Source organism: Mesorhizobium sp. RCAM 05104, assembly GCF_059683645.1.
Genome location: NZ_CM185033.1, coordinates 1,681,310 through 1,738,980 on the forward strand (window position 1 = coordinate 1,681,310; position 57,671 = coordinate 1,738,980).

Annotated in this window: 42 protein-coding genes (2 of these 42 running past the window's edge); 30 read left to right on the plus strand and 12 right to left on the minus strand. The window is 63.4% G+C overall.

The window, feature by feature from the left end:
• The 12 genes in view from tssF to AC56QP_RS08625 are tightly spaced (at most 39 nt apart) and all read left to right on the plus strand, a layout consistent with a single transcriptional unit that may run on beyond the window.
• Positions 1–1,582, plus strand: partial view of a type VI secretion system baseplate subunit TssF gene (tssF, locus tag AC56QP_RS08570; RefSeq protein WP_489860102.1) — the 3' portion only. It extends 293 nt beyond the left edge of the window; only the last 1,582 of its 1,875 coding nucleotides appear in the window; its start codon lies beyond the left edge, outside the window; it ends in the stop codon at positions 1,580–1,582.
• Positions 1,546–2,613 carry a type VI secretion system baseplate subunit TssG gene (tssG, locus tag AC56QP_RS08575; RefSeq protein ID WP_497100611.1) on the plus strand — a complete coding sequence of 356 codons (1,068 nt, stop codon included), beginning with the start codon at positions 1,546–1,548 and terminating at the stop codon, positions 2,611–2,613. Before tssF ends, tssG begins: the two co-directional genes overlap by 37 nt.
• Positions 2,610–4,079: a type VI secretion system-associated FHA domain protein TagH gene (gene tagH / locus AC56QP_RS08580; RefSeq protein WP_489860101.1), complete on the plus strand. Its 1,470-nt coding sequence runs from the start codon at positions 2,610–2,612 to the stop codon at positions 4,077–4,079. The genes tssG and tagH (AC56QP_RS08580) overlap by 4 nt, the downstream gene beginning before the upstream one ends.
• Positions 4,080–4,082: 3 nt before the next feature.
• Positions 4,083–4,535 carry a type VI secretion system lipoprotein TssJ gene (gene tssJ / locus AC56QP_RS08585; protein WP_489860100.1) on the plus strand — a complete coding sequence of 151 codons (453 nt, stop codon included), beginning with the start codon at positions 4,083–4,085 and terminating at the stop codon, positions 4,533–4,535.
• Between the two features lie 39 nt (positions 4,536–4,574).
• Positions 4,575–5,909, plus strand: coding sequence for a type VI secretion system baseplate subunit TssK (tssK, locus tag AC56QP_RS08590; RefSeq protein ID WP_489860099.1), 1,335 nt, complete (start codon positions 4,575–4,577; stop codon positions 5,907–5,909).
• Between the two features lie 4 nt (positions 5,910–5,913).
• Entirely contained in the window at positions 5,914–7,236 is a 1,323-nt protein-coding gene (gene icmH / locus AC56QP_RS08595; RefSeq protein ID WP_489860098.1) for a type IVB secretion system protein IcmH/DotU, read from the plus strand.
• Position 7,237: 1 nt separating this feature from the next.
• On the plus strand, positions 7,238–10,774 hold the full coding sequence (gene tssM, locus AC56QP_RS08600) for a type VI secretion system membrane subunit TssM (protein WP_489860097.1): 3,537 nt from the start codon (positions 7,238–7,240) through the stop codon (positions 10,772–10,774).
• Positions 10,756–11,316, plus strand: a complete 561-nt coding sequence (gene tagF, locus AC56QP_RS08605; protein ID WP_489860096.1) for a type VI secretion system-associated protein TagF — start codon at positions 10,756–10,758, stop codon at positions 11,314–11,316. Before tssM (AC56QP_RS08600) ends, tagF begins: the two co-directional genes overlap by 19 nt.
• Positions 11,316–12,401 (plus strand): DUF2169 family type VI secretion system accessory protein, encoded by a 1,086-nt coding sequence (locus AC56QP_RS08610; RefSeq protein WP_489860095.1) that lies wholly within the window; start codon positions 11,316–11,318, stop codon positions 12,399–12,401. Before tagF ends, AC56QP_RS08610 begins: the two co-directional genes overlap by 1 nt.
• Complete coding sequence (locus AC56QP_RS08615; RefSeq protein ID WP_489860094.1) at positions 12,398–13,408, plus strand: hypothetical protein; 1,011 nt, start codon at positions 12,398–12,400, stop codon at positions 13,406–13,408. Before AC56QP_RS08610 ends, AC56QP_RS08615 begins: the two co-directional genes overlap by 4 nt.
• Before the next feature lie 9 nt (positions 13,409–13,417).
• Entirely contained in the window at positions 13,418–14,455 is a 1,038-nt protein-coding gene (locus tag AC56QP_RS08620; RefSeq protein WP_489860093.1) for a PAAR-like domain-containing protein, read from the plus strand.
• Positions 14,452–15,297 (plus strand): hypothetical protein, encoded by an 846-nt coding sequence (locus AC56QP_RS08625; RefSeq protein ID WP_489860092.1) that lies wholly within the window; start codon positions 14,452–14,454, stop codon positions 15,295–15,297. Before AC56QP_RS08620 ends, AC56QP_RS08625 begins: the two co-directional genes overlap by 4 nt.
• A 26-nt stretch (positions 15,298–15,323) precedes the next feature.
• Here AC56QP_RS08625 and AC56QP_RS08630 read toward each other — a convergent pair whose 3' ends face one another.
• The 3 genes from AC56QP_RS08630 to AC56QP_RS08640 are packed head-to-tail and all read right to left on the minus strand — an operon-like array spanning position 15,324 to position 19,158.
• A complete protein-coding gene (locus AC56QP_RS08630) occupies positions 15,324–16,349 on the minus strand; it encodes a hypothetical protein (protein ID WP_489860091.1) in 1,026 nt (341 codons plus the stop codon).
• Positions 16,350–16,396: 47 nt separating this feature from the next.
• A complete protein-coding gene (locus AC56QP_RS08635) occupies positions 16,397–16,822 on the minus strand; it encodes a DUF6484 domain-containing protein (RefSeq protein WP_489860090.1) in 426 nt (141 codons plus the stop codon).
• An 8-nt stretch (positions 16,823–16,830) separates the two neighbouring features.
• A complete protein-coding gene (locus tag AC56QP_RS08640; protein ID WP_497100610.1) occupies positions 16,831–19,158 on the minus strand; it encodes a type VI secretion system Vgr family protein in 2,328 nt (775 codons plus the stop codon).
• A 264-nt stretch (positions 19,159–19,422) separates the two neighbouring features.
• Between AC56QP_RS08640 and tagH (AC56QP_RS08645) the strand changes: the two genes are divergently transcribed.
• From tagH (AC56QP_RS08645) to AC56QP_RS08680, 8 genes are all read left to right on the plus strand, one after another.
• Positions 19,423–20,478, plus strand: coding sequence for a type VI secretion system-associated FHA domain protein TagH (gene tagH, locus AC56QP_RS08645; protein WP_489860089.1), 1,056 nt, complete (start codon positions 19,423–19,425; stop codon positions 20,476–20,478).
• A gap of 297 nt (positions 20,479–20,775) precedes the next feature.
• Positions 20,776–22,290 carry a type VI secretion system protein TssL, long form gene (tssL, locus tag AC56QP_RS08650; RefSeq protein ID WP_489860088.1) on the plus strand — a complete coding sequence of 505 codons (1,515 nt, stop codon included), beginning with the start codon at positions 20,776–20,778 and terminating at the stop codon, positions 22,288–22,290.
• Between the two features lie 22 nt (positions 22,291–22,312).
• On the plus strand, positions 22,313–25,864 hold the full coding sequence (tssM, locus tag AC56QP_RS08655) for a type VI secretion system membrane subunit TssM (RefSeq protein ID WP_497100609.1): 3,552 nt from the start codon (positions 22,313–22,315) through the stop codon (positions 25,862–25,864).
• Positions 25,865–26,023: 159 nt separating this feature from the next.
• A complete protein-coding gene (locus AC56QP_RS08660; RefSeq protein ID WP_489860085.1) occupies positions 26,024–26,803 on the plus strand; it encodes a PP2C family protein-serine/threonine phosphatase in 780 nt (259 codons plus the stop codon).
• A complete protein-coding gene (locus AC56QP_RS08665; RefSeq protein ID WP_489860084.1) occupies positions 26,803–29,376 on the plus strand; it encodes a serine/threonine-protein kinase in 2,574 nt (857 codons plus the stop codon). Before AC56QP_RS08660 ends, AC56QP_RS08665 begins: the two co-directional genes overlap by 1 nt.
• Before the next feature lie 108 nt (positions 29,377–29,484).
• Complete coding sequence (locus AC56QP_RS08670; RefSeq protein ID WP_489860083.1) at positions 29,485–29,895, plus strand: DUF1036 domain-containing protein; 411 nt, start codon at positions 29,485–29,487, stop codon at positions 29,893–29,895.
• Complete coding sequence (locus AC56QP_RS08675; protein WP_489860082.1) at positions 29,892–32,249, plus strand: M23 family metallopeptidase; 2,358 nt, start codon at positions 29,892–29,894, stop codon at positions 32,247–32,249. The genes AC56QP_RS08670 and AC56QP_RS08675 overlap by 4 nt, the downstream gene beginning before the upstream one ends.
• 212 nt (positions 32,250–32,461) lie before the next feature.
• Entirely contained in the window at positions 32,462–34,087 is a 1,626-nt protein-coding gene (locus AC56QP_RS08680; protein ID WP_489860081.1) for a caspase family protein, read from the plus strand.
• A gap of 167 nt (positions 34,088–34,254) precedes the next feature.
• Here AC56QP_RS08680 and AC56QP_RS08685 read toward each other — a convergent pair whose 3' ends face one another.
• Entirely contained in the window at positions 34,255–34,791 is a 537-nt protein-coding gene (locus tag AC56QP_RS08685) for an OmpA family protein (RefSeq protein ID WP_489860080.1), read from the minus strand.
• A 182-nt stretch (positions 34,792–34,973) separates the two neighbouring features.
• On the opposite strand from AC56QP_RS08685, the gene AC56QP_RS08690 reads away from it, so the two are divergent.
• Complete coding sequence (locus AC56QP_RS08690; RefSeq protein ID WP_489863649.1) at positions 34,974–35,552, plus strand: DUF6931 family protein; 579 nt, start codon at positions 34,974–34,976, stop codon at positions 35,550–35,552.
• Positions 35,553–35,598: 46 nt separating this feature from the next.
• On the opposite strand, the gene AC56QP_RS08695 is transcribed toward AC56QP_RS08690, so the two are convergent.
• The 4 genes from AC56QP_RS08695 to AC56QP_RS08710 all read right to left on the minus strand — a co-directional run bounded on the left by AC56QP_RS08695 (position 35,599) and on the right by AC56QP_RS08710 (position 41,000).
• A complete protein-coding gene (locus AC56QP_RS08695; RefSeq protein ID WP_489860079.1) occupies positions 35,599–36,843 on the minus strand; it encodes a caspase family protein in 1,245 nt (414 codons plus the stop codon).
• Between the two features lie 7 nt (positions 36,844–36,850).
• On the minus strand, positions 36,851–37,951 hold the full coding sequence (locus tag AC56QP_RS08700) for an OmpA family protein (RefSeq protein WP_489860078.1): 1,101 nt from the start codon (positions 37,949–37,951) through the stop codon (positions 36,851–36,853).
• Positions 37,952–38,148: 197 nt separating this feature from the next.
• A complete protein-coding gene (locus tag AC56QP_RS08705; protein ID WP_497100608.1) occupies positions 38,149–38,454 on the minus strand; it encodes a hypothetical protein in 306 nt (101 codons plus the stop codon).
• Complete coding sequence (locus AC56QP_RS08710; RefSeq protein ID WP_489860076.1) at positions 38,451–41,000, minus strand: caspase family protein; 2,550 nt, start codon at positions 40,998–41,000, stop codon at positions 38,451–38,453. The genes AC56QP_RS08705 and AC56QP_RS08710 overlap by 4 nt, the downstream gene beginning before the upstream one ends.
• 369 nt (positions 41,001–41,369) lie before the next feature.
• Here AC56QP_RS08710 and AC56QP_RS08715 point away from each other — a divergent pair, with 369 nt between their 5' ends.
• Together AC56QP_RS08715 and AC56QP_RS08720 are read left to right on the plus strand one after the other, a co-directional pair.
• Entirely contained in the window at positions 41,370–42,437 is a 1,068-nt protein-coding gene (locus AC56QP_RS08715; protein ID WP_489860075.1) for a pyridoxal phosphate-dependent aminotransferase, read from the plus strand.
• A 33-nt stretch (positions 42,438–42,470) separates the two neighbouring features.
• Positions 42,471–43,376 (plus strand): allantoinase PuuE, encoded by a 906-nt coding sequence (locus AC56QP_RS08720; protein ID WP_489860074.1) that lies wholly within the window; start codon positions 42,471–42,473, stop codon positions 43,374–43,376.
• 156 nt (positions 43,377–43,532) lie between these two features.
• On the opposite strand, the gene AC56QP_RS08725 is transcribed toward AC56QP_RS08720, so the two are convergent.
• The 4 genes from AC56QP_RS08725 to AC56QP_RS08740 all read right to left on the minus strand — a co-directional run bounded on the left by AC56QP_RS08725 (position 43,533) and on the right by AC56QP_RS08740 (position 49,850).
• On the minus strand, positions 43,533–44,435 hold the full coding sequence (locus tag AC56QP_RS08725) for an SMP-30/gluconolactonase/LRE family protein (RefSeq protein WP_489860073.1): 903 nt from the start codon (positions 44,433–44,435) through the stop codon (positions 43,533–43,535).
• Between the two features lie 113 nt (positions 44,436–44,548).
• The gene (locus tag AC56QP_RS08730; RefSeq protein ID WP_489860072.1) at positions 44,549–46,969 is read right to left on the minus strand and encodes a GcvT family protein; all 2,421 of its coding nucleotides are present in this window, start codon (positions 46,967–46,969) and stop codon (positions 44,549–44,551) included.
• A gap of 153 nt (positions 46,970–47,122) precedes the next feature.
• Positions 47,123–48,778 carry an ABC transporter substrate-binding protein gene (locus tag AC56QP_RS08735; protein WP_489860071.1) on the minus strand — a complete coding sequence of 552 codons (1,656 nt, stop codon included), beginning with the start codon at positions 48,776–48,778 and terminating at the stop codon, positions 47,123–47,125.
• Between the two features lie 184 nt (positions 48,779–48,962).
• Positions 48,963–49,850, minus strand: coding sequence for a LysR substrate-binding domain-containing protein (locus AC56QP_RS08740; RefSeq protein WP_497100607.1), 888 nt, complete (start codon positions 49,848–49,850; stop codon positions 48,963–48,965).
• Positions 49,851–50,018: 168 nt separating this feature from the next.
• On the opposite strand from AC56QP_RS08740, the gene AC56QP_RS08745 reads away from it, so the two are divergent.
• The 7 genes in view from AC56QP_RS08745 to AC56QP_RS08775 are tightly spaced (at most 19 nt apart) and all read left to right on the plus strand, a layout consistent with a single transcriptional unit that may run on beyond the window.
• Positions 50,019–51,437 (plus strand): MmgE/PrpD family protein, encoded by a 1,419-nt coding sequence (locus AC56QP_RS08745; RefSeq protein WP_489860069.1) that lies wholly within the window; start codon positions 50,019–50,021, stop codon positions 51,435–51,437.
• Positions 51,438–51,442: 5 nt separating this feature from the next.
• A complete protein-coding gene (locus AC56QP_RS08750) occupies positions 51,443–52,684 on the plus strand; it encodes an FAD-dependent oxidoreductase (RefSeq protein ID WP_489860068.1) in 1,242 nt (413 codons plus the stop codon).
• Between the two features lie 19 nt (positions 52,685–52,703).
• Positions 52,704–52,970 (plus strand): sarcosine oxidase subunit delta, encoded by a 267-nt coding sequence (locus AC56QP_RS08755; protein ID WP_489860067.1) that lies wholly within the window; start codon positions 52,704–52,706, stop codon positions 52,968–52,970.
• Entirely contained in the window at positions 52,967–55,825 is a 2,859-nt protein-coding gene (locus AC56QP_RS08760) for a 2Fe-2S iron-sulfur cluster-binding protein (RefSeq protein ID WP_489860066.1), read from the plus strand. The genes AC56QP_RS08755 and AC56QP_RS08760 overlap by 4 nt, the downstream gene beginning before the upstream one ends.
• Positions 55,826–56,416 (plus strand): hypothetical protein, encoded by a 591-nt coding sequence (locus tag AC56QP_RS08765; protein WP_489860065.1) that lies wholly within the window; start codon positions 55,826–55,828, stop codon positions 56,414–56,416.
• Positions 56,413–57,321 (plus strand): dihydrodipicolinate synthase family protein, encoded by a 909-nt coding sequence (locus tag AC56QP_RS08770; protein ID WP_489860064.1) that lies wholly within the window; start codon positions 56,413–56,415, stop codon positions 57,319–57,321. The genes AC56QP_RS08765 and AC56QP_RS08770 overlap by 4 nt, the downstream gene beginning before the upstream one ends.
• A gap of 10 nt (positions 57,322–57,331) precedes the next feature.
• Positions 57,332–57,671 carry the start of a D-2-hydroxyacid dehydrogenase gene (locus AC56QP_RS08775; protein ID WP_489860063.1) on the plus strand. The gene runs 629 nt beyond the window's last position, so only the first 340 of its 969 coding nucleotides appear in the window; its start codon is at positions 57,332–57,334; its stop codon lies off the right edge, out of view.

Genomic DNA, 57,671 nt, shown 5'->3' on the forward strand with positions numbered 1-57,671 from the left:
CCAGCAGGTCCAGACGATGGTTGCCGGCCATGTCGTCAAGCGCAACACCCGGCTGGTCTCCAGCCTGCAGCCCGGCCTTTCGACGCGCTGCACGTTCACCACGGCCCAGGACATCACGCTGTGGCCGATAGCGGTCACTTCGGTAAGCTATTTTCAAGATCGCAGCGCGCTGGTGGCGGGCGGCATAGCGCCGATCGGCGGTGTCGGCGGCGAGGCGGCGCTCCGCATCGTGCTGGCTCGGACCGGAAAAGGCAGACTCGACGAACTGTCGCTCGACCAGCTTGATCTCTACTTTGCCGGGCGCACCAAAGCACCATTGCTTTTCGACGCGATCTTCGGCGCGTGCTCGGCCGTTGGCGCACGCGCGGAAGGCAAGACCAATCCCATATCGCCCTTGCCGGAACCCGAAATGATCGGCATCAGCGACGACGAAGCGCTGATGCCTCGTACCCGTCCGACGTTCGAGGGGTACCGTCTGCTGCGCGAATATTTCATGATGCCCGAGCGCTTCCACTATGTGCGGATATCGGGGCTGCAACCTGTCGTGCGCAAATGCGCGGCCGGCATCGAGATCATCTTCATGTTCAGGCGTCCAGTGCCCGAGCTTGCAGACCTGACAGCGGCCGATTTCGAACTTTTTGCAACGCCGATCATCAATCTCTTCGAGCGTGAGTGCAACGTCATCGAGATTGACCCGCGCAAGACGCGCCAGGTGCTGCATGCCGACCGCACGCGGGCGCGCGACTTCGAAATCTATCGGATCCTCCGCGTCGAGGACGCCGACACGGAAGGCAACGACGCCGAAATTCCCGAGCTCTTCAGCCTGGGGCAAAACCGCGGCAGTGGCTGGGTCTATTCCACCGAGCGGCGCCCACGGCGCGCGACGGAAGAGGAGCGGCGCGACGGACTGACCCGCACCTCCTACACAGGGGACGATGTTTTCCTGGCGATTTCACGCCCGGTGGAAAGCCAGGCGAACCGGCCGCTGCAGCGTGTCGACATCGTGGCGCTTTGTACCAACCGCGATCTTCCGATCCTCGACGACAATCCCACCTTGACGCTGGAGGCCGGCGACCCGGTCGAAACGGTCCGGCTTCTCGGCGCGTTGCGTCCCCCTCGCCCGGCTATCCCCGCGGCACTGCCGGCCGGCGCGGCGGGCGAATCCCGCGCCGACAATCTCGCCTGGCGGCTCGTGGCGCAGCTGTCGCTCAACTTTCTCAGCCTTGCCAAGGAAGGTCGCGGCGTCGATCCGCTGCATGCGCTGCTCGATCTTTATGCCGACCGGGGCGATCCGAGCCTGGCCCGCAACGTGCATTCGATCGTCCGCATCGACTCGCGGTCGGTCATCGAAAGGCTGCAGATCGACGGGCCAATGTGCTTCGGACGCGGTACGGAAGTGACCTTGCATGTGGATCAGTCCGTCTTGGCAGGGCAGAGCACATTGCTGCTTTCGGCCTTGCTTGCACGGCTGTTTGCCCGTCATGCCGGAATAAACGGCTTTGTGCGAACCCGTACGCGGCTGTTGCAGAAGCAGGAGGATGTGCCATGGCCGATGACGCCCGGCAATCGCTACCTGATCTAGACACAGCCGACCCGAAGCGGGTCGAGGAACTGTCCGAGACGTTCGACTTCTTCGAGCTGTTGCGCCGGCTCGAACGCAGGGGCGGGCTGTTCGGCCATTCCGGCTCGCCGGAGCGCGAGCCGGCAAGGCTCGGACAGCATGTGCGTCTCAGCTTTTCGGCCAGGGACGTGGTTGAATTCCGCGAAGCGAAGGACAAGGCCCCGGCCAGGGTTACGGTCACAAATCTCGGCCTGATGGGACCTGAAGGCCCGCTGCCGCTCCATTTGACACGCTGGGTGCTCGATCGCCTGTCGCAGCGCTGGTTCACCGGCGCCGATGCGCAGCAGACCAGTGACACGACATTCCTGGATTTCGTCAACATTCTGCAGCACCGCCTGATCGCCCTGTATTATCGGGCGTGGGCGGATGCGCATCCGGCCGTACAGGTCGAACGCGCGGTCGGTGGGCGCGTTCGCGCCATGCTTGACGCCATGGCTGGGATCGGACTTCCCGGCACCCAGAACGCCGATCTCGATACGGTGAAGCTTCGCCAGGCGGCATCGCTCGCCAACCAGGTCGACGGCCCGGAACGGCTGACGCTGTTCCTGGCCGAAGCGTTCAAGGTGCCGGTTCAGATCAAGGAGTTCATCGCAGCCTGGATGACCATACCAACCGGGCTCCAGACCCGCCTTGCAAAAGCCTATGCAGGGCTTGGCCGGGGGGCGACGATCGGCCCGCGCGTTTTCAACCGCCAAAGCAGGATCGAACTGCGTGTCGGCCCGCTGGGCTATGAGGACTTCAAGGCTTTCCTGCCGGGAGGCCCACGGCTCAAACTGTTCAAGCAGGCCGTTCGCGACATGGTCGGGGAATCGCTCGACGTCGACCTGCGCATCGTGCTGGCGCGTGAAGCGGTGCCGCCGCCGCGTATCGGAGCGGTCCAGCTCGGCCGGACCGCCTGGCTTGCGCGGCCCGCTGAAAGGGGCGATGCTGACGACATGCGGCTGCGGACAATCGTCGGATGGCGGCCGGAAATGGCGGGGGTCGCGGCATGAGTCTGCTGCTGACGCTGGAGCAAGGGCCACGCACCCAGGCGGTACGGCAGACCCGGCTGGACGAGGGCGAGCTGGTGATCGGCCGCAGCGCGGACGCGGGCTGGCAGATCGACGATCCCGACATGTTCGTTTCACGGGCTCATTGCAGGATCTCGGGCGGGCGGGATGGATATTTCGTCACCGACACATCGAGCAGCGGATTGTTCATAAACGACTCTGACAGCCCGCTCGGTGCCGGCAAGTCGACGCGCCTTCAAAGCGGCATGCGGCTGAGACTGGGCGACTACATCGTATATGTCGACCTGCAGACGCCAACCGCCCAAGCGCCGACAGCCGGCCAGGCGGTTCCGGAACGCCTGCCGCCGGCATCGCGGACGCCGGTGAGCATCGGCCGCGACGACTTCTTTTCCGCCACGGTCGAAGAAGAGCCGCGGCGGCCACGTCCGGCCGACCTGCCGAACCCGTTCGAGCAGCCGGTCCCGGGCGCGTTCGAGCGGGCCATTTCCAGCCAGCGCAGCTCGCCTGCTTTCGATGATCCGTTCAGCCTCGATCCGGTTTCAACGCCTGTGTCGAAAGGCGCCGCCTATCCCGAACCGGGCGGCGCGGCGAACCCGGCGGACCCCTTCAGCCTCGACCCGGTGCCATCCCCCGGCCGCGCGGCCGACCTCGCTCGTGGAAAGCTGTCCGATTTCAATGATGATTTTGGCTTCGGACCCGCCCCGGCGCCCAGTTCGGCGAACGGCGCCGGCTCGACCGGACAGCGCGAGCACATCGCCCAGCGGCCACAATCCGCCAATCCCTGGGATTTCCCCATGCAAGCGGCGGAGGTCCCGGCTCCAGCACGGACAGGTGCCGCTCCCAAATCCAACCGCCCGTCGGCAGCGCCGCCGCATGCGGAGATGGCGCTTCGCACGGCATTCCTGCGCGGCATGGGCGTCGAGGAGGCCGATTTCCCGGGACGCGACAGCATCGCGGAAATGGAGAAGTTCGGTCGCGAATATCGGCTGATGATGGAAGGCCTGATGCAGCTTCTGCGCAAACGGGCGGAGGAAAAGGGAAACGCTCGCGTCGCCCAGACCATGGTCGGCGCCTCCGAAGTCAATCCACTCAAGTTTCTGCCGACGGTCGACGACGCCATCGTGACGCTTATCGCCGAGCGCAGCCCCGGATTTCTCGCCGGCGAAGCGGCAATCGCCGACGCGGTTCGCGATCTGGCGCAGCATCACGTGCGCGCCTGGCGCGGCGTACAGGGCGCCTTGCGGCGGATGATCGACCGTTTCGACCCGGCGGTGATCGAGGAAGAGCTGAAATCGAATTCCGCGATCGGCACCCTGCTTTCGGGCGGGCGTGGCGCCAAGCTGTGGGAGCTTTACCAGAAACGCCATCGTGAAATCGCCGAGAGCGCGGAAAAGAGCTTTCTTGGCGAAATCGGCGCTGATTTTCGAGATGCATATGAGGAGGAGTGAGACATGATCGATCGACGCGAATTTGTTATTGCCCTGGGCGCGACGGGGCTGCTTGCGGCTTGCCAGAGCGGTCCGCCAAAACCATCGGTGATCACCGTCAACGTGACCGGCGGGACAGGCATGAACCCGGGGCCAGGTGGCGGCGACCGGCCGGTGACTGTCCTCGTCATGCGGCTGCGCGGCACCGGCAAATTCAATTCAGCCGACTACTTTGCCCTGCAGGGGGATGCCGGCTCCGCGCTGGCCGGTGATCTCATCGGATCCGACCAGATCGCCGTCGGCCCGGGAAAATCCGCGTCCAAAACCATCACCGTCGAGCCGGACGCGACGGCGCTGGGCTTCGTTGCGTTGATCCGCGAGCCTGGCGGCAGGAACTGGCGGACGACCAAATCGGTGTCGCCGGGATCAAAATTCACAATCAATGTCACGCTTGGCAGCGGCGGCATTTCCGCCTAGCGGCCAGAGCAAGGGGAGCTCAATGCAGAGAGTAACGGCATGAGCGATGCAAACAGGGTGCTATGGTCCGAAGGCCTTTTCCTGCGGACCCAGCATTTCCAGCAGCAGGATCGTTTCTTCGAGGCGACGGTGCGCGGCGCGTTGCAGGCCGGGCAGTTGCATACGTTCGGCTTTCAGCAGCTGACGCTGGACCAGGCATTGCTCGACGCCGGCCAGATCTCGATCCTGTCGGCACGGGGCATCTTCCCGGATGGAACGCCCTTCTCCATTCCAGACATGATGGACGCGCCGCGACCGCTGCCGGTCACCGCGGACACGGGCGCCGGGCCGGTGCTGGTCGCCTTGCCACTGGAGCCTCCCGGTGGTGTCGGCTTCGATCCGGCACACGCGGCCCCCTCGGGAGCACGATATCATGGGCGGATCGTTTCAGTGCGTGACGCCGTCCAGGGTGGTTCGGACCCTGAGGAAATCGAGATCGCCCGTCCGCAGGCTTTGCTGCTGGCGCCCGGCAAGTCGGTCGGTGGCTACACAGCCTTGCCAATAGCCGACCTCAAGGGGGTTCGAGCCGATGGCGGCGTTTCTTTGGACGAGACCTTCCTGCCGCCGACACTGGTTACCGGGGCGGTGGCCTGGTACCGGCAGTTGCTCCTGGAAGTTGTCACGGGCCTCGACCAGATCGCCGAGGCGCATGGCAAGATGGTCATGGGCGGACCGGGGCGCAGCGTCGAAGATCTGCTGATGCTCAATCTCGCCAATGCGGCGCGTCCGCGGCTGGCCCACATGCTGGCGCAGGATGTCTTCCATCCCGCCGAGCTTTACCTGGAACTTGCCGGGCTCGCCGGTTCGATGGCGACCTACGGCTCGAGCGCGCGGCGGCTGGGCGAGTTGCCCGCCTACGATCACATGGCGCCTGGCCCCGCCTATTCGGCGCTGGCGGATGCGCTGCGCTCGCTCATCCTCAGCCTGCGTTACATCGAGCCGAAATCGCGTGCGCTGCCTGTCATGCGGCATTCGACCAATGTCTGGAAAATCCGCATCGACAACCCGAAGCTGCTTGTGGCCAGCCGGATCGTCATCCGGGTCGGTTCGGAGCTGTCGGAGGATGCGCTGCGCAAGATATTCGTCAATCAGGCGACCGTCGGCTCGGCCGACCAGTTCGAGGGCCTGTGGAAATCGCGTTTGCCCGGCATTCCGCTGAAACCGCTTCATTCCCAGCCGCGCGAGATCCCTTACGATGGCGATCGGCTTTGCCTCGAGCTGGACCAGAAAAGTGAGCACTGGGCGTCGCTGCTCGATGCCCCCGGCTTCGTCATCGGCGTTTCGGGCGTCTTGCCGAGCGAGCCGCAAGTGGACTGCTATTCGGTGAACAGGTGAGATCATGAGCCGCGATGATCCTTTCGGACTGTCGGAGGATCGCGAACGCACCCGCATACGGTTGACCGGCGCGCCGATGCCGCGACCGATGGCGTCGCTCTTGCCGGGCGCGGCGGTAAAGCGGTCTCGCACTCACCCGAACGCGCTTGTCAACGCATTCGCGCCCTTGCTCGAATTCGCGCCCGAGCTTGAAAGCGCGCTGCCGCCGGAGAATCCGGAAGCGTTGCGGACCCGATTGCTCGAAGAACTGGTCCGGGCACGCGACACGGCAATGTCGACTGGGTCCTCGATGGAGCGGGCCGACCAGGCAGCCTGGGCGGTGGCGGCGTTGCTCGACGACCTGGCCCTGAACACGCCATGGGGCGGGGCCAGCGCCTGGCCGCGGCAGCCGCTTGTCGTCATGCTGCGCGGCGATGTCGATGCCGGCACGCAGTTCTTCACGCGCCTCGACGAACTGGAACGCCATCCCAACCGCGATCGCGAATTGCTGGAACTGCAGTATGCTTGCATGGCGCTCGGCTTTCGCGGCAAATATCGCGTGCCCGGCCGCTCGGGCGACCGCTCGCTCAATGCTGTCCGCGTGGCGGCGGCGCGCTTCCTGCGCGATGCCGACGCCGAAGGCGCGCCATTGTCGCCAAACTGGAAGGGCGTGATCGCATCCGACGAGCCGCAGCGCTTCATCGTTCCGATCTGGGTCATGGCGCTCGGTGCGGCGGTTGTCGCCACCGCAATCCATATCGGGCTCTCGATGGGACTGAGCAGCCAGGCGGTCGAGCTTTCCGCGCTTGTTCGCGCGTTGCCACCGCCCGCGCGCGGCGACATCAGCCGGGCATCGCCCAAGGTCGATGCCCCGCCACCGGAGAAAGTGGATTTTGCGCTGTTGCCGGAATTTCAGGCAGGGGCGCCGGCCGACCTCAAAGCCGCCCTCAGCGGCACCGAGAGCGTTTCGCTGGCCAAGCTGATCATCCAGGCCTCCAACCCCGAGCTGTTCCAGTCGTCGCGGCCACAACTGACCGAAGGCTTCGAGCCCCTGATCGGTTCGATCGCCAAGGTGATCCTCGCCAATCAGGAACTGATTGGAAACATCACGGTGATCGGTCATACGGACAGTGTTCCCCTACAAAAGACCAATCCGCTGTCGACCAACCAGCGACTGTCCGAGGCTCGCGCCCAGACGATCGCTGACATGCTGGTGCAGAACGGAGTGCCGCAGGACCGCGTCCATTCCGAGGGCCGCGCGGCCACCGATCCAGTGGCCAGCGACAGCACGCGCGAGGGGCGGGCCTTGAACCGCCGCGTCGAGGTGCTCGTCGAAAAGAGGCTTTGACATGTTCATCCTGCGCTTCCTCTGGGCGGTTCTGACATCGCGCTGGCTCTGGACGCTGATCGGCATCACGCTGCTTTCCCTGGTCATCTGGGTGTTCGGTCCGATCGTCAGGGTCGGTCCCTACCAGCCGTTCGCCTCTGAAAATGTGCGCATCGTCATCATCGCGCTGCTGGTCATCTTCTGGCTGATCTGGCTGATCGTCGCCCAGCGCCGGGCGATCCGCGCCAACCGCATGTTCGTCGCCGAGATTGCAGCACCCGTGGTGGAAAAGCCGCTCAGCCCCGGCGAAGAGAACGTCGCCGCCGTGGGCGCCAAGTTCGCCGAGGTGATGGCCGAACTGAAACGCCGCAAGCTGGGCGGACGCAAGTTCCTGCGCGAGATGCCATGGTATGTGATCGTCGGGCCACCGGCCACCGGCAAGACCACGGCGTTGCGGCAGTCCGGGCTGAATTTTCCGATCGACCTCACCGACGACCTGCAGGGGGTCGGCGGCACGCGCAACTGCGACTGGTTCTTTTCCGAAAACGCGGTTCTGATCGACACCGCCGGCCGCTATGTCCAGCAGGAGAGCCAACCCGACGTGGACGCCGCGGAATGGCTGGGCTTCCTCGACCTTTTGAAGAAGCACCGGGGCCGCCGCGCCCTCAATGGTGTGATCGTCGCGCTTTCGATCGACGTGCTTTCGGAGGGCGACGAAGCCATCAAGGCGCACGGCCGCAAGATCCGCCGGCGGTTGGCCGAACTCAACGACCGGCTCGAAATCCGCCTTCCGGTCTATCTGATGCTGACCAAGGCCGACCTGATCAAGGGTTTCGAGGCTTTCTTCGGCGGCCTGTCCACCGCCTCGCGCGAGCAGGTATGGGGAACGACCTTCGCGCTGGATGCGCGCGTGGATGCCAAGACCATCGAACGAGAGATTTCGACGCTGGCGACGGAACTCGAACGACGGCTGGTGCCGCGCCTGGAGGACGAGGACAAGCTCGCCGCCCGCGCCGAGATCTTCAGGTTTCCCGCCCAACTGTCCAGCCTGTCCGAACCGATCCAGGTGCTGGTCGAGGCGATGTTCGGCGAAAGCCGGTATGAAGAGGCTGCCTGGCTACGTGGCCTCTATTTGACATCGGCGACGCAGGAAGGGGCTCCCATCGACCGCCTGACCGCGGCGCTGTCGTCGTCCTTCGGCCTGCCGCCACGACGAGCCCTGCCCGCGCCAAGGGTCGAGAAACGCAGCTTCTTCCTGAAGAACCTGCTCACCGAAGTCATCTTCAGGGAAGCCGGCCTCGGTACGTTCGACCCGCTGGCACAACGCCGCCGGGCCTGGATCTGGCGTGGCGCCGCCGCCGCATGCGCGGCGGCGGCCTTGCTGACCGGTGGGCTGTTCACCTGGTCCTATTTCGACAACCGCAACGCGATCACGGCCCAGGCGAGCCAGTTCGAGGCACTGCAAACGCCGCTGACATCCGTGGCCGCAATCCCGGCCTCGGTGGAGCAGCCCGCCATCGACAGCGCTCTCGAAGCAATGGACGCGGTGGCAAATGCCCGGACAGCACCGCCGGGCAGCGCCCAGGATCTGCTGGGTCCATCGGCCTCGGCGGAGCTGGTGCGGGCGCAGACCGACACGTACGACCACGCCCTGCGCAACGTGCTCGAGCCACGCATGGTCGCGCTGCTCGAGGCGACCATGTGGCGGCAGATCCGCGATCCGGATTTCATGCTCGGGGCGCTGAAGACCTATCGCATGATGACGGGTTTGTCGCAGATGGATCCCGATTTCGCGCAGAACTGGTGGGTGAACAGCCTGCCCGAATTCGCGGCCGCAGCACCATTTCCGACCGCCGATGCCGAAGAGCATCAGCTTGCCGCCATCCGCCGGATGGCGGTCGATGAAAGCTATATCGCGCCCGACCAGGCCCTAGTTGCCGAAGCGCTGAAAACGGTGTGCACGATCTCGTTGCCGGCGCGTGCCTACAAGCAATTGCTGGCCGATCCGGCAGTGGCCGGGCTCAAGGAGTGGATCCCGGCCAATTTCGCCGGCCCCAATGGCGGCAAGGTGTTTGCGCGGCGTTCCGACAACACACTTCGCGTCGGCATTGCCGGGGCATTCACCTATTCCGGCTTCCACGACGCCATTCTCGACCGCATCGACGATGTCGCCGCCCAGGCGGCGCTCGATCGCGCGGTTTTCGCCGGCGGCTGCTCGGAAAACTCCGAGACCTCGGTCTCGGCGCTGTCCGAGGATATCCTGAAGCTCTACTATGACGACTACATCGCTCAATGGGACAGCTTCCTGCGTGACATGCGGCTCGCGCCATTGACCGATCTCAACGTCGCCAGCGAAAATCTGAAAGACCTATCTAGTGCCGATTCAGCGCTGAAGCGGCTGCTGACGGCGGTCGTCCAGGAGACCGAACTGACGCGCTCCGACGAGGCGCCCGCCGACGACAAGGCGGCAGCCAAGGGCGCATCCAAACTGCTCGGCAAGCTGGGCAAGCTCGGCAAGCTGGCGACAAGCGGTGCGAAGCTGCTTCCCCGCGCCGGATCGGCAACCGAGGTGGACCTGACCGGCAATCTGGTGGCCGAACATTTCAAACCGCTCAAGAGCACCATTGCCGAGGTCGACGGCCAGCCGCCGGCACTCGATGCCGCCGTTGTCGCGCTGACCGCGCTTTCGAACGTGCTGCAGACGGTCACCGCGAACCCCAATCCGCAGGATGCCATCAAGAAGCAGGGCGGCCTTGCCGAACTGACGGGCGCGGTCGCCAGGCAGGCACAGATCCTGCCCGACCCCATCAACAACTGGCTGGGCGGGATTGCCGGCGACACCAGCAATTTGACCCAGAAGGCGGTCACTTCGGAGCTCAACGCCATCTGGCGGGCCGACATACTGCCTTTCTGCCAGGCAGCGCTGAACGACCGCTATCCATTCAGCCCCGACAGCGCGGTGGACGTCAATGTTCGTGATTTCGCCCGCTTGTTCGGACCGGCCGGAATGATCGACGGTTTCATCAATGACCACCTAATCAACTATGTCGACACCACCAGCCAGCCATGGAAATGGCGCGCCGATTTCGGCCTCGATCCTTCGGCGCTGGCGGCGTTCGAGCAGGCCAGGCATATCCGCGACGATCTCTTTCCCGGCGGTACAGGGCCTGTGATGAGCTTCACGCTCGAACCGAAGGACCTGTCTCCCAACGTCACGCGGGTCACGCTCAACCTCGATGGCCAGACCCTCGTCTATTACAACAACGCGACGCGGCCACAGCCGATGACCTGGCCCGGCAAGGATGGCACCGGGGTCATCTCGCTCGCCTTCCAGCCGATCGATGGATCGCCGGAAATCATGCTCAACGAGACCGGCAGCTGGGCATGGCTGAGGATGTTGCGCAGCGGCCGCTTCGCCGGCACCTCGCTGTCCGATGTCTACAGCCTGCGCCTGGGAACGAAAGGCATGTACGCCGATTTCGAACTCAAGGCCGCCAGCGTCGAGAACCCCTACAATTTGCAGATGTTCAAGAAATTCTCATGTCCGCCGCAGATATGACCTTGCCCGGCTTTTACGGCAAAATGCCCGCCACCGGCGATTTCGTGACGCGACGGCTGTCGGGCGACTTTGTTCGCGGCTGGGACCGCTGGCTGGCGCAGCATCTCGTCCCGCTGTTCGGCTCGGAAATCTGGCCAAGCACAACCGCGCTGCGCTTTCTGGCGGGTCCGGCATCCTTCGGCGCATCGGCAGGCATCATTGTGCAGAGCGCCGACAGGGTTGGCCGGAAATTCCCCTTGAGCGTCGTTGCGCAGCTTTCCGAAGCCTCCATTCTGCTCGCCGACGCCGAGGCGTGGTTCTCTGGGATCGAAGGGGCGGCCATAGCGGCCCAGAACGGCGAGCTGACGCCCGACGAACTGGATGCCGCGCTGGCCGGACTGCCGGTGCCGCCCGTCGAGGCAGGCGACGAGATCATCAGCGACCTGGTGATGTGGACAGCCCGTTCGGACATTTTCGACATCGATCCGCAATCGCCGCAAGCGACGCTGGAGCAAGTTCTCGCCGCCAGTTGGGAAGCCCAGTCGATGCAGGGGCAAATCTGATGTTCGTCAGCCAGAACACTACGCCCTTTCTCGCCGAGACCTTCCCCTACCAGGACAAGCATTGCGTGAAGTTCTGCGTTGCCGTGATCCGGGCGACATACGACGTCGATGAACAAGGCAACTGCACACCCAGCAAGGAGCAGTCCCCTTTCGTCTACGCCGACACCCATTATGGCGACCCGGAAGTCACCTCCATTCGCGTCGAGACCGACTTTGCTCCGATCAAGCCAAAATGCGAGGTTTTGCTCGACGCAATGGCGGTCGCCCCGCAAGGGAGGCCGGCGGAAGCGATCGAAGTGCGCCTGGTCGGGCCGGGATTGGACAAGCGCGCGGTGGTCACCGGCCAAAGGCGCTGGTTCCGGGGCGGGCTCGGCATCCAGGCTTCGCGGCCGACGCCCTTTGTTTCAATGCCGCTGGCATGGCACCTCGCATTCGGTGGCACCGATCGCACTGATCCTGATCCAGCGAAACATCGCAGCGACGCAGTCAACCCAATCGGGTGCGGCTATCTTGTCGGCCAAAGCAACATCGATGGCACACCTCTACCCTGTATCGAGCACCCGCAATCGCCGATGCGCATTTGGAACGACCGGCCGCGCCCCATCGGCTTTGGGCCCGTCCCACGTTTTGCCAAGGAGCGGGCGAGATATGCCGGCACCTATGACAAGCATTGGATGGACAATGTGCTGCCCTTCCTGCCGCAGGATTTCGACGACCGCTACTTCCAGGCGGCGCCCCAGGACCAATGGGTCGACAGGCTGTCGGAAGGTATGATTTTTGGCTGCTTGGGGATGAACGAAAGCGGCAAGTTCAAGGTGAAGCTGCCGGCGATGTCGGTTCCGGTGCGGTTTATGTTCGACGACAGGACCGAGCACAAGGTGGCGGCACCCGATACCCTGACCATCCTGCCGCACGAGGGGAGGATCGTTCTGGTCGGGCGAGTAAGCACGAAGTTGCCTCGGAAATTTGTGAAACTGCAGCAGGTGAAGGTGGGGAGGGAGCCGGAGCCGATCTATCCCAAGCCGCATTACGCTGGGTTGAAGGAAGCCGTGGCGGCGTTGGCTGGAATGCGCAAGGGAAGATGACCGCGGTCTCCTGCATAAGCCTCGTCTGCCCAGTCGGTTATATGCCGGCAAGTGCCGCTGCCGCGATGCGGGCGAGCATCTCGGTGTTCGAGGAATTGCCGTATCGGGACAGCGGCGGACAGCCGATTCGCGGGGCTATGGTCGACGCTATTCCGCCTCAGGCGCGCGGCCGAAGTCGTTTTGCGGCGCTGGCCCGGCTCGCTGTCGAGCATATCGATGAGAAGGTTGGGGCCTCTCTTCCCTGGGGCGAGATGCCGTTTCTCCTGTGTACGCGCGACGCCGGCATGCCCGGCGCGCGCTTCAACGGAATTCTGTCTGGGCTTGCGGTTCCGGGCGGGAAGCCATTGGTCGGGGCGCGCGCATTCCAGGTCACCCATGGCCAGATTTCGGTTTTCGTCGCGATGGAACAGGCGCGCAGGCTGCTGGATGAGCGCAATGTGGAAGCCTGCCTCATCATGGCGGTAGACAGCCTGATCGACGCGCGTGCGCTCGGCTGGCTCGACAGCCGGATGCGACTGAAGACGAGCAAAGTAACGGATGGCCTCATCCCTGGCGAGGCGGCTTGCATTCTGGTCGTCAGCAGACGTCCTATCGTTGACGGGTCCTTGCGGCTGCGAGGGTTGGGCCTCGCCGCCGAAACCGCAACCGCCAGCAATGAGGAACCCTTCCGGGCCGATGGCCTCAGCGCGGCACTGAAAGCCGCACTCGGCGAGGCTGGCGTCCGGATGCACGAAATCGCGTTCCGCCTCAGCGATGTCGGGGGCGAATCTTACGCATTCGAAGAGCTTGTGCTGGCGCAGATGCGCAACATGCGCCAGACGCGACCGGAGCAACCCGTGTGGCACGCGGCCGACTGCATGGGCGATTGTGGGGCTGTCGCTGGCCTGATTCAGTTTGCCTGGGCGGAGCAGGCATTCAAGCGCGGCTATGCGCCCGGCGCACTCGCGGCGCTGCACGGGAGTTCGATGGCGTTCAGTGGCCGCGCCGCTGCCGTGGTCTCGGCGTAGGAGTTCCAGATGACGAAGAATGTCTTTGCCGGAATGTGGGAAATCGCCGCCGAGAATGGCATGAACAAGTCCATCGCGCGGTTCCCGGACGTCTGCATGTCGCCGCCCTCGCCGCCGGCCGGGCCGATCCCGATCCCCTACCCTGATACCTCGTTCTCCAACAATCTGAAGTCCGGTTCCAGCACAGTGCTGATCGGCGGCAAGGGCGCAGCACTGGCGCAGAAGTCTTATTACAAGGAGTCGGTGCTCGGCGACGAGGCCGCGACGCGCACCTTCGGCGCCAATGTCGTGACGCACCAGATTACCGGCAACACCTACTTCCAAGCCTGGTGCATGGATGTGAAGTTCGAAGGCAAGAACGTCTGCCGGCACGTCGACATCACCACCAGCAATCATGCGTCGCAAATGACGACAACGCTACCTCTTCCGACAATCGAGTTTGCAAACCTGGCTGCGGCTCAAGCACAGATCGACGCTGACAAGTGCCCCTGCTGCGGCGAAGCCCTTCACGAGTGGCAAAGAGATCCGAACAGCCCAAATACACCGAAGTCGGGTTTCAAGGCGATGACCTCAAGCCAGTTCTGGCAAAACCGCGTAGGCCGCATGCCTTCTGCTACGGATGCTCAGAAGGCTCTCAAGACGAATATGCAAAATGCTCTCGACGGTTTGAAGCGTGCGCAGCGTCAGTCAAGACAGGCCCAGAAGCAAGGCAAACCAGGGTGTCCGAACGTCCCCGAGAATGAGACCGACGGTTGCGCCATACATTTCGACTTCCCCGTGGGGACAAGATACCCGGACGGACAAACGGTCGCCCAGAAGTGCGAAGCCAATTTCGGACCGTTGCTGAAGGAACGAACGCGGGACCAATGGGCAAAAGCGAATCGTCGGAAGGTACCGGCGGGCACGACGCTCGATCATGTCACGCCGAAACAAGCTGCGGGATGCAATAGTGCGAACAACACAGTTCCCAGGAACTTTGTGCAAGGCCAAAACTGCAAAGACGTTGAAGCAAACCAAACCCTTCTGGAGCAAGGTACACCGCTTTGAATGACGAAATCCCACTCGAAGACATGCCCTACCGCGAGTTGGCACTCGGATTCCATCCTCCGGAACTAGACTTCGGGTCGCTTGATCCGGAGCAACTTCTGCGAAGCGGAAGGGATTGGAAGATCGTTGCCGCAGTCAACATGCTATGTCGATCAGGAGATTTCTCGAAGATCGATTACCTGGTACCGATCCTCAAGCGGGATGACGACTCTCAGATGTGGGACGCCGTTGTAAAGATTGCTGGTTTTGGCGGGAGCTGGACGCAGGTGAGCCGAACAACCCAGCAGCTCGTTGGGATATTGGACCGACCGGGAGTGCGATATTACATAGCCCTGCTCCTGGGTGCTGCCTGCAACACCCGAGCGATTGACCCACTGTTGGACCTGTACCGCACATCCGAGGACTCCGAGGAGGCCCGCAACCAAATCATGCGCGAGCTTTCCGTTCTGCTGGAGCCTGCCGACGAGACCATATTTCTTGCCCGTCAGGATAACCTGCCATACCGCGAAGTCGTGGAGCTTGCGAAATCCCGCCTGGAGACAATCTCGAACATGCTCGATGGCTACACGCTTTTCGAAGCGCAAAACCTGGACATCCCTCGATTAGCCAGACGGCTTTGGGACCGGCTCGACTTGGAGCAACTGCAAAGCGAGCGCTTTTATCGCGGCAGGCTTGTCTTCGAGGCGGCGACAGGGGTTAATTGCACCGCCTTCTACGACCAACTGGGCCGTCTAAACCGCCTTGCCGCCATGGGCATCCTTGAAGAATTCCTGGAGAGCGATCAGGTCAACCGGTTCGTTCCCGGCCAGCGCTACTTCTTCGGGCATCCCATACCGGACTGAAGGACTACCGCGCCCGCGGATTCCGGCTATCGCGCGCCACCCTCCGGCTGCCACGTCTCCACCTTGTCCGGCAGTGCTAGCCTCACCACGTCATCCTCGAAGTGCTTGGCGAAGGCCGGCCCCAGTTCCGTCGGATCGGCGGTGAACAGCTTCGTCTCCACCCTGGCCTCGGGATAGAGCTCCAAGAACGTCGCACAGGCTGCGACAGCCACGTAGGGCTCGCGCATACGCTGGATGAGCCAGGTCAGCGCCGACCTATCTCCCAGCATCCCGATGCCACGCACAGCGATGGGAGCGGTAGCGGGCGATTTCATCAGACTGCCCATCCAAGTGCGAACGTCTTTCTCAGGCCCGGCCTTGACCAGCGCACGCATCGCGACCATGGCGTCCGGCCCGCCGGCGGCTGCGATTTTCCTGAGTTCCTGGCGCGTGAGATCGCCTGCCCCCAGTTCAACGAGAGCCCATGAGGCCCACAACCGGACACGCTCATCCTGGTGATCAAGCGCGGATTGGACATCCCGCCCCAGATCGAAGCGTCGAAGCTGGCCTGCAAGACGCAAGGCGGCGGCACACACCCTTGAATCGTCGTCTTTGACCAACCGGGCCAAAGTCGCGCTCGGGTCGACATGGTGCACGATACATGACGAGACGCCGAGGAACCGGATGAAGGCATCGTGGTCGCCGATCCAGCTGCGCACAAAAGGTCCGATGGCCGCTGGTTTGTGCCATGCCAGCGCGCCGATCAAGCCCTTGGCATCATCGGCCGTAGATCGTCCAAACTCGACCGCTTGTGCCACCTTCTCGCCGTCAGCCAGTTCCAGTGCTGTCCATGCGAAGGCGAAAAGCTCTCCCTTCTCTGGAAAATTCTCGTGCTGCGCGACCAGAAACGGCCATGTGGAGGTGCCCGCGATGCGCAATCCGTCGAGGTTTATCTCCAGCCGCTCGTCGATTTCGGCGATAACCTTGGCGTCGGGCGGATCCTCGGCGGACCAGTTGTCGCGCTGCGCCCACAGGAAGGCGACGAGTTCCGCGTGTTGACGCACGACCTCCATTGCGATCCGGACGGGGCGTGGTCCCTCTGTCTTCGACGAGGTTCGCATCAGTTCAGGTTGATCGAGCCGCCGCGAATGCGCTGCGCGCCACTGGCATGACTGGTGATGTGAACGCCGCGAATGGTGATGCGGCCGTCCGCCTCCATCAGGATCGTCGCCTTGCCGCATCGCAGTTCCAGGTATTCCTCGGCGGTGATACGCACACGCTGTCCATCCCGGATTACGTGTGGAGCCGCCTTGGAGCGGCTGGGCTCGACGATCCGCCCGACGATCAGGGGCCTGCGCGGATCGCCCTCCTGAAACAGCAAGGCCACTTCACAGCCGATCATGTCCGACGACAATTCGCACAAGCTACGCGCAGGCAACGCCGTCTTTTCCGGATTGCCGGGAAAAACGACCAGCGGGGACTCCTCCCCGAATCCCAGGAAGGCACCGATCACCACGCCGTCGATCCTGTCCCTGACCTTACTCATCGTCGCCCTCAATTCTCGTTGATCTTCGAGCCTTTGATGATCACGTCACTCGAGGCCTTGATGTTGATCTTGCCCGAGCCCTTCACGGTAATATCCTTGCCCTCGATGATGATCGTTCCGTCTTTTTTCATCACGATCTGTGCGCTGCCCGATTTCAGCGTGATGCTCTCCTTGGCGTCGAGCGTGAAGTTCTTGCCAACATCGATAACGCCGCTCTCGCCGACGTCGATCTTGCTCCCCTTGGCGATCTTGAGCATATGCCCGCCGCCGACGTCAGTGCTGTCATTCGATTTGATGTTGGCGACGCGTGAGGCGCCTACATCGGTCGCCTGTGACGCGGCGATGGCGACGGTCTGTCCGGCACCGATGCTGATGCTCTGATCGGCGCCTATGGTCCATGTATCACTGGTGCCTATGCTGTGCGTCTGGCTGATGCCCACGCTGACAGACCTCGTCGCGCCGATGGTGTTGCTCTGGAGTCCGCCGACGGTACGCTGTTCCGCCGCTCCGACGGTGTCGACGCGAGCCGCCCCCACAGTAACGGTCTGCACAATCCCCACCGTCTGCGAATGGTTGGCGTCGATATTCTCCGTCGAATTCGCAACGACGTGGATCGTCTCGTTGGCACCGACCGTCAGCGACCTGTTCGTGCCCACCGTCTCGGTATCGTTCGAACCGATGTTCGTGGTCTGGTCGACGCCGACCTTGACCGTCTTGTTGTTGCCGACGTCCTCGTCGAGGTTGTGGCCGACGGAATGCTTGGCATCGTGGTCGATGCTGTCCGACTGGTCGTGCTGCACCAGCTTGGTGCGGTCATGCTTGATCAGAAGGTTGTGGTCCTTCTGCGCCTGGAAATTGACCAGTTCGGAGCCGGCCTTGTCCTCGAACATCAGCTCGTTGTAGCCACCGCCGCCTTTGGATGAATTGGATTTCCAGCCCGATTGCGTTGCGTTGCCCGGCAAGCCGTAGGGCGGCATCTGCGAGGCATTGTAGACCCTGCCGGTGATGATCGGCAGATCAGGGTCCCCTTCGAGGAAATCGACGATCACCTCCTGGCCAATACGCGGTATCTGGATGAAGCCCCAGCCGCTGCCGGCCCAGGTCTGCGAGACACGGACGAAGCAGGAACTGTTTTCGTTCTTCTTGCCCAGGCGGTCCCAGTGGAACTGCACCTTCACCCGGGCATATTTGTCGGTGAATATCTCCTCGCCCGAAGGGCCGACCACCGTCGCCGTCTGCGGCCCACGCATGATCGGCCGCGCCGTGATCCGCGGAGGGCGATAGGGCAAGGTGGTCGGTGCGACACCTAGCACAACCTTGAAATTCTCGCTGTGAGCTTCGTTCTGGGTCCTGTAGCCCGGATCGAACAACCTGTATTCAGCGCTGATCACCAGATACTCCTGGTTCTGGTCATCGCGCGGAAAGCTTTCCAGCTTGAAGGTACAGCCGGAATGGAGACCGCGCACGGTTCCGACGGCCGTGCTGCGCTGGTGCACCGCCTGGAGTTCCTCGCGCCGGATACCGGCAAGGGTGTCGCCGCGCCCCACATCAAGATGCGCTCCGGGCTGGCGATAATTCTCGCCGGAGGCTTCCTTGTGGCTGAACGGTTGGGCCGACTTCGCCATCAGATCGGCGCCCGGCTTCTGGAAATCATAGTCGGTGTGGGCATAGGCGCCGGGCCGCACCGAACTGCCCGGAATCCATTCGGTGATATATTCGACGTCGCGCCGCGAGCCGTGTCCCTCGAAATTGTAAGGCACCTTCTCGTAGCCCGGCGCCGGCTTCAGTTTGCTCATCGCGTCGCAGAGCACAAGCGTGTGCTTGCCCTCGTCATGCTCGAAGAAATAGAAGATGCCTTCGTGTTCGAGCAGGCGCTGCACGAAATCCAGATCGGTCTCGTCGTACTGCACGCAGTATTCGCGCGAGGGGTACGACCCTTGCAGCCGCTTCTCGAACTTCGCCGTCCCGTATTTCGAGAAGATCTTTTCGACGATCTCGACAGCGGTCATGTTCTGAAAGATCCGGCAATCGGTCGCATTGCCGAGAAACCAGAGCCACGGCCTGACGACCGCTTCGTAGTAGGCCAGCCGGTCTTCGATGCGGGTCAAGCGAAACTCGGACACCAGGCCGCTGAACCACCGTTTCGGATCGGATTCACCTTCGACCGAAACCATGCCCCCCAGCATCTTCAGCGGATCGATGTCGGAGTTGGGGCTGACGAACCCGACCGTATAGGCAAAGCAACGGCTGATCTCGTCGCGCCCGACAAGATGCGTGAAGGTCAACAGCTCGCCGCCAACCGGCGTCTGCACAACCGTGGCACGTTCGTTCGGCATGGGTCGTGCCCCTCCTGGACGCGGCCGCCAACGTGGTGGATTTGAAGTTCCCGCTATATTAACAAGATCACGCTCAGGAACTTTTCGATCCGCCACACCAGGCCATGTTGAGCCTACCACATGTTTTCCTGCCGGCCAAAGAGGACGGGCCGCGACAGCAGAGCCTTGCCTCGTCAATGGGTCGGCTTGAAACGCTTCTGTCCTGTTGCACGCGCAAGCTGCTAGAATGACGCAGTATCAACCGGCGTTCGACGGCGATCTTGCATGTACCTCAGTCTGCAAATCAACAATATCGACTCCGTGCCCGCAGGCTTCCCGACCGGCTATGCGGCGCGCGATCGCGGCTTCGAAATCGGTCGCGAGGCTTGTGACTGGACCTTGCCGGACCCGGACAAGTTCATCTCCGGCCGGCACTGCGAGGTTCGATACGAGGCAGGCGCGTTTTGGCTGCACGATGTCTCACGCAACGGAACCTACATCAACGGATCGAGCCAGCGCATGACCGGCCCACATCGGCTGGGTCACGGCGACCGGGTGCTGATCGGCCGCTATGTCATCTTCGTATCGATTGACGACGAGCGCGCCGCGACAGGTCACCCAAGCCACGGTTCGACCCAAAGAGAAATGCCGGCCGCGACGGGCAGGCCGCTCGAATTCGCCGACGAGCCGTTCTTCGCCCCGGCAGAGCAACGGTCCGGGCAGCGCGTTCCAGCGTCGACTTTCCCGTCGCAACCCGCGCCTCTCCCCTCGACCAGAGACGAAGTGCTGCGGGAGATCGCGATCGGGGCCGGAATCTCGCCGGAATTGCTTCAATCGCGCGACCCGCATGAAGCCGCTGCCGAAATCGGCGCGGTCCTGCGGACAGTGGTCGAGGAACTGGCCTTGCTGCTGAAAGCGCGCGCAGCCGCGAAGATGTTGGCCAAGAGCACACAACGAACGATGATCAGCTCCGCGGACAACAATCCCCTGAAGTTCGTTCCAGGAACCGATGACATCCTCGAAATCATGTTCGCCCGCCGCAGGACCGGCTATCTTGATGCCAGGCGCAGTATCGAAGATGCATTCCGCGATCTCAAGACTCACGAGTTCGCCACCTATGCGGCCATGCAAGCTGCGCTATCGCGGCTGCTTGACGACCTGTCGCCCGAGGCGATCGGAAGGAAACTCCCGCCTGCGTCGTTTACGTCGAAGAAGAGCCAGGCCTGGGATGCCTATGTCGCGACATGGCGGACCATGGAGGAGGCGCACGAAAACGGCATGCTGGACATATTCCTGGCCTATTTCAGCGAGGCCTACGCCAAAGCCGACAAGCAAAAATAGGCGATCCAAGAGAGGCATGCAGATCAGTCGGCGAAGAAAAATCTCCTCGACGCCGGCATCCGGTTCCAATCGACAATTTCTGAGATTACGATCACATACGACAGTTCGCCAAGCGGGTAAGGCTCATTGACCTGGGGGTCTGCGGCAAATGTCATGTTACGGCGGGAAAGCGTTTTCTGGCCAACCTTCCTCCGGAAACTGCCAAGGTCGGCGGGGCCTGTTCCTTAACCTGACCACAAACCGTTTTGCGCCTGTCTCGCCCAACCGCGGGCACACCGCCTGCACGGATGACCGGCGATGAGCTCGAAGGACGATCCCTTCGGACCAGCGGGCAAGACCGTCATTCGCGCAAATCCACGGCGCGAACGAAAATCACCGCCAGCTGCTCAGCCAGCTGTCGCGGCCAGGGGCCAACCCTCTCAGGTCAAGGATTCAACGGTGTTCGATCCTGGTGTCGGGCGGCATATACCGCCGGGCTGGACATCCGGAACCGTGATTTATCAAGCAGCACCTTCCGCCGCGGCTGGAGCCGGCGGCGCTTCCGTGGCGGCGCCCGCCGCAGCCCTGCGGCAGGAGACCCTGCTCAGCGCCACGGACAGCGTCAGATACTCCGCGGCAAACCCGATCCTTGCCGCGGCCGCGCCGTTGCTGATGCTATTGGGCCAGCTCAGGCTTGTCTCGGTCGAGAGACAAGCGGAACCATTGGCGGAACATGTCGCCGAAGCGATCGACAAATTCGACCGAACGATGGAGAAAACCGGCGTCGCGGAAGAGGATGCGCGGATTGCAAAATTTGCCCTCTGCGAAACCGTCGACGATCTCGTCGGCAACCTGCCTTGGCCACAAAAAGACGACTGGGCGCGGCACAGCATGCTGTCGCAGTTCTTTCACATCGAGCCCAGTGGCACAGGCTTCTTCGAAGCACTGAACAAGGTACTGGCCAGCCCGGAGGCGCACTACGATCTGCTCGAACTGATGCATGCCTGCCTGTCGCTGGGTTTCGAGGGCCAGTACCGGGGCCTGACACGCGAAGACACCAATCTCGAACGCGTGCGACGCGACGTCTACGAGACGCTTCGCTACTTCAGGGCGCGTGCCGGCGAAGACATCTCGCCGCATTGGCAGGGCCTAGCGGCGACGATGGCGCAGTCGTCGGCTCGCCTGCCACTCTGGGTCGTTGCAGCGGCGGCGTCGGCGCTGCTGACAGCGGCGTTCTTCGCCTTGCGGGTCTTCATCACCAATGAAGGCGACGCCGCCGCCGGTGAATTGCTGGCACTCAACCCATCGACGCCAGTCGCCATCGAGCGCGCCAGCGTGGCGCCATTGGCCGAGCCGGCGAAAGCCACCCCACCTGCCGCCACAACCACGCAGATCGATCGCATCCGCTCGGCGCTGGCCAAGGACGTCGAAGGCGGTGGGCTGACGATCGGCACGAAGGGCGACTTCATCGTGGTGGAAATCAACAATCTCCTGCTGTTCCAGTCCGGCCGGGCCGAGGCGAAGCCGGAATTCCAGCCCATTGCCGCCGACATCGCCGCGGCCCTGGAAGCCGAGCGCGGACCAATCAGGATCGTCGGCCATACGGACAATGTGAAGCCGCGAAAATCGAGCCCGTTCAAGTCCAACTTCGATCTTTCCGTCGCCAGGGCGAAGGCCGTCGAAGCGTTGATGGCACCGAAATTCAGCGATCCCTCGCGACTGACGGTCGATGGCAAGGGCGAGGACGAACCGATCGCCGACAATGCGACGCCAGAGGGCCGCGCCAAGAACCGCCGTGTCGATGTGATGATCGCCAGGGAGGAAACACTGTGAGCACGGCCTTTTGGGAGCGCCCATGACGCGTTGGCCGCTGCGGATATTCAGCGTGACCGCGCTGGCCGGTTTCGCGGCGGCCGTGTGGTTCGCGGGACCGTTGGTTCGCTTCGCCGACACCCGGCCTCTCGGACCTGTCTGGCTGCGCGCGACAATCATTGGCGTGATCGTGGCGGTGCTGGCGATCTTCTACGGGCTGCGTTTCTGGCAAGCGAGAAAGGCACAAAAAGAGCTCGAAACTGTCGTCGCACACAACGACGACCGGAATGATGACTCGCGGGTGCTCGAAGCCCGCATGAACGAGGCCATCGCGGCGCTCAAGCGGGCGAGCGGCAGGCGCAACTTCCTCTATGAGATCCCCTGGTACATCGTCATCGGCCCGCCCGGCGCAGGCAAGACAACGGCACTGGTCAATTCGGGTCTGAATTTTCCGCTGGCCGGTTCGGGGGACGCCCAACCTGTGGCTGGCGTCGGCGGAACACGCTCCTGCGACTGGTGGTTCACCGACGAGGCCGTGCTGATCGACACCGCCGGACGCTACACGACGCAGGATTCCAATGCTGAGAGCGACAAGAAGAGCTGGCTCGCCTTCCTGTCGCTGCTCAAGAGATACCGCACCCGCCAACCGATAAACGGCGTCATCCTGGCCATCAGCCTTGCCGATCTCATCAGCCTCGACGATCAGCAGCTTGACGCTTACGTCGTCGAGATACGCGGTCGCCTGCGGGAAATCCACGAGACGCTGAAAATCCAGTTTCCGGTGTATCTGCTTTTCACCAAGGCCGATCTCGTTTCCGGGTTCATGGATTATTTCGGCGGTTTCGACGAGCCGCGCCGGCGCAAGGTCTGGGGGGCGACATTCCAGACCACGGATCGCAACAAGAACATGGCCGCCGAGGCCCCTGCCGAATTCGATGCACTGGCAAGACGCCTGGTAGAGGAGATGCCTGACCGCCTTCAGGAAGAGCCTGATCCCGTCGCGCGCATATCCGTCTTTGGCTTTCCGGCGCAGTTTGGCGCGCTGAAGGGCCGAGTTACGAATTTTATCGCCAGCCTGTTCGATCCCACCCGCAGCCAGGTGAATGTCAGCCTGCGTGGCGTCTATTTCTCGTCAGGGACGCAAGAGGGAACGCCAATCGATCAGGTGTTGGGCGCGATCGGCCGCAGCTTCGGCAGCAATTCCCGCGCCCACCTTTCCGGAACCGGCAAGAGCTTCTTTTTGCATGATCTGTTGACCGGCGTCATCTTTGCTGAATCCGGATGGGTTTCGTACGACAAATCGGCCGCAAGACGTGCTGCGATCGCCAGATTTGGGGGGCTTTGCACCATCGCGTTGATCGCCGCGGCGGCTCTCGGCATCCTGGCGCTGAGCTTCACGGCCAACAGGTCGTTGGTCGCCTCCACCACGCAGGCCATGAGCCAGTATCGGGAGACGGCGGGCGCGCTGCTCAAAAGCACGGAGGTCACCGATGTCGACCTCGAAAACGTCATTGGCCCGCTCGACCAGTTGCGCGATCTGCCGACCGGGTTCGAGACCAGCGACTTGCCGACACCTATCGAGGACACGTTCGGCCTCAGTCAGCGGGAGAGACTTCTTTCGGCATCCAAGACGGCCTATCGGCAAGCGCTGGAACGAATGTTCCGATCGCGCCTGCTGATCCAGGCCGAGCGGACGATCCAGACCAGGATGGCTGATCCCGTCGCGCTCTACGAACCATTGAAGATCTATCTGATGCTTGGCGGCAAGGCGCCGAAAGTCGACGACGCGTTGATCGTTTCCTGGATGAAGCAGGATTGGGAGCAGAACCGGTATCCAGGCGAGAACAACCGTGAAGGACGCGAGCAACTCGAAAAGCACCTGCGCGCCATGCTTGCCTTGGACGACGCCTATGATCCGGTTTTCGAACTCAACCAGCCGCTTGTCGAAGCCGCTCAACGCTCGCTCGGGCGCATGAGCCTTGCCGACCGCGCCTCCGCATTGATCAAGTCCGCCGTATACGCGGCAGCGCTGGACGATTTTTCTGTTTCGCTGAAAGGTGGCCCGGAAGCGCAGCTGCTGTTCGAGCGTGTCGATGGCGGCGATCTGTCAGGCCTTCGTGTTCCCGGCATCTACACCTATGCCGGCTTCAACCACTTCTATCTCGGGCAACTGTCGCGCATTGCGCAGACGCTCGTCGACGACCAGTGGGTCCTCGGCGGCGGCGGTGAGCAAGGCGGCATCGATCAGGCGTTGCTCAAGCTCGGCCCCGAACTTCTCGATCGCTATGGGAAGGAGTTCGCAACGGCGTGGAACAGCGTTCTCGACCAGCTGAAATTCAAGGCGATGCTGACGGACAAGCCGCATTATATCGCGCTTTCCGCCGCCGCCTCGCCGACCTCGCCGATCGAACAGCTGTTCACGGCGATCGCCAACGAGACGGCTTTGACGCGAGACCCTGCTTCCGGCACCGGGGCGGAAGCCGGCGCGGGTCAAGGCCAATCACAAGACGCCACGGACATGGCCAGGGGGCTGGCTCGCATCGGCATTCAAATTGCCACTGGAAAATCGCAAAGCCGAGCCGGCACAGGGTCCGCAAGCTCACAGAACCAGAATCCCGGGGCCAACATCGAAGCGCAATTCAGGTCGTTCCAGGCTCTGGTCAACGGTCCTGCCGGGCGCCGTCCGATCGATGCCTTGACCCAGAATTTCCGCGACATCCATCAGAGCCTGCAACTGGCGAACGACGTGCCTTCGCAGACTGAACGCGTCAACGCAAATCTGCAGCTCCAGATAGCCACCCTTCGCGCCAACGTCTCACGCCTGCCCAAGCAACTGGCCAGAATGGTCAATGCGACGGCGGACGAGTTTGAAGGCAACGTCGCGGAGACTTCGGTGGCGAATTTAAACCAGATGCTCGACCAGACGGTCACGGCTCCCTGCGAGGCGGCGGTCAACGGACGTTATCCTTTCACCGGCAATGGCACAGAGGACATTGCGATGGCGGATTTCGCGAAATTGTTCGCTCCAGGCGGGCTGATGGACCGGTTCTTCGCACAGAACCTCGCATCGCTGATCGACATGACCAACCAGGACTGGAGCTGGAAACAGGATGCGCGCTTCGGGCGCGACCTGTCGAAGTCGACGCTGAAAGACTTCCAGCTGGCGGCGGAAATCCGCAACGCCTTCTTTCCATCGGGCGGTTCGGTGCCCTCGGTCAACCTCACCTTCACACCATTCTCACTGCATGGCGATGCCGATGCGGCGGTGCTCGATGTCGATGGTCAGACAGTCCAGAGCAATCAGGCGGGCAACGCGCCAAGCACCGTGACCTGGCCGAGCGGCACGTCCTCGGGGTCCGCCAGTCTGAGCCTGACGCCGGAGATGCCAGGCCGCGAATCCACCCTCAAGTTCGAAGGGCCGTGGGCGCTCAAGCGGCTGCTCGACAAGGCGACCATCACCGGCAGCGACAGCGATGTGACCGCGCGCTTCCTGATCGGCGGGCGCGACGTTACCTATACGATCCAGACCGGTTCCGGCCCCAGCCCCTTCTTCCTCCCGGCGCTTTCCGGCTTCAGCTGTCCGAAGGCATTTTGAGATGACTTTCCAGCTTTTCCGTTTGTTGAGGCTATCCGCAGGCCCTAGGCGTCCGGACCCTGATTTCGATACTCTAATGTTCGAGCCTGTGGCAAAGTGGCTCGAACGGGCGCGCGGCGGTGCGCCGCAGAGGGCGCTTGAGAGGCGCTTGGTGGCAAATTGAACGACGTCGCCCTTCCCTTTGAGAGCTTCGGCGTGAGCCACAAAGGCTGTGTCCGCGAGCACAATGAAGACAACTATCTGGTCGAGCCGCGAACCGGCCTTTGGGTGGTGGCCGACGGGATGGGCGGGCATGAAGCCGGAGAGGTCGCCTCAGCCAGCATTGTCGACCATCTGGCAACGATTGGCATCGCAAGTTCCGCTCCGGACCTGCGGGCACGTTTCGAGGACAGGCTGAGCCGGGCCAATGCCGATATCCGCAGGATATCCGAGGCACGCGGCATAACCATCGGCTCCACGGTAGCCGCCCTGTTGGCGATGGACGGACGGTTTGCCTGCTTGTGGGCGGGCGACAGCCGGATATATCTGGTCCGCAATGCCTCGATCTCGCAGATTTCGAAAGACCACACCGAAGTGCAGGAGCTCCTCGATCGAGGCATGATCAGCGCGGCCGAGGCGCTCACCTGGCCACGCCGCAACGTCATCACGCATGCGGTCGGCGTCAGCGACGAATTCGTCATCGACTTCCAGCAAGGCGAACTCATGCCGGGAGACATTTTTGTGTTGAGTACCGATGGGCTGACGGCGCATGTCACCGATGCGGAGATCGAGGCGGCGGTGGTGTCGGCAACGCCTCAGGCAGCGTGCGAAAATCTCCTGGAAACGGTCCTGGCGCGGGGCGGAACAGACAATGTCACCATCGTGCTGGTGAAGATCGGAAACGGGCGCAATGGACGACCGCTCCACCCTGATCTGTCCGGAGCGGGGGGCCTAGGCTGATGAGCGCCGACGACAAGACGCGAATATCGCCGCAGGTGGCCAACACCGCCGTAGGCACGCAGCTCAGCGGCATCTACGAACTTGACGAGCGGATCGCGTTCGGCGGCATGGGCGAGGTCTACCGTGGCCACAACATCCAGACCGGCGACCACGTCGCGATCAAGATTGTCCTGCCCGAGTTTGCCCGTGACCAGACGATCCTGTCCTTGTTCCGCAAGGAGGCCTCGATCCTCAACCACCTGTCGCACGACGCGGTCGTGCGATACCACGTCTTCACGATCGATCCCGGGATTGGCCGTCCCTACCTTGCCATGGAATTCGTCGACGGCGAGTCGCTGTACGACATCATGCGGCGTGGCCCGATGCCGACGGAGGAGGTGCGCAAGCTCTGCCATCGCCTCGCGTCCGGCCTGAGCGCCGTGCATCAGGCGGGAGCAATCCATCGCGACCTCTCGCCGGACAACATCATCCTTCCAGGGGGCCGGGTCGACCGCGCAAAGATTATCGATTTCGGTATCGCGCGATCAGCGACGGTGGGCGGGGAGACGCTGATCGGCGGAAAATTCGCGGGAAAGTACAACTACGTTTCACCCGAACAGCTCGGGCTGTACAGCGGCGACGTCAGCGAACAGTCCGACATCTACAGCCTTGGGCTGGTGTTGGCTGCCGCCCTGCGCGGGAAACCGATCGACATGAGCGGGTCACAGTACGAGATCATCGAAAAGCGCCGGACCGTGCCTGATCTCTCCGGCATCGACGATGATTTTCGTGGCATTGTTGAAGCCATGCTGCAACCGGATCCGCAAGACCGGCCGGTCAGCATGGCGGAAATCGCCAGGATGACGCGTGACGAAGACGAAGCAACAACGCCGCCGACATCCAAGACACCCCGCGAACGGCCGGCTTTGCCGCGCACCGGGGAAACTTTTGCAGCTGATTCCAGGATCCAGACGCAGCCAACCAGTGCCGAGGGGCCCGCAACAGCAACGGGTCCAGGTGGGCAACGCTTCGTCCAGCATGTACGGCCCGCGCATTTGTCCGAACCGCGGCCTTCGCCGGTCGCCGGCCCTCCACGCGCGGTCACGGCGGATGCGCCTGGAAAACCCACAAAGACCCGAACCATCGCGATCGCTGCCTTGGCGACGCTGGCTGTCGCCTCAGGTGCCGGCCTTTATCTCAGCGGCTTCATGACGCCTGCGACGCCGACTGCCGGCAAAATATCGCTTTCCGCGCCGGAACCATCAAAGTCTGCACCGGAAACGTCGAAGCCGGCTCCCACCGGCGATGTCGCGAATGCCCCTGAGCCGGCGAAGGCAGCTCCGACCGCGCAGCCGAAAACGGAAGCCGTCGCGCCGCCGGCTGACAATCAGCCAGATGCCGCGGCGGCTCAAAAGCAACAGCCGGCTAAGCCGGCCCAAGTCCCCTCGCAGGCCGAGGAACGCCCGAAGCCGCCGACAATGGACGCACAACCGCGAACAGAGGCGAGCGCGCCGGCGGCTGCAAGCCAGGCAGATGCCCAGGCCGTGCAAACGCCGGAGCCGGCGAAGCCCATTGCCCCTCCGCAAACCAAGGAACCTCCGAAGCCATCCGCAACCGACACGCAGCCGCCGCCCGAAAAGGCATCGCCGGCAATCCAGCCGGATACGATGGCCAGCGACAGTCAAAAGCCGGCTCCGGTGCCTGATACGACCGCTGCAGCCCCGCCAGCCGCCGAGAAGACCACAGCGCCGCCGCCGGTCCAGTCAGAGGTTGTGGAGAGCCAGAAGCCCGAGCCACAAATCAGCCAGCCGGCAACGCCCAAGACTGCCGCGCCGGCGCCCAAACCCAGCCAGACGGATGTCGCGAACACCGAGAGCCAGAAGGCGGTGTCACCGGCAGCCAAACAGCCGGACCAACCTGTCGTCGCGTTGAACGTGCCCAAACCAGCTATTCCCCCGGTCGCCGACGACATCGCGCAACGGGTCTCCTGGGTTCGCGACTTCGGCGGCGGCGACTGTTTCTATGCGACCATGACGTCCGGCAAGGCCGCCGCGATCGAAGGATTTGGAACGGCGGTCCAGCCATTCGAGCGGATGCTCAGCGATTTCCAGGCAAAATTCCATGTCGAGCCGGACATCAGCGTCCGTCTCATTGAACCAAGCCAATGCGAGGTCACCAACTTCCTGCGCTTTCTGGGGCAGACCGCGGCCGAGAAGCCGCAGCTTGTCCTCGATCGGACGTCGGTGCCGAACGGTGCGCCGATCAGCGGCACGCTGGTGACGCGTGGCGGGCTCATTTCCAGCGTGCTGCTGATCGATCACAAAGGCATGGTGTTCAATCTCGACGACCGCATCGTCGCACAATCGGACAAGGCCACCTTCAGCATCCCGATTGCTCTTGGCGCCGCCGACAAGGCCGCCGGAAAGGCGGTGCCGCAGATCATAATGGTGATCACGGGGCCCCAGGATATTCAGGCGGCTGCGTTCTCGACGCCCACGCCAGCCTCGGTTCTGCTGCCCAAAATTCTCGAGGAAATCGAGACCGACGGATCCCAGTTCTCAGCCACGGCCAAGTATTTCCGGCTCGGCGGGTAGCATGGGCGCCCGATGGAACTCCGCCGCGCGTGTTTGCCTCACTCGTCCGCCGACCTGCCCACAAGGCAGCATGATCCGGTTCGAGCCCTGCCTGCCCTGACGGGCCGCATGAAGCTCGCGGTCATGGCGGGCGCGGCCCTGCTGGCCGTGCTGACATCCAGCGAAGCGCGCGCCGAATTCACGGTCTGCAACCAGACACTCGACGTTGTCAATCTCGCCGTCGGCCAGAGGGTCGACAATGCGGACCAGACCGACGGCTGGTGGACCATCGGCGCAAATCAATGCGTGAACGTCATCCGCGAGGAACTGACGAACCGCTACATCTACATCTATGCAACGGATGTTTTCGGCCACGCGATCCTCACCGGATCCACGGAGATGTGCATCGAGCGGCGACGTTTTTCGATCCGCGGCATCGACGAATGCTGGCAGCGCGGCCATATCGCGGCGCAATTTCTCGAAGTCGATACGCTTGAACAGGTGCGGTGGACCTTCTTCCTGACCGGAAGCAATCCGTGACGCACAGTATCGACACGAGCTTCAAGCAGAAAAAGCAGGCGCGCGCTGCCCTTCGCAGGCGCACGCTTTGGCGCAGGCTTCTTGCCGGTCTCGCTGTGATTGTCCTGCTTTCCATCGCCGTCGGTTTCTACCTCACCGCGGACTATTGGTCGTTCGGCGATGAAGACGAGGAGTTGCACGCGGTCGAAGGAGTGGACGATGTGCCGGCCGATGCATCCGTCTATGTGCCCGCCATCATCGACCTGGCCGGGGACCCGATGTGGATCACCCTTGCACCTGATGCCGGCGCCGCAACAAAAGGCCGCGAGATCCCGCGCCCGGCGGAACTCGACCAGGCCGGGGTTTCGCCCCAGATCGAAATCCTGTCCGACGTCATGCTTAGCGCCAGCGAAAAATTCATGACGACGATACCGTCGACGCAGGAGGATTTCGCGTTCTTCCAGGCGCAACGAAAGAGCGCTGCCGCGCCATCCAGCGATCTGCAAAATGATCTTCAGCCGCCGCCCGCCGCTGGGCAACCCGCGGCGGCTTCGGACCAGAAGGCGGATGCCGACGATCCCGAAGCCGGCTGGGGCGAGACAATCGATGCAGGCGACGCGGCCCTTCCCGCATTCCAGAAGACCCAGATCGAAAACAACACGAGTGTCGCGGTCGTCACGAATGAGTATCAGCGGTTCGAGGCGACCCAAGACACGTTCGTGAAGATCCTCAACGACCGCAGTTTGGACAGCGTTGCGCTCGATGCGCATTTCTCCGCCGGCGACGCCAAGCTGGCCGGTGAAGCCCTGAAGGCGCTCTTCAACCGGGACGGTCTGGAGGCGGGTTATGTCGTTGCGATGCGCGGATACCGGCCGAACCGCGAGACGACCACGATGTCCCTCATGCAGGTTTCGATCTACGCCAAGAACGTCTTTGTCGGCACGCTGACGCGCAACGCGGCGGGCGCGTTCGTGTCGGGTGTCGACCCTTGGGTCCGCGAAGATCTGTTCAATTATTCGGGCGCGCAGGAGGAAGGCACGCACAAAAGGCAATATCGTCTGCTCGACGCGATCTATTCGACGGCGGCCCGCAACAATGTTCCGACCGGTGTGATCGGCGAAGCGATCATGTATCTCTCGAGAGGCCAGGATCTGGACGCCTTTGCAAGCGAGGACCAGCGTCTTGTGCTGATCTATTCGCAGACGCCGCGCGGCAAGGACGAGGGTGCCGGGCGGGTGCTGTATGTGGGCGTCCAGGGCGCCGAAAAAAGCCTCGAGTGTTTCGTCTTCCAGCAGAGCGACGGCCAGTTCGCCTGCGTCACCGGCAATGACGAGGTGCGCTCGCTGACTGTCGCCAACGGCATGGTCACGCCTGTGAGCGGGGTCATGACCTCCACCTTCGGCCCGCGCAAGCACCCGATCCTCGGCGTCGTTCGTATCCACAAGGGCGTCGATTGGGCAGCCCCTGTCGGCACGCCGATCATGGCGGCCTTCGACGGCGAGATCAGCTTCCAGGGCGATGGCGGCAGCTATGGCAATCTGGTGAAGATTTCGCACGGAAACGGGCGCGAGACGCGCTATGCGCATATGCAAAAATTCGCCATTGCGAGCGGCGTCGGTACCAAGGTGAAGGCCGGCGACGTCATTGGCTATATCGGCACCACCGGCCTTTCAACCGGCCCGCACCTGCATTTCGAGCTCTACCAGAACGGCGAGGCGATCGATCCGCTGGGGACGGTCACCGCGGTCGCCACCTATGATACTGGCAATTCTGGCACTTCCGGCGATGTCGCTGTCGAGACGCTTACCGAGCGTATCGTCCATGTCGAAAGTGGTGGCAGCGCTCGCGCCAAGAATCCGAATTCTTCAGCCACCGGCGCCGGCCAGTTCATAACGAAGACCTGGATCAGGATGATGAATACGTATCGCCCGGAACTCGCGCGCACGCTGTCGACCGCCGACCTGCTCGCTCTGCGCTACGACGCCACGATCTCGCGTGAGATGGTGCGCAATCTCGCGCGCGAAGGCGAAGCCTATCTTCGGGCGCGTGGTCACCAGATCACGGCCGGCCGGCTCTATCTCTGCCATTTCCTGGGAATGGAAGGCGCGCACCAGGTGCTGTCGGCGCCAGGTTCGGCGCAACTGAGCGCCGTGCTGGGATCGGCCGTCATCCAGGCCAACCCGTTTCTCACCGGCAAGACAGCCAGCTACGTGGTGGACTGGGCCGAAAGGAAGATGGGACAGAAGCTGAGCCGTGTGGCCACCGACGCCATCCCGCAGACAACGACCACGGAGATCCGCCAGACATCGCCGGAGTTCGAAAAATACAAGCAGGCCGTCACGACCCTCATAAGCTCGATTCAGAATACGATTTGAACCTGCCCGTGACGGCATCAGCCTCTCGGACCATTGGTGGTCCTGCTGCCAAGTGTTACCATAGGCAACTTTCTTCGGGCCCTTGTGAACCAAGACTGTGGTCAAGATCACATACGCCCAGGAGCCATTTTTGGCACAAGCGACTTTGTCGCTGACGAAATTTAGCATGCGCAGACATCAATAGTGCGCCCTGGTGGGCGGAGGGCTGGTCCATGAAAGCGTTTGCCGTCCTTCTGAGCGGGATGATCCTGCTTTTCCTTGCCGCGCTCGGCGCCGAGGCTGCCGGGTCTGACACCAAGCGCGTCGCGCTGGTCATCGGCAACAGCAAATACGTCCATGCGGTCACCTTGCCCAACCCCGCCAACGATGCCCACCTCATCGCATCGACGCTGCGCAATGCCGGGTTCGAGGTGATCGAGGGGGTCGATCAAGACAATGCAGGCATGCACAGCCTCATCAGCCGGTTTACCGAGCAATCCTACGACGCGGACCTCGCGGTCATATTCTATGCCGGTCACGGCATGCAGGTCGACGGCAAGAACTACCTGATACCGGTCGATGCCGAATTGACGTCGCCGGCCTATCTCAAGACCCGCACCATCCAGATCGATGACTTCATGGCCGCGTTGCCGCCCGACCCGGCGGTCGGCGTGATCATCCTCGATGCCTGCCGCGACAATCCGCTGGCACGAACGCTGGCAGCCTCCTTGCCGAAAAGCCGCTCCACCTCGTTGGGCACCGGCCTGGCGCCGGTCGAAGCAAAATCGGACGGTGTCGGAACCGGCGGCCTCCTGATAGCCTATGCAACGGATCCGGGCGCCATCGCGTTCGACGGCAACGGGGTCGACAGTCCTTACTCGACGGCGCTCGCCAGGCATCTCACCGAACCCGGTGTCGAAATCCAGAGCGCGCTGACGCGCGTGCGCGGCGAAGTGACCGAAACCACGCAAGGTCGCCAGAGGCCCTGGCATAATGCATCGCTGGGACGCGAGGTCTTCCTGGGAAAACCCGTCGCGGCGGCGGCGCCTCCCGCAAAACCCATGGCCGACGCATCGAACGCGGCGGCAACATCCGCTCCTGCGCCGGTTGCCAGTGATGCTCCTTCCTGGGAAGTCGAGCAACGCCTTTGGGATGAGGCTTCGAAGCGCAATTCAATTCCGTTCTACGAGGCCTATCTCGACCAGTTTCCGAACGGTCGCTTCGCCACCGTGGCGCGACTGAACATAGACGAATTGAACGACCCGAAAGCCCAGAACCGGCAGGTCGCGGCACTCGAAACGGACCAGGCGAACGCCAGTTCCGGCTCCGCCGTGCGCACCTCGGTTGGGGTTCCGGACGAGGTGAAGCAAACGCCTGGCACCGAGTTGACGGAAAGCGCGATCGGCCTCGATCGCCAGGGGCGCATCGACCTGCAATTGCGCATCGAAGCGCTGGGCAACGAGCTTGGGCGCATCGACGGAAACATAGGCCCGCAGACCCGGCAGGCGATCGGTGTCTGGCAAGTGAAGAACGGCCTGCCGCAGACCACCTATCTGACGCGCGAACAACTGGCCTTCCTCGTGATCCAGACAGATCCGATGATGGAGGCCGTGCGCGCCAGATACGCCGCCGATCAAGCCCGCGCGACGCAGCCGAAAAAGCAGGTGGCGCAGAAGGTCCGCACGCAGAGGCCGGTGGCGCAGAGACCCCGCAAACAACAGCAGGTCGTTCAGAAGCGGCGCAACCGCGAGACCGTGGTGCGGCAGGATGATCCGCCGCCCCAGGACAACAACGACTTCCTCACCAAGGCACTGATCTTCGGCACCGGCGTGGCGGTGGGCGGAGTGCTCAAGAACTGACAGGTCCGCGTTTGCAGGCCTGTTCGACCTGAACCCTACGCCCGGAAACGCAGTCGTCGCGACGCTCGCGGCAGCGACCGCGTTCGGCGCCCTGGGAAATTCTGTTCCAATGCATGTCGTCGTCCCACAACCGCTGCGCGGTTTTGGGCGGCATGCATCAATGCAAGCTATTGCGTCTTTATCCGCATTTCCACACGGCGGTTAACCGGGTCGTACGGGTTGGGGCTGCGCGGATTCTTTTCGCCCATGCCGATCGCGTTGATGCGGGCGGGCTCGATACCGCTGGCCGTCAGGAAGGCGGCCACCGATCGCGCGCGCCGTTGCGACAGGCCTTCGTTGTAGTGCACCGTGCCGGTGGCGTCGGTGTAGCCTTCGACGACGAAGTTGAACGTGCTCAGCCGGCTGTCCTTCAGCGCCTTGGCGAACTCGTCGAGTTCAGCCCGCGCGGTGGAGTCGAGTTCGGCCGAATCCAGTCCGAAATTGATCAGCATGTCGAGGCTGGATTTTTCTGCCGGCGCATCTTTCGCCTTGGTCTTGCTTTTGCACTCCTCCTCGGTGCCGACACAAATTCCCCGCGACTTGCCGAGATCGGCCGCCCCGGTAAAAAACTTCACGATGTCTTCTGATTTCTGGACAGGGTCGGCGGAAGCGTGGGTCGAGAAAAACACGACCGCCAACACAAAGGCTGAACTGCGCCACTGCATAGCGGCTCCTCCTGTTTGAGCATCCGGTTTTGATGCTACCAAATTCCGAGGTAATTGTCTGTCGATAAACGCTGGCGGATACCGCGGTGCCGGCAGTTGTCGCCGTGTCACCGGTTGAGACTTGACCCGCGCCGCGCCTAAGGCTTGAGTGGCCAAGGCTCCTCGATGAAAGCGTGGCGATCATGGCCAATGGGCTCCGATTCAAAACGGCACGGGATCTTTTCATGGCTTGTCCCGCTGTTGCCCGGGACATGAGTACCCTTCCAACCGAACAGCACTCGATCGCGTTTTGCCGCGACCTCCTCGCCGGGCGTGTTCCCGAGGAGGCGATCACGTTCTGTGCCTACCTGCTTCCCGATCGGGCCGCGGTCTGGTGGGCGCATGAATGCCTGAGCCATCTGAGCGAACTGCTCGATGGGACCGATCACGAGTTGCTCGCGCTTGTTCGCGACTGGGTGGGGGAACCGGACAGCCCACACCATCGGGCAGCAGTCAGCACGGCCGCGGCGACGCCGCCGACAACGCCGGTCGGCTGGATTGCGCTGGCTGCGGGGTGGCGTGACAATGGTTCGGCCATGGCCGCGACGACGGTATCGGCCTTGCACCCATTTCCCGCCGCCCATGCGGTCAATGCCGGTGTTCTGGCCGGGCTGGCGCGTGTCGCGCTCGCGGACCGCTTTGCCGTTCTTTCCGCATTTGTCGAGATGGGCATCCAGATGGCCGAGATCGAGGCGCTGCGCCAATCAGCGGATGCGTATTAAGCCTCCATCCCGACACTAACCGGGATGGATGCCCCACCCTCCTGCCCTACTTGCAGCCACCTTGGGCCCATTTGGCGAGCGCCACCTTGAAGCGTGTTCCAAGCGGGTGTTGCAGGCGCAGGACAGAGACATCGTTGGCGGCGAAATTCTTCGCCTGATCGCACAGCCGGGCCTCGTCCCATTCATGGCAGCCATCGCAGTGCTTGCCCTCCCACACCGACTTGTCCAAACCCTCCACCGGGCTGAAGAGGGGCTTGCCCTTGATCAGCTGGGCAATGCTCTTGCCGTCGATTGCCGGATCGCCGAAATCGATCGGATGGTCGAAAAGGATCGGGGCGTCCGACGCCAGCCTGGGGATCTTCTGGCGCAGCACATCGAGCGCGAGCTGGTCGTCACCCTGGCCTGATGTACCTGCCGCGCCGGTGTTGCGCGTGTCGGAGGCGCCTTCGGCCGGAAGTGGGCTCGCCTCGCCCACGATCAATGGCGCGTTGAGATCGATCCTGTGCAGGACGACCTCGGTGGTCAGCGAGACGTTGATCCAGGGACGCTGCTTGCCGGCGGTTGCCTTGAAGACGTCGCTGGTCACCCTGTTCATCGCCTCGGTGATGGAGACGTTGGATTCACCGATGCGCTGGAGCAGCGCCGCGGTGAAAGGCGAATGTTCGCCCGAGCCGTCATAGGCGACTTGATTGGGGCTGGCGGCGAAGGCGACGAGCGTGCCGGCGCCACCATTCTCTATCGGGATCTCGGCAAGGCCGCTGCTTGCACCGTTGACGCCCGCGGTCTTGGCCAGCACCTCGGCGAGGGGATTGTCTCGGCAGGCATCGAGAAACACCAGCCTTATGCTGGTCTCCCGCGACATCTGGCGCAAAACAAAATCAACCGACACGGCCTCGAAGTCGAGGGAGGTCTCATCCTCAAGCGCGGCGTCGACCGGAAGCAGATAGTTCTTGCCCGAAACCTGCAAGCCGTGGCCGGCGTAGAAGAACAGCGCGATGTCGGCACCGCGCACCTGTTTTGCGAACTGGGCAATCGTTGCTTGCGTCTGCGATTTGGTCTGGTCGAAGCCGGAAACGACCTCGAAGTCGAGCTTCTTCAAGCGTTCAGCCATGGCCTGGGCGTCGCGCACCGGATTGGTGAGCGGCACCGCGTGCTGGTACTGGGAGTTGCCGAGGACAAGCGCGACGCGGCGCTCGGCATTGGCCATCGTCAAAGTCAGGAGCAAGGCGAGCGCCGCAAGGCCGGCGGCGCGAAAGAGGCCAACGCAACGGGCGATCAGAGGGGACCTCACCGGAACCTCAGTTCACGAGCTTGCTGGCGGAAAACTCGATCCGCCGATTGAGCGCCTTGTTCTTGGGCGTGTCGTTGGCGGCAACCGGCCGCTCCTCGCCGTAGCCGGTCGCCGTGATCTGCGTGCGAGGAATGCCGGCGGCGACAATGGCGTCGGCAACCGCCTGGGCCCTGCGCTCCGACAAACGCTTGTTCTCGACAGGCGACCCGTCGGAATCAGTGTGTCCGGAAACCTCGACCTTCAGGCCGGGACACTTGCTGACGACACCGACGACCTCCGCAAGCAGCGGGCGGCTCTGGGTATCGAGCCGCGCGCTTGCCGGCCGGAAATAAATGGCGCCGGTGCGCGAGAGCACGGCGAACCTGTTCAGGCATTCCTCGTCGCTGAAATTCGCCTTGGCGGCATCGGTGGCAACCGGGCCCACCTCGGCCGAACTCGCCGCGGCGGTCTGGGCGGCGGCCGGCTTGCTGCCGTCGGCAGCGAAGACGAAGTCGAACGACACCGACGCGGTGGGCACGATGTTGGTGACATTGGCCGCCTGCTGCAGCTTGTCGACGTTGGGCAGCAGGCCGAAGTCTTCCACATGAACGGCGACCGGGGCCTCCGAGGCGACCGAGACCATGTTGTCGCTGATCATGGTGACAACGATGCTGGCCTCGAGGTCCTTGTCGACGCCGTGCAGATTGAGCCGGAAAGGCAAGGTTGCCTTCACCCTGCGCTTTGTCGCGAGATCGGCGAACGCGGCGGGGTCCACCTTCGCCGTCAACTCGGCCGTCGGGAACTTGAATGTCTCGAAGAACAGGAAGCGCATGCGGACATTGCGCAGGTCGACGCCAGTATCGACCGAATTGAGATCGAATGTGACCTTGGCATCACCGGCCGAACTGAGGGTGCCGGCGATGTTCCTGATCTTGTTGGTTTCGACGATCGTGTTCTTCTTTACCGACTGGTAGGTGAGTACCGAAGCGGTGGGGTCGAGCGTCCAGTTCGGCGCGGCGCTGGCGGCTTGCGATCCAAGCAACAGCAACAATGCGACGATCAGGCCAGGAGCCCTTGTGGTGAGGCCTCCAGACCGTGTTTTCCACCAGAATGCGACGACTTCGACCATGAAACGCCCCTGCCCAGGACACTACACCAGGCGGGAGCATAGAGCACTTCCGACTGCTTGGCGAGCAGTTGCAGCCGGTCTTCCAGTCAAGGTCCGGAGCGCGGAATGGCGCGCCAAATGGTGGCGGGTGGCCACGGCAAGCAGCGCCAAGTCAACAGCAGTGCGCCACACGGGCCTTGGCTACTATCAAAAACTCATCACCAGCCGCCAGCACCGCCGCCGGTGCCGCCGCCACCGCTGCCGCCACCCAGGGGCGCAACGACGGGAGGGGGTGCGTCTTCAACCGGTTTGACCACTTTCTTGGCTGTCACCTTCTTCTGCTTGACTACTTTTGGCGTGGTCGTCGTGCGAATGGCCTTCGTCCGGTGTTTCGTCGTTAGTGTGGGCTCTGCTTTTGGCACTATCGAAGTACAGCCCATCATGCCCCCCAGGGCGCCGGCTAAAACTGTTGCGATGATCACATGTCTAATTGCCCTGCCCACCATTGCCTCCTTGTCGATCAAAACAAATCCCGACGCGGGTTGGCTTGTTCCCAGACCGCCCTGGCCGCATTGACCAGTTGCGTGTCGACAGAACCACTCGCCGGAGTCTTGGACTTGAGTTCCGCGCGCAGTTGCTTCAGCGCGGCGGTTTTCGCCTTCGCCCCGAATTTCGCCAGCGTGTTCTTTGCGTCCGGAATTTCGTTGCGGAGATCAAGCGCGGCCGCGAACGCAAGATAGCGCACGGCTATGGCTTGGTCGGCCTTGTCGCCCTTCTGCATCTCGATGGCCGCGCGATCATACGCGCCGGATTGATCACCCCGAGCGGTTGCCAACTCGAACAGGCGCTGCGCTTCATCAAGATTTTGCTGTACGCCGACACCGTCCCGGTACATGCGCCCGAGGCTGCCAGGCGCATAAGGTTGGCCAAGGTCGATGGCCTTCTGGAAAAGCGCCATCGCCGCCTTCGGGTCCTTCTCGACCCCTCGCCCGGTGATATAATTGCGACCGAGAAGGTTCATCGAATACATGTCCTGCCGTTCGACGCCTGCCTTGAGGAAAGCGACGGCACGGGCCGGATCGGCAGGCACGCCGTTGCGGCCTTCCGTGAAGATCGCTGCGAGATCGTTCATGGCATAGGTGTGCCCCATCGCCGCCCCCTTGAGCAGCAGGTCCAGCCCCTTGCCGGTGTCGCGTTGGACGCCGAGACCGTTGAACAAAGCGCGACCCCATGCCGTCATCCCGTAGGGGTCGCCTTTGTCGGACGCCACTGAATAGAATTCGTTGGCCTTCTTGGGATCGACGGTCATCCCTATTCCGGACGAGGCGATATATCCGAGTTCGAAGACGGCGCGCACGTGCCCCTTTTTGGCGGCGTCCTCGATGGCTGTCCTGGCTTCCGCGACCTTGCCGGACGCAAGCAGCGCGCGTCCGAGTTCGTAACGGAAGCGCGGCACGTCCGGATAAGCCTTCACCGCCGTCTGGCAGACATCCACGGCGCTGGCGCCGATTTCATTCGGCAGCAGGCCAGGGACGACGCCTTGCAGGTCGAGAGGTTCGCCGGCAGCCTGGTCGCACGGATCGACGCTTGGCGACAGCTTCATGGTGGCGGGCTTGGATGAGCTGCTGTCGGCCCGGATCTCGAAGCCGACCTCGACCGGCTTGGCGGCACCGATCTGGGGTTCGTAACGCAAATTGTCGACCTCATCCGCCATCAGGCTGGACTCCGGCGACAGGGCACGGTCCGGCAGGGACAGCGTTCCCGTTGCCGGATAGCTCGCGAGTTTCAGGCTGACGGAGGGATCCTTTGTCGGAAAATCCAGCTTCAGCGGAACCGGGCCAACTCCGACCGGGACGCTGATCTCGCGGTTTTCGATCGCCTCGGCGGCGCCGGTGATATGGATGCCGCGCTCCAGGACCTGTTGCTTCTGCTCGGCTTCGAGCGAGGCCACAATCTGTTCGCCCTGAGCGCCTTCGCCGCTCTTGACGCGGAACACCAGGATGCCCTGGGTTTGGCCGCCCCAATTGTCATGCGTGGCGTAGGCGAGCATATCCACCTCGTCCTGCGCGGCGCCGCCCTTGGGCACATCCATCTGCAGACGCGGTAGGTCCTTGCCCGGGATCTGCTCGCCAACCTCGACAGGCTTGCCGTCCAGCATCAGACGTCCGAGCGCCGGCGGCCTTTCGATGCTGACGGTTATGCCTCCGCCATCGACGTCGACCGGTTCCGGCAGATCCAGAGCGACCGGACCAACCCCGGACGGCACGACCTTCTCCAGGACCGGCGGCAGCGAGGGCCGGCTGGCGCGGCGCATCAGGACGACTTCGTCGATGAGCGAGGAGTTTTCCCACGGAACCTGCTTGCCGTCCGTGGCGTCGACCACATCGCGGCGCACCGCGGCCATGACCGTGCGTATCTCCTGGTTCGGAGCCAGGGCGCGGCGGGAGAAGGCGGATGAGAAGGGGCTGAGATCACCCGCCCCGTCATAGGCAACCGCACCCGGCTCGGTGGCGAAGGCAATCAGCGTGTTCAGCGAGCTTTTGACCTGCGCAAGGCCGGTGTTGCCGGCTGCGATCAACTGGTCCCTCAGCCAATAGTCCTTGCGCGGAAACGGATTGTTGCGGCAGGCATCGAGGATGATCACCTGGATCTTCGATTTCGAACGCAACTGCTCGAGCACGTCGTCCAGCTTGACCGCCTGGACCTCTATGTCGGCCGCGTTCTTCAGCGAGGCATCCACGGGGATCAGGAAATTTTCGCCACCGATCTGAAAGCCATGACCTGAATAGTAGACGACAGCCAGATCGGCGCCGTCCGCCGCCGCGAGGTAGTTGCGAAACTGCTCCTCGAACTGCAGTTTTGTGAGATCCTTGGCGACGAATACCTCGAAACCGGCCAGCCGAAACGTCTTGGAAACGTCCTCGGCGTCCTTGTCCGGATTCTTGAGAGCGGGGATTTCCCGGTACTCGGAATTGCCGACCACCAGGGCGACCCTTCGATCGGCCGACGCATCAAACGCCGTAAGGGCCGCTACGACGACGACCGCAATGAATCCGCAAAGTCGGAGCATGACAACTGCCTTAACCGTCGCTACCTGACGACCACAAGCTCTCAGCTTGCGGTATCAAGGTCTGTTAAAGAGCTCACAATCCGCCGAGACACGACCAGAGCGAGGCCGTCGCAACAGCGGGCACATTCATCGTCTGATTGAGCTCTAAATTACCTCAGAGCCGGATCATCCGCAATGAGTGTCAAAATGCGCCGGCGCGGCTGTCCGGACCCGACGGTGTGCCGAGCCCCGACAAGGGCCAGAATTTCGGAGCCATTGCGCGGTTCGTTTTTGCTTGTGAACACGCCGGCGGATTGTAGCTTGGCCATGAGCCCGTCCGACCAAGGTAGTTCGCGAGATGACCCACATCCAGATTCCCATGGATGCACAGTGGCCCTGAAAGCCGCCGCCCATGTCAAAGCCATGTCTGCCTTCGCGCTCGCGAATTTCGGCGGCCATGACCGGCCAACCCTTGCTCAGAACGAAAGCGCCTTTCCGCCCAGCCCCAGGGCGATCGCCGCTGGCCAGGACGCGATTGCCCGCAGCCATCTCTATCCCGATCCGGACTGGACGGCGCTGCGCGAGGCGATCGCGCAAGCCCATGGGGTCGAGCGCAATTTGATCTTGTGCGGCGCCGGTTCAATGGAGCTGATCAGTTGCACCATCGCGGCGTTCGCGGGGCCAGGCGAGGAGGTGCTGGGCACCTCCTATGCCTATAATTTCGTCGCCTCCGCGGCGGCCCGCACAGGTGCTGCCTATGTCAGAGCCGCGGAACAGGATTTCGCCGTTTCGGTCGACAGCATCCTCGCCGCTGTCACGCCGGCAACGCGGGTCGTCTTCGTCTGCAATCCCGGCAATCCGACCGGCACCCGCATCCGCAACGCCGAACTGCTGCGCTTGCGCGCCGCGTTGCGCGGGGATGTGCTGCTCGTGATCGACCAGGCCTATGGCGAGTTCGACGACCAGGACCCACGGCCTGTCTTTGCGCTTGTCGCACGCGGCGATACCGTCGTGCTGCGCACGCTCTCCAAAGCCTACGGCCTGGCTGGCGCGCGCGTCGGCTGGGGGCTGTTTCCGCCTTCGGTCGCCGCCGAAGTGCGCAAGATGCAGAACTCCAACCAGGTCACCACCGCAAGCCTGGCAATGGCGGTCGCGGCGGTGGAGGACGAGGCCTACATGCGCGAAATTGTGGCCCGCACGGCCAGGGTTCGCGACCGGTTCGCGCATGACCTGAGGGCTGCCGGATATGATGTACCGGAAAGCCGGACGAATTTCGTGCTGATCCGCTTCCCCGACACAGCCGCCGCGGAGGAGGCCGAGAGGGCCTTGCGTGGCGCCGATATCATTGTGCGCGGCCTGGGCGGTTACGGCCTCACGGACTGTTTGCGCGCGACGGTCGGCCCGCAGGAGATAATGGATCCGGCACTGCGCATACTGATCGAGATGCGCGGCGGATAGTTTTGGCGATCGCATTCGAGGGAGCGTTGAGAGATGCCATACCTGCCCGTCCGTGACTTCATCGGCTATGGCGACAAGCCACCTTCGGCCGCGTGGCCCGGTGGCGCCAAACTGGCGCTCAACATCGTCGTCAACTACGAGGAAGGCGCCGAGTACAGCATCGGCGAAGGCGACGGCGTCTCGGAGGCTATCCTGTCGGACCTTGCCGTGTCGCCAGCGGTGCCGGGCCTGCGCAACCGCAATATGGAATCGCTCTACGAATACGGCTCACGCGTCGGCGTCTGGCGGCTGTTGTCACTGTTCCAGGACAAGGAGATCATTCCGACCTTCTACGTCGTGGGACGTGCGCTGGAGCTCAATCCGGCCGCCGGCAAGGCGATCGCGGCGCTTGGCAGCGATATCGTCTGCCATGGCTGGCGCTGGATCGACTACGCACCGCTAAGCGAGGACGAGGAACGCCAGCACATCGCGATGACCTTTGACACAGTCCAGCGGCTGACCGGCATTCGCCCGCGCGGCTGGTACACGGGCCGGCCCAGCCTCAACACACGGCGACTGGTGGCGGAGCACGGCGGCTTCCTGTTCGATTGCGACGACTACAATGACGACCTGCCCTACTTCGTCGAGGTCGGCCCCAAGCGGCATCTGGTCGTGCCGCACAGCTTCGACAACAATGACAGCCGGTTCTCGCGCGGCTCCGGCCTGGAAACCGGCAGCCAGTTCTTCGAATATGTCAGCGATGGGGTGGACTGGCTGCTGGCCGAAGGCGAGAAGACGCCACGCATGATGACGGTATCGCTGCACTGCCGGCTGGCGGCCAGGCCGGGCCGCATGGTCGGGCTGGCCCGCTTCCTCGACAAGATCAAGGCCAATCCAGACATCTGGATCTGCCGCCGCTCCGACCTTGCCCAACATTGGCTGGACCGGTTCGGCGGCTGAGGAGTCATCCGGCGGCAGTTCACCGTTTCACGGAAACGGCGAACCGCTCTAACTCTTTGTTTTGGCGCAATTCCCAAGGGAAAGCGCTGTGCGCTTTCCCGGGGAAAACCGTTTCGCACTTTTCCTAGAATTGCTCTGGCCGCCGGCGAAACACTCCTACTTGTTCGGCACCTCGTAGACCTTGCCGTGCCAGGGCGCTACGTCGATCTGGTCGAGCGCCATCACGTAGAGCACCTTCTCGTCCGGTCCGAAAGCGAAGTTCGGCATGGATGGCGACGGCACCGAAAGCATGCGCAGGAGCTTGGCATCCTTGTCGACGACGATGATCTTGCCCGGCGCATCGAGCGAGCGCGGGCTCTGGCCGATATACATCTCGCCGGCCCTGTCCATCTTGATGCCGTCAGGCCAGATATGCGGCTGGTTCGGGAACAGATCGTCGAGGCGCAGGAAGACGCGGCGGTTGCTCAGGCTGTGGTCGGGCTGGACGTCGAACTCGATGATCCTGTTGTCCTCGGTCTCGACCAGATAGAGGATCTTGCCGTCGTTCGACATGACCAAGCCGTTGGCATTGTGCAGGTCACCGGCAACCTTCTTCACACTGCCATCCTTGCCGATATAGTAGGCCGAGGCGTCGATCAGCGGACCGCCCTTGCCGGAACCGGTGAAATAGATGCCGCCATCCTTGTCGGGTGCGAAGTCGTTCGGGCCGCTGAATGGCTTGCCATCCGTGTCCTTGTCATAGGCCGGCAGCGTCTTGCCGTCGGCCGAGATGCGGCCGATCGTGTTGCTGTCGTAGCAAGTGACGAGGAACTCGCCGGCCGTGGTCGGCAGCACGGCCGACGGGCCGCAGCCGTCCATCTTCCAGAAGATCTCGTTCTTCTTGCCGTCCCATACGGTCACCGTGCCGCGGCCGTATTCGACGTAGAAGAGCTTGTCCTGGTACCAGATCGGACCTTCGGCGAACCACGCGTCGTCATTGATGACCTTGACGTCTCCCGCATGCGCGGAGGATGTGAGGACCAGGGCAAACATAGTGCCCAGCAGATGCCGTTTGATCATGCGATTCCCCTTTTTCAGGCCGTTGAACTCTTCCCTGCGTCAGATTCGCTGGCGTTAGCCGCCAGCGTCGATGGTTCTGTCGGTTGGCCCGCCGATCGCCAGACGGTCCACACCTACGCCCGCAGCCGCTTGCCTTCGGGGTCGAAGGGCGGCTGCTTCAGCAGCACCGCGTCGTGCGGCCTCCCGAGTATCGCGACCGTGACGGCATCGCCTGCCTTGGCCGAGCCGGCCTTGACATAGCCAAGTGCCAGCGACTGCTCGACGAAATAACCGTAGGCGCCCGAGGACACCTGGCCGATCGGCGTGCCGTCCGGCAGGAAGATCGGCTCGCCGCCGGTCGCGTCGGCATCCCTGGCGTCGATCGACAGCATGATCAGCTCGTCGCGCGCCGGCCTGTCGGCGACGGCGGCATAGGCGTCCCGGTTGAGGAATTCGCCCTTGTCCATTTTGACAAGCCGATCGAACTTGACCTCCTGCGGCCAGTATTCGGGAGAATATTCCCGGCTCCAGCTGCCATATCCCTTTTCAACCCGCAGCGACATCAGCGCGCGCGAGCCAACCGGCCCGGCGCCGACTTCGCTGCCGGCCTCGAGCAGGGCGCTGTAGAGCTCGACCTGGTTGGCGGCCGCGCAATAGAGTTCCCAGCCCAGGTCACCGGTGAACGAGACACGCAGCGCCACCACGTCGACACCGGCCACCGTGATCTGGCGCGAGCGCATGAACGGAAACGCCTCCGTCGACAGATCGGCATTGGTCAAGCGCTGCAGCAGTTCGCGGGATTTCGGGCCGGCGACGTTGAAGCCGGCCAGTTCCTCGGTGCGCGAACGAAACGTCGTGCCCGCAGGCAAAGGGACGGCCTTGAAGAACCTTTGGTGGAAGCGCTCGGCCATGCCGGAACCGAAAACCATGAACTCGTCGTCGGCCAGCTTTGTCACGGTGAAGTCGCCGGCGATCCCGCCGCGCTTGCCGATCAGGGGCGTGAGACAGGAGCGCCCGATTTCCGTCGGCATGCGGTTGGCGAACAGCGCGTTGAGCCAGGCTTCCGCGCCGGGTCCCCTGACCTCGTATTTGGCGAAATTCGAAACGTCGATGATGCCCGCATGCTCGCGCAGCATGCGCGCTTCACGTCCAACCGGACCCCACCAGTTCTGGCGCTTGAAGCCGATCGTCTCCTCGCGCGGCTCGCCCTCGGCGGCGAACCAGAGCGGATGCTCCCAGCCGAAATTGAGGCCGAAGACGGCGCCCATCTGCTTTTGCATGTCATAGGCGGGCCGGGTGCGGACCGGCCGTCCGGCGGCACGCTCCTCGTTGGGGAAATGGATCTTGAAGCGATGGCTGTACTGGTCCTGGACGCGGGCCTTGGTGAAAGCCTTGCCGGCCCAGTGCCCGAAACGCGCTATGTCCCAGGCGAACATGTCGAGCGAAGGCTCGCCCTCGATCATCCACTCGGCCGCCAGCTTGCCCATGCCGCCCGACTGCGAGAAGCCGGGAATGATGCCGTTGCAGCAGAAATAGTTGCTGAGTTCGGGCACCGGCCCGAACAGCACGGCGCTATCGGGCGACCAGATCATCGGCCCGTTGATCACCTTCTTGACCCCCGCGGTGCCGACTGCCGGAACGCGCGCGATCGCGCGCAGCATATTCTCCTCGATGCGGTCGAGATCGTCGGGAAACAGCTCGTGGCCGAAGTCCAGCGGCGTTCCATCCTCGGCCCAGAACTTCATCTTGCGCTCGTAGGCGCCAATGAGCAGGCCAAGCCCTTCCTGACGCAGATAATATTCGCCGTCGCGATCGGCGACCGAGGGCAGCCGGCGGCCCAAAGCAGCGATTTCCGCAATGGTCTCGGTGACGAAATACTGATGCTCGGTGGGGATCAGCGGCAGTTGAAGCCCGGCCATCGCGGCAACCTCGCGACCCCAGAGGCCGGCGGCGTTGATCACCCATTGGGTGTGGATGTCGCCCTTTGGCGTGCGCACGATCCAGCTGCCATCCGGCTGCGCCTCGGTCGCAGTGACCGGCGTGAAGCGATGGATCTCGGCGCCGCGCTGGCGGGCGCCGGCGGCATAGGCGGCGGTGACGCCGGACGGGTCGACGTTGCCGCCTTCCGGCTCGTACATGATGCAGCGTATGCCGTCGAAATCGACCAGCGGGTGCAGCCGCTCCGCCTCGTCGCGCGCGACCTCGTAGAAGTTCATCTTGTAGCGCCGCGCCTTGGCCTCCTGCAGCCTCAGCTGATGCTCGCGCGCTTCGGTCTGGGCGAGGTAGAGCGAGCCCGGCTGGAAGATGCCGCAGCCCTGCCCGGTCTCGATCTCCAGTTCCTTGTAGAGCGCCATGGTGTAGTGCTGCAGACGGCTGATGTTGGTGGAATCGTGCAGGCCGTGGATGTTGGCCGCCGCATGCCAGGTAGAGCCGGACGTCAGCTCGTTGCGCTCGAGAAGAACCACGTCGGACCAGCCGAATTTGGCGAGGTGATAAAGGATCGAGCAACCGATCAGGCCGCCGCCGATGACAACGGCTTGTGCATGAGTACGCATATCGAGATTTCTTCCCTTGGTTCGGCGACTTTTGTTTTTTGCGCTTTCGAAGAGCGCCTTTGAGTTTTGTTCGGCTGGCTGGTCAATCGCAGTCGCCTGGCGAAGCCAGGGGCACAAGATGCGCCCCTGGAGTATTGCAATGGATCTACCGTTCTATGCCTTGTCGAGCCAGACCTTCTCCAGTTGCAGCTCGAATGTCTGGTGCATCTTGAGGTTCTTCACATAGGCGGCGTGGTGGCGGTAAAGCGAACGCCAGAACGACTGAACCAGCACGCCCGAATCCTGCAGCGTCCACTCGACATCCTTCATCAGCTCCTTGCGCTTGGCAGGGTCGGCGACCGCAAGCGCGGCATTGAGCTTCTTGTCGAAATCCGGATTGGCGTAGCCCGACTCATTCCAGGCTTCACCGCTGCGGTAGGCCAGCGCCAGCACCTGGACTCCAAGCGGTCGCATACCCCATTCGGTGGTCGACCATGGATACTTCGTCCAGTCGTTCCAGAATGAAGTTCCGGGAATGATCGTGCGCTTCACCTTGAAGCCGGCCTCGCGCATCTGCGCGGCAACGACATCGGCTGGGTCCTTGACGTAGTCGGAATCGTAGGAAATGAGCTCGAACTCATGATCCATCTGGCCGGCCTCGGTCATCAACGCCTTGGCCTTCGCCAGGTCGCGCGGCACTTTCGGCAGCTCGTAATATTCCGGATGGATCGGGCAGACATGATGGTTTTCCGCGACCTGTCCGAGGCCGCTGTAGCCGAGCTTCAGCACCGTCTCGTTGTCGACCGCGAGCTGGATGGCGTTGCGCACCCTTTTGTCGTCGTATGGCTTGTTGGTCACATTGCTGCGCAGCACGATCGTTCCCGCGGTGACGACGGATTCCTTGACCAGGCCCATGCCGTCATAAAGGTCCACGGTGCCGCCGACCGTCTGATAGTTGCAGTCGATCTCGCCGGCCTCGAAGGCGCTGGCGATGGCCGGGCTCGAAGCGTCCGACCCGTAGTCGGTCCAGTCGACGCCGTCGAGATAGGGCTCGCCGCCGAACCAGGTGAAGTCCTTGCGGCGCCTCACCGAAGCGGACTCGCCAACCTTGTATGAAATGAGCTCGTATGGGCCGGTGCCGGGGGTCTTGGTCATGTCGGCACCGTCCTTGTCGAAGTTGCGGTGGACGATGATGGCAGGATAGTCGGCGAAGCCCGGAATGATGGTGACGTCGGACTGGCCGCATTTCAGCTTCACCGTATGGTCGTCGACCTTGGTGATGGCGCCGGCGATGGCCTTCTTGGTGGCGGGATCGATCAGCGTGGCCATGCGGCCGGCCATCGAGTTGCCCTCGGCCGCCTTGTCGCACCAGCGCTCTATGTTGAAGACGATGTCGTCGGCGTTGAGCTCGTCGCCGTTCGACCATTTCACGCCCTTGCGCACATGCAGCGTGTATTCGGTGGCATCGTCGCTGACTTCCCAGCTCTCGATCAGATGGCCCTCGAAAGTGAAGTCGGTGGTGTAGCGGATCATGTAGTCGTTGCACTGGCGCAGCACGTTGGCCATTTCCGACCAGTCCCACATGCGTGGGTCCTTCATATCCTTGATGATCATCTGCATCTTCAGGATGCCGCCCTTCTTGCCCGGCTCCTGGGCAGCGGCCTGGGCCGGTGAGAGGCCGATCATTGAATAAGCGAACGCCGTGGAGGCGCCCATCGCGCTCGCCATGGCAAGGAACTCGCGGCGATCCATGCCGCCGTTCCTGACTTCGTCTGCATAGCTTTCGATGGCTGCCGGGACGCGGTCACCGTTGCTCTTGAAAATCGTCATTGTGATTCTCCGGTTTGGGCTTTCCGCCCGTTACATTCCCCTTGCATGGGGGATGTTAGAGGCGATGCAAAAATCCCGGAAGGGCTTGAGCCCGAGCAAACCGCCAAAAACCGGCTTATATGACCTAAAAAAACAATGCCATTGGCGTGTCAAATTTTTGAGTTTGCCGGCTGTGGAACCCGCGCTAGGCGCCATCCTCCTGCGCCCGCAGAAGAATCCATTCCCGCACCGTGCGCGCGATGGTTCCCTTCGAAAGCTGGTTCTCGGTGAGGTAGTAGTTCCACGGGCTCGCCGGCCGGACGGGGAACGGTTCGACGAGCAGTCCCCGCCGGAGATAGGCGTGGGCAAGCGAGCGCTGGGTCGCGACGAGCCCTGCCCCCATGGCGGCCAGTTCGAGCGCGATGTTGGAAGCGTTGGTCGTCAGGCCCTTGTCGTAATCTTCCATGTCGACGCCCAGCGCCGACGTGACGACCTGCCAGTATTCCTGGCGGCCATGCACGAAGATCCAATCGACCTTGAGTATATCCTGAGGCAGCTTCAGGGCATCCTCGCCATCCAGCAACGCCGGAGCGCACAGCAGAACCAGCTCGTCGTTCCACAGCGGGATGCCGGCGGGCGGACGGTCGTCGAAACGCCGGGTGGAAATGGTGATATCGGCGATCTGCTCGCTGAGGTCCTCCCAGATCGTGCCGTGAAGCACGATCTCGATTTCGGGATGCTTCTTGCGGAAGGCCGCCATGCAGCCGGCCAGCCAGTTCTCCGCCAGGCTCATCGGGCAGGAGACGACCACCGTGCGGTTGCGCGACGAGGTCACGATCGCCTCCGTGGCCTGGTCGATCTGATCGAGCGCCTGACGCAACGTCGGCAGGAACGCCTCGCCCATTTCGGTGAGCTTGAGACTGCGCGGATAACGGATGAACAATTGCCGCCCAATATAATGTTCGAGCGCACGGACATGCGTGCTGACGGCCGCCTGCGTGTATCCGAGCTCCTTGGCGGCCATGGTGAAGCTGAGATGCCGGGCCGAACTCTCAAAGGACCGGATATAGTTCAAGGGGGGCGGCGGCTTCATCGCTAACTCCTGCAACACGCATGCGCTAGCTATCCCACAGACGAGCCGCCGTTCAATCGTGCCTGATGGCAAGACGTGAATATTTTTGGTCAAAGCCGCCGAACTAATTGCGTGAAAGCACGATGGACCCAAATTAATGATGTCGTGACGCAGAGGGGAGTAATGCCAGTGGCTGTGCCGTCGCATCGGCGTGAAGGGCCTGACGCGAGTATCAGCGTTGCCATTCGCCTGGCCGATTTCGTGTTGCGGCGGCCGGCGGCTGTATTCCCGGCGCCTGTCCTGGAACAGGCGCGCTATCTCCTGCTCGACACACTCGGAATTGCCATTGCGGCCGGTCCGATGGAAGCCGGGAGGATCGCCCGCGACACCGCCGCCCTTCTCTACGGCTCGGCCGATCCGCTGTATTCGGCGCGCATGCTTTTCGACGGTCGCCGCGCCAGCATCGCCGGAGCCGCCTATGCGGCCGCGACGCAGATCGACAATCTCGACGGCCACGACGGATACAGCCCGACCAAGGGCCATATCGGCGTTGCCGTCGTGCCCGCCCTGGCAGCGCTTGCCGAGGTGCTCCCCGACCTCAGCGGACCGGAGGCGCTGGCATCCCTCGTCGTCGGCTACGAAGTGGCCGGCCGGGCCGGCATCGCGCTGCATGCGACAGTGTCGGACTACCACACCTCGGGCGCCTGGAACGCGCTGGGCGTGGCGGCAGTGGCGGCAAGGTTGCGGCGGCTCAGCGACGGGCAGTTCCGAGAGGCGCTTGGCATTGCCGAATATCACGGCCCGCGCAGCCAGATGATGCGCGAGATCGCCACGCCGACGATGCTGCACGACGGCTCGGGCGTCGGCGCGCTGATCGGCCTGTCCGCCGCCGTTCTGGCCGAGCGCGGCTTTACCGGCGCGCCGGCGATCACGGTCGAGGCACCCGACGTCACCCCGCATTGGCAGGATCTCGGCGCCTTCTGGCAGGTGCTGCACCAGTATGTGAAGCCCTACCCGATCTGCCGCTGGGCGCATGCCGCAATTGACGCGACGCGCGGGCTCTGCATGGCACATCATCTGGCGCCGTCGGACATCGGCCACGTCGAGGTCACCAGTTTCCACTACGCCGCAACGCTGTTCGGCGGCATGCCGGACACGACCTCGAAGGCGCAGTACAGCCTGCGCTTCGCCGTCGCGACCTTCATCGTCCATGGCCGCATCGGACTGGAACATATTTCCGGCAGCGGGCTCGAGGATGCCGCCGCTGCGGACATGCTGGGCCGTATCACCGTCTCGGAATCGGAGCGCCACAGCGCCCGCTTTCCGGCAGGCCGCTGGGCCGACGTGACGATCACGACCAGCGATGGGCGGATGCTTGCTTCCGGCGACGTCCACGCGCGCGGCGGACCGGAGGCGCCGCTGACACACGCTGAAATCGAGGCCAAGTACATGGAGTTCGCGGCGCCGGTGCTGGGACGGGGCCGCGCCAGCACGATCCGCAACGCGGTCCTGTCGCTCACCGACCCGGACAGCCGCTTCTGTGATCTTTCGGTGTTGCTCTACGATCCTCCAGTGATCAGTACGATGCTCCAGCGGGCAGCGTGGTAGGTTAGATGCCGCTCAGGCTTCTGAAATACGGTCTCAGCAGGGACTATCCGGTCAGCGGCGACATTCCCGCAACGCCAGACCTCAAGCCATCCTACGATGTCGTCATTGTCGGGGGCGGCGGCCACGGATTGTCGTGCGCGCATCACCTGTCGAAATACCACGGCATCAGCAGCGTCGCGGTGATCGAGAAGGGCTACCTCGCCGGCGGCAACACGGCGCGAAACACGACCACGATCCGCTCGAACTACATCACACCGGAGGGCATCGCCTTCTACAAGGAAGCCGTCGAGCTGTTCGAGGGCCTGTCGCAGGAACTCGACTTCAACGTCATGTTCTCGCAGCGCGGCCAGCTGACCCTTGCGCATACGGAAGCGACGCTTCGCAGCTTCCATGCGCGCGCCGAGATGGGCAAGCACCTGGGCACGCGTACCGAAGTGGTCGACCAGAAGGCGGTCGAGGAGCTCGTGCCGTCCCTCAACATGGACTATGGCGGCGCGCTCGAGATCCTTGGCGGGCTCTGGCATGCCGACGGCGGCACCGCGCGGCACGATGCGGTTGCCTGGGGCTACGCCGCGCAGGCGTCGCGGCGCGGCGTCGAGATCCACCAGCGGACCGAAGTGGAAGGCTTCGAGGTCGTCGGCGACCGGGTCCAGGCCGTCAAGACCAACCGCGGCCGCATCGCCTGCGGACAGGTGCTGATCGCGACCGGCGGGATGAACTACGACGTGGCGCTGATGGCCGGCGTCGAGCTTCCCATCCGCTGCTATCCGCTGCAGGCCATGGTGACGCAGCCGCTGAAACCCTGGCTGCACACGCTGGTCTCCTCCGTCTCCCTGCACACCTATCTGGTGCAGTCCTCGCGCGGCGAGGTCGTCATCGGCGGCGGCTCCGATCCCTACCAGCTCTATTCCACCCGTTCGACGCTCGACATGAAAGAGCACCTCGCCGAAGGCGCCGTGCACCTCTTCCCGTTCCTGCAAGGCGTGCGGCTGCTCAGGCAATGGGCAGGGATCACCGACATGACGCCGGACTACAGCCCGATCATGGGTGCCAGCCCACTCGAAAACCTATGGCTCGATTGCGGCTGGGGCACATGGGGCTTCAAGGCAACGCCGGTCGCCGGCAAGCGGATGGCGGAGACCATCGCCAAGGGCCGCGTGCCCGACATCCTGAAGCCGTTCGCGCTGGAGCGTTTCGAGACCTTCCGGCTGCTCAACGAAATGGGCGCTACGGCGGCCAGTCACTGACCATGAAACGCCACCGACCATGAAGATCCTGACCTGCCCGATGAACGGCCCGCGCAACATAGACGAGTTCCAATCCTTCGGACCCGTCCGCGCGGAGCCGGACCCGGATCGGACCGCCGACGCGGACTGGTCGCGACACCTGTTCCGCGCCGAGAACCGCAGGGGTATCGTGGTCGAGTGGTGGCGGCACGTGCCAAGCAACTATTTCTTCCTGGCCGAGCGCGACCTCGTCACCAACGAGATCATCCGCACTTTCGACGCTTCCGAACGTCGGGCTCAACCATGAACCGGCTAGCTGAGCTCTGGGGAAGCCGGATCGACCGAAGCCGTCCCATCAGCTTCACTTTCGAGGGCAAGAATTTTGAAGGCTATGCCGGCGACAGCATCGCCAGCGCGCTCGCTGCCTCCGGACAATGGGTGCTGTCGCGTTCCTTCAAGTATCATCGGCCGCGCGGCATCCTCTCAATGACCGGCGCGGACGCCAATACGCTGGTGCAACTGCCGTTCGAGCCGAACGTCGCCGCCGACCGCACGCCGATCAGCGCGGGGTTGCGGGTCAGCGCCCAGAACGTCAACGGTTCGCTCGAACGCGACCGCGATGCGATCATCGACAGGCTCGGGCGCTTTCTGCCGGTCGGTTTCTACTACCGCACCTTCATGGGACCACGCCGCGACAGCTGGCTGAAATTCTGGGAGCCAATGATCCGCCGCAAGGCCGGGCTGGGCGTGGTCGACACCACGGCCCCGTACCGGCATTTCGACAAGACGCACCTGCATTGCGACATCCTCGTGGTCGGTGCCGGTCCGGCCGGGCTGAGCGCCGCGATCACTGCCGCCGAAGGTGGCGCTGATGTGGTGCTCTGCGACGAGAGCCCGGAGATCGGCGGATCGCTGACCTATGGCCGGCATGATCCGGCCATGCTTGCGGACCTGTCCTCGAGGCTTCGGGCGCTGCCAAACCTGCGCCCGCTGACCGGGACGGTCTGCAACGGCTGGTACGAAGACAATTGGCTGCCCTTGATCCAGGGCGACCGTCTCTTTCGCACACGGGCGCGCGCGGTAATCCTGGCCACAGGCTCCATCGAGCAGCCTGCCATCTTCCGCAACAACGACCTGCCGGGGATCATGCTGGGCGGTGCCGCGCAGCGGCTGATCCGCCATTACGGCGTGCGCCCCGGACAAAAGGCAGTGGTGCTGGCAACAAGCGACGAAGGCTATTGCGTGGCGCTCGATCTGGTCGAGGCCGGCGTCTCGGTCATGCTGGTCGCCGATCCGAGATCCGGCAGCGAGGCCGGCGCCTTCGAAGCCGAGTTGCATGGCAAGGGCGTGGCCATCCAGAAGGCCGCGACGATCGAAGCCGCCGAGGGGACGGCGGGAAATCGCCACCTGGCCCGCGTTCGTGTCGGCGGGCGTTGGATCGAGTGCGATCTGCTCGCCGTCTCGGCCGGTCAGGTGCCGGCATGGCAGCTGCCTTGCCAGGCTGGAGCGAAGGTCGGCTATGACGGCGCTACCGGATCGATGACACTCACTCTCCCGAAAGCGCCGGTCCACTTCGCCGGTTCCGTTGCCGGAGACAACGATCTGCGGGGCGCGATTGCCGGCGGTCGCCGGGTGGCGGCCGCCGCGCTTTCGCGGCTCGGCAAGACGGTCGTAGAGGACAGAAACCTCACCAGGCCGACGGCCACCAGTCCGGTCCATGTGCAGCCGATCATCGCCAATCCAAAGGGGCGCGATTTCGTCGATTTCGACGAGGACCTGCAGGTCAAGGATCTGCAGAACGCGGTCAAGGAGGGTTATCGCGAGATCGAGCTCGTCAAGCGCTTCACCACCGTCGGCATGGGTCCGAGCCAGGGCCGCCATTCGGCCCTGGCGACGGCAAGGATCGTCGCCGAGGCGACCGGCAGGACGGTTGGCGAGGTCGGCGTCACCACCGCGCGGCCACCGGTCGGGCCGGAGACGCTGGGTGTGCTTGCCGGCCATCAGGAGCCGCTTGAGCGACGCACGGCGCTGCATGCAAGGCACCTCGCGCTCAACGCCGTGATGAAGCCGGTCGGCGCCTGGTGGCGGCCGTATTTCTATGGCGATGCCAGTGAGACGGAAAAGGCGATCCGCGACGAGATCATGGCGGTGCGCGAAGGCGTCGGCCTGCTCGACGTCTCGACGCTCGGCAAGCTGGAGCTGCGTGGGCCGGATGCCGGCGCATTCCTCGACCGCCTTTACACCATGGCGCATGCCAACCAGCCGGTCGGGCGCGTCCGCTATTGCCTGATGCTCAACGAGATGGGCTCGGTGGTCGATGACGGCGTCGCCTACCGCATGGCGGAAGACCGGTTCTATGTGACCGCCACCACCGGTGCGGTCGCGCGCGTCTATGCCGACATGCTGTTCTGGAACGCGCAATGGCGCTTGCGGGTCGATGTCCTCAATCTCACCGGCGCGTTCTCCGGCTTGAATGTCACCGGGCCCAAGGCCAGGTCCGTGCTTCAGGCGCTGGAAAGCGACATCGATTTCGGCCGTGAGGCCTTCCCCTATCTCAGCGGCCGCGAAGGCGTTGTCGCCGGCGTGCCGGTGCGGGTGATGCGGATTGGCTTCACCGGCGAGCTTAGCTACGAACTGCACTGTCCGTCGAGCCTCGCGCCCGCCCTATGGGACGCGGTGATCGCCGCCGGCAAGCCGCATGGCCTCAAGCCCTATGGCCTGGAGGCATCGCGCATCCTTCGCCTGGAGAAAGGCCACATCCTGATCGGCCAGGACACCGATGCGATCACAACGCCGGACGAACTCGGTTTCGGCTGGGCGGTCTCGAAGAAGAAGCCGTTTTTCGTCGGCAAACGGTCGATCGAAATGCGCGCAAGGCTGGGCCAGTCGCGCAAGCTCGTCGGCCTGCGATTTCTGGCCGGTGCCAGGAACATACCCGGTGAAAGCTGCCTGGTGCTGCGCGGCACTACTCCCGTTGGACAGATCACCTCGGTCGGCTACTCGCCGACGCTCGGCTGCGCCATCGCGCTCGCCTACGTCCATGTCGACGACTCCACGGAAGGCAGCCGGGTGACGGTGAAGTGCCGGAATGGCCAGCTGGTCGAAGTACCGGTGGTCGCTCATGCCTTTTTCGATCCCGCGAATGCACGGCAGGAGATGTAAATGGAACCATCCCCTGTGTTTCCGTTCATGCCGGGTGGCGCCGCGGACGGCATGACGCTGCCTTCCGGCGCGGTGATGCTGACCGATCTCACGGGCAGCCTTCGCTTCGGCCTCAAAGGCGGCGGCAGCGCCGGCTGGCTCGCGTCGCGAGGCGTGCCCTTGCCTGCCGTCAATCGCATCGGCAGCTGGCGCGGCACACGCGTGCTGCGCCTCGGCAACGAAGATATCCTGTTGCTGGCAGAAGGGGCCGACAGCGCGCTCGCCGAGCTTGCAAACACTTGGCATGGCGCAACCGCGCCAAAGGGCTATTCATCGTGGCGCGAGGAGGGCTGGGCGTGGATGCGCCTCTCGGGTCCGCAGGCGCCGCGAGCGATGGAGCGGCTATGCGCGCTTGATCTCAGAACCGATAAATTCAGCGCCGAGGACATTGCGCAGACGCGCGTTGGCCATATCGAGGCCGTTATGGTCCGCTCGCAGGCGGGTTTCGATGTACTGTTCGACGTCACCGCGTCGGCATATTTCGCCAGGACGGTAGCAGCGGTGGCCAGGCACTGCACGGATTTGCTGATCGATACGGAAGGACACACATGACCCGCCCGCAAGGAACCATCGCACCGATCCTGACGCCGTTCGACGACGACGGCCGCATCGCACACGACCTCTGGGTATCCCACGCCAAATGGGTGCTGGACCAGGGAGCGCATTTCCTGTCGCCGTTCGGCACCACGGGCGAGGCGCTGTCAGTCTCGCTGCGCGAGCGCATGCAGGCGCTGGAGTGGCTGGTCGAGGCCGGCATTTCGCCCAGCCGGCTGATGCCCGGAACCGGCGTCACCGCGCTGCCCGAAACCGTCGAGCTGTCGACCCATGCGGTCGGGCTCGGCTGCGCCGGAGTGATGGTGCTGCCGTCGTTCTTCTACACTGCTGTCGGCGACAACGGCCAGGCCCGCTACTACGGCGAACTGATCGAGCGGGTGGCGAACCCGGCAATGAAGATGATCCTCTACCACATCCCGCAAAATTCCGGCGTGCCGGTGAGCCCGGCCTTGACCGCCCGACTGAACGAGGCGTTTCCCGACACCGTAGTGGCTTACAAGGACAGCGCCGGCGACTGGGACAACACGGCGGCGGTGATTGCCGCGGCACCCAGGGTCGCGGTCTTCCCGAGCTCGGAAGCGCAGCTGACCAAGGGGCTTGCCAGCGGCGCGGCGGGCTGCATCTCGGCGACCGTCAACCTCAATGCCGCGGCCATCCGGGCCCTCTACGATCGTACGATGGCCGGAGAGGACGTTGCCGAGGCGGATGCGGCGATCAAGGCGTTCCGCAAGATCATCCAGGATGCCGGTCTCATCCCGGCGATGAAGGCCGTGCTGGCGGTGCGTTCCGGCGACAAGCGTTGGCTGAACCTGCGAGCGCCGCATGAGAATGCAACGCTCGAAAGCGGCGAGAAGCTGCTCGCCGCGCTCGGTCCTTCGGCCGACCACATTGGCCGGAGCTGAGCGCGGCATCATGTCGGCTGATCCATCCGTCATCCTGCACACCGACCGGCCGGCCGCGGCGCTGGCCGTGCTCAAGGAGACCCATCCGGATCTGACCGTCCATGGCTGCGACAGCTATGCAGCCCTGCCTGAGCTGATCGGGCGCGTGGCGGCGGAAGTGGTTTACTCCGTCCGCTTCGACGGCACGCCGCGATATCCGCGCCAGGCACTTGTCGAAAGCCCGACCGTGAAATGGGTCTCTGTCGGCGGCTCAGGCACGGATCATCTCGGGCGTTGGGACCCGGAGCGGCTCACGGTGACGAATGCGGCAGGCGTTGCCGCCGGCATGCTGGCGGAATACGTGCTCGGCG

What these genes read in the sequence shown, in the direction of transcription:
- AC56QP_RS08700 (WP_489860078.1), bottom strand. Translation starts at nt 37,951, where the DNA reads ATGGTCGAAGTCGTCGCATTCTGGTGGAAAACACGGTCTGGAGGCCTC.
- AC56QP_RS08730 (WP_489860072.1), bottom strand. Translation starts at nt 46,969, where the DNA reads ATGCGTACTCATGCACAAGCCGTTGTCATCGGCGGCGGCCTGATCGGT.
- AC56QP_RS08755 (WP_489860067.1), top strand. Translation starts at nt 52,704, where the DNA reads ATGAAGATCCTGACCTGCCCGATGAACGGCCCGCGCAACATAGACGAG.
- AC56QP_RS08710 (WP_489860076.1), bottom strand. Translation starts at nt 41,000, where the DNA reads ATGCTCCGACTTTGCGGATTCATTGCGGTCGTCGTCGTAGCGGCCCTT.
- tssM (WP_497100609.1), top strand. Translation starts at nt 22,313, where the DNA reads ATGACGCGTTGGCCGCTGCGGATATTCAGCGTGACCGCGCTGGCCGGT.
- AC56QP_RS08725 (WP_489860073.1), bottom strand. Translation starts at nt 44,435, where the DNA reads ATGATCAAACGGCATCTGCTGGGCACTATGTTTGCCCTGGTCCTCACA.
- AC56QP_RS08720 (WP_489860074.1), top strand. Translation starts at nt 42,471, where the DNA reads ATGCCATACCTGCCCGTCCGTGACTTCATCGGCTATGGCGACAAGCCA.
- AC56QP_RS08760 (WP_489860066.1), top strand. Translation starts at nt 52,967, where the DNA reads ATGAACCGGCTAGCTGAGCTCTGGGGAAGCCGGATCGACCGAAGCCGT.
- tssM (WP_489860097.1), top strand. Translation starts at nt 7,238, where the DNA reads ATGTTCATCCTGCGCTTCCTCTGGGCGGTTCTGACATCGCGCTGGCTC.
- AC56QP_RS08620 (WP_489860093.1), top strand. Translation starts at nt 13,418, where the DNA reads ATGACGAAGAATGTCTTTGCCGGAATGTGGGAAATCGCCGCCGAGAAT.
- tssJ (WP_489860100.1), top strand. Translation starts at nt 4,083, where the DNA reads ATGATCGATCGACGCGAATTTGTTATTGCCCTGGGCGCGACGGGGCTG.
- tssL (WP_489860088.1), top strand. Translation starts at nt 20,776, where the DNA reads ATGAGCTCGAAGGACGATCCCTTCGGACCAGCGGGCAAGACCGTCATT.
- tagH (WP_489860101.1), top strand. Translation starts at nt 2,610, where the DNA reads ATGAGTCTGCTGCTGACGCTGGAGCAAGGGCCACGCACCCAGGCGGTA.
- tssK (WP_489860099.1), top strand. Translation starts at nt 4,575, where the DNA reads ATGAGCGATGCAAACAGGGTGCTATGGTCCGAAGGCCTTTTCCTGCGG.
- AC56QP_RS08680 (WP_489860081.1), top strand. Translation starts at nt 32,462, where the DNA reads ATGAAAGCGTTTGCCGTCCTTCTGAGCGGGATGATCCTGCTTTTCCTT.
- AC56QP_RS08690 (WP_489863649.1), top strand. Translation starts at nt 34,974, where the DNA reads ATGGCCAATGGGCTCCGATTCAAAACGGCACGGGATCTTTTCATGGCT.
- tssG (WP_497100611.1), top strand. Translation starts at nt 1,546, where the DNA reads ATGGCCGATGACGCCCGGCAATCGCTACCTGATCTAGACACAGCCGAC.
- tagH (WP_489860089.1), top strand. Translation starts at nt 19,423, where the DNA reads ATGTACCTCAGTCTGCAAATCAACAATATCGACTCCGTGCCCGCAGGC.
- AC56QP_RS08640 (WP_497100610.1), bottom strand. Translation starts at nt 19,158, where the DNA reads ATGCCGAACGAACGTGCCACGGTTGTGCAGACGCCGGTTGGCGGCGAG.
- AC56QP_RS08665 (WP_489860084.1), top strand. Translation starts at nt 26,803, where the DNA reads ATGAGCGCCGACGACAAGACGCGAATATCGCCGCAGGTGGCCAACACC.
- AC56QP_RS08740 (WP_497100607.1), bottom strand. Translation starts at nt 49,850, where the DNA reads ATGAAGCCGCCGCCCCCCTTGAACTATATCCGGTCCTTTGAGAGTTCG.
- AC56QP_RS08630 (WP_489860091.1), bottom strand. Translation starts at nt 16,349, where the DNA reads ATGGAGGTCGTGCGTCAACACGCGGAACTCGTCGCCTTCCTGTGGGCG.
- AC56QP_RS08610 (WP_489860095.1), top strand. Translation starts at nt 11,316, where the DNA reads ATGTTCGTCAGCCAGAACACTACGCCCTTTCTCGCCGAGACCTTCCCC.
- AC56QP_RS08750 (WP_489860068.1), top strand. Translation starts at nt 51,443, where the DNA reads ATGCCGCTCAGGCTTCTGAAATACGGTCTCAGCAGGGACTATCCGGTC.
- AC56QP_RS08735 (WP_489860071.1), bottom strand. Translation starts at nt 48,778, where the DNA reads ATGACGATTTTCAAGAGCAACGGTGACCGCGTCCCGGCAGCCATCGAA.
- icmH (WP_489860098.1), top strand. Translation starts at nt 5,914, where the DNA reads ATGAGCCGCGATGATCCTTTCGGACTGTCGGAGGATCGCGAACGCACC.
- AC56QP_RS08765 (WP_489860065.1), top strand. Translation starts at nt 55,826, where the DNA reads ATGGAACCATCCCCTGTGTTTCCGTTCATGCCGGGTGGCGCCGCGGAC.
- tagF (WP_489860096.1), top strand. Translation starts at nt 10,756, where the DNA reads ATGTCCGCCGCAGATATGACCTTGCCCGGCTTTTACGGCAAAATGCCC.
- AC56QP_RS08615 (WP_489860094.1), top strand. Translation starts at nt 12,398, where the DNA reads ATGACCGCGGTCTCCTGCATAAGCCTCGTCTGCCCAGTCGGTTATATG.
- AC56QP_RS08685 (WP_489860080.1), bottom strand. Translation starts at nt 34,791, where the DNA reads ATGCAGTGGCGCAGTTCAGCCTTTGTGTTGGCGGTCGTGTTTTTCTCG.
- AC56QP_RS08635 (WP_489860090.1), bottom strand. Translation starts at nt 16,822, where the DNA reads ATGAGTAAGGTCAGGGACAGGATCGACGGCGTGGTGATCGGTGCCTTC.
- AC56QP_RS08770 (WP_489860064.1), top strand. Translation starts at nt 56,413, where the DNA reads ATGACCCGCCCGCAAGGAACCATCGCACCGATCCTGACGCCGTTCGAC.
- AC56QP_RS08670 (WP_489860083.1), top strand. Translation starts at nt 29,485, where the DNA reads ATGAAGCTCGCGGTCATGGCGGGCGCGGCCCTGCTGGCCGTGCTGACA.